This is a genomic window from Micromonospora marincola (assembly GCF_056150385.1).
This window is the reverse complement of sequence record NZ_JAXCFT010000012.1, coordinates 54,920-111,047: the sequence shown is the minus strand read 5'-3', so window position 1 is coordinate 111,047 and position 56,128 is coordinate 54,920. Positions and strand designations below refer to the sequence as shown.

The 56,128-nt window shown below is 72.7% G+C and carries 52 protein-coding genes (1 of these 52 only partly in view); 19 read left to right on the top strand and 33 right to left on the bottom strand.

The genetic code is table 11. The annotated features are described in order from the left end of the window. Positions 1-74 precede the first annotated feature (74 nt). The 6 genes from SM450_RS22980 to SM450_RS22955 all read right to left on the bottom strand — a co-directional run bounded on the left by SM450_RS22980 (position 75) and on the right by SM450_RS22955 (position 9,363). The gene (locus SM450_RS22980; protein WP_474621821.1) at positions 75-2,990 is read right to left on the bottom strand and encodes a galactose-binding domain-containing protein; all 2,916 of its coding nucleotides are present in this window, start codon (positions 2,988-2,990) and stop codon (positions 75-77) included. Positions 2,991-3,103: 113 nt separating this feature from the next. After that, positions 3,104-4,729 (bottom strand): glycoside hydrolase family 13 protein, encoded by a 1,626-nt coding sequence (locus SM450_RS22975; RefSeq protein WP_474621854.1) that lies wholly within the window; start codon positions 4,727-4,729, stop codon positions 3,104-3,106. Between the two features lie 77 nt (positions 4,730-4,806). Continuing rightward, positions 4,807-5,694: a carbohydrate ABC transporter permease gene (locus tag SM450_RS22970; protein ID WP_474621820.1), complete on the bottom strand. Its 888-nt coding sequence runs from the start codon at positions 5,692-5,694 to the stop codon at positions 4,807-4,809. Between the two features lie 3 nt (positions 5,695-5,697). Next, on the bottom strand, positions 5,698-6,657 hold the full coding sequence (locus tag SM450_RS22965; protein ID WP_474621819.1) for a carbohydrate ABC transporter permease: 960 nt from the start codon (positions 6,655-6,657) through the stop codon (positions 5,698-5,700). A 61-nt stretch (positions 6,658-6,718) separates the two neighbouring features. Then, on the bottom strand, positions 6,719-8,095 hold the full coding sequence (locus SM450_RS22960) for an ABC transporter substrate-binding protein (protein WP_474621818.1): 1,377 nt from the start codon (positions 8,093-8,095) through the stop codon (positions 6,719-6,721). Between the two features lie 266 nt (positions 8,096-8,361). Further along, positions 8,362-9,363 (bottom strand): LacI family DNA-binding transcriptional regulator, encoded by a 1,002-nt coding sequence (locus SM450_RS22955; RefSeq protein WP_474621817.1) that lies wholly within the window; start codon positions 9,361-9,363, stop codon positions 8,362-8,364. Positions 9,364-9,526: 163 nt separating this feature from the next. Between SM450_RS22955 and SM450_RS22950 the strand changes: the two genes are divergently transcribed. Then, entirely contained in the window at positions 9,527-11,554 is a 2,028-nt protein-coding gene (locus tag SM450_RS22950) for a glycosyl hydrolase family 28-related protein (RefSeq protein WP_474621816.1), read from the top strand. Positions 11,555-11,672: 118 nt separating this feature from the next. Here the strand turns inward: SM450_RS22950 and SM450_RS22945 are convergent, their stop codons facing one another. From SM450_RS22945 to SM450_RS22930, 4 genes are all read right to left on the bottom strand, one after another. After that, positions 11,673-12,482: a SigB/SigF/SigG family RNA polymerase sigma factor gene (locus SM450_RS22945; protein ID WP_474621815.1), complete on the bottom strand. Its 810-nt coding sequence runs from the start codon at positions 12,480-12,482 to the stop codon at positions 11,673-11,675. A 127-nt stretch (positions 12,483-12,609) separates the two neighbouring features. Then, the gene (locus SM450_RS22940; protein ID WP_474621814.1) at positions 12,610-13,158 is read right to left on the bottom strand and encodes a GerMN domain-containing protein; all 549 of its coding nucleotides are present in this window, start codon (positions 13,156-13,158) and stop codon (positions 12,610-12,612) included. Between the two features lie 86 nt (positions 13,159-13,244). Further along, positions 13,245-14,594, bottom strand: a complete 1,350-nt coding sequence (locus SM450_RS22935) for a sensor histidine kinase (RefSeq protein WP_474621813.1) — start codon at positions 14,592-14,594, stop codon at positions 13,245-13,247. Beyond that, complete coding sequence (locus SM450_RS22930; protein ID WP_474621812.1) at positions 14,591-15,265, bottom strand: response regulator transcription factor; 675 nt, start codon at positions 15,263-15,265, stop codon at positions 14,591-14,593. The genes SM450_RS22935 and SM450_RS22930 overlap by 4 nt, the downstream gene beginning before the upstream one ends. A 151-nt stretch (positions 15,266-15,416) precedes the next feature. Between SM450_RS22930 and SM450_RS22925 the strand changes: the two genes are divergently transcribed. From SM450_RS22925 to SM450_RS22905, 5 genes are all read left to right on the top strand, one after another. After that, entirely contained in the window at positions 15,417-15,788 is a 372-nt protein-coding gene (locus SM450_RS22925; RefSeq protein ID WP_474621811.1) for an STAS domain-containing protein, read from the top strand. 9 nt (positions 15,789-15,797) lie between these two features. Further along, entirely contained in the window at positions 15,798-16,112 is a 315-nt protein-coding gene (locus tag SM450_RS22920; protein WP_474621810.1) for a hypothetical protein, read from the top strand. Continuing rightward, a complete protein-coding gene (locus SM450_RS22915; protein ID WP_474621809.1) occupies positions 16,109-16,642 on the top strand; it encodes an STAS domain-containing protein in 534 nt (177 codons plus the stop codon). Before SM450_RS22920 ends, SM450_RS22915 begins: the two co-directional genes overlap by 4 nt. A 28-nt stretch (positions 16,643-16,670) precedes the next feature. Next, positions 16,671-16,958: a BON domain-containing protein gene (locus tag SM450_RS22910; RefSeq protein ID WP_474621808.1), complete on the top strand. Its 288-nt coding sequence runs from the start codon at positions 16,671-16,673 to the stop codon at positions 16,956-16,958. Between the two features lie 143 nt (positions 16,959-17,101). Beyond that, the gene (locus SM450_RS22905) at positions 17,102-18,538 is read left to right on the top strand and encodes a cellulase family glycosylhydrolase (protein WP_474621807.1); all 1,437 of its coding nucleotides are present in this window, start codon (positions 17,102-17,104) and stop codon (positions 18,536-18,538) included. 58 nt (positions 18,539-18,596) lie between these two features. On the opposite strand, the gene SM450_RS22900 is transcribed toward SM450_RS22905, so the two are convergent. Continuing rightward, complete coding sequence (locus SM450_RS22900; RefSeq protein ID WP_474621806.1) at positions 18,597-21,167, bottom strand: discoidin domain-containing protein; 2,571 nt, start codon at positions 21,165-21,167, stop codon at positions 18,597-18,599. A gap of 216 nt (positions 21,168-21,383) precedes the next feature. Next, positions 21,384-22,457 carry a DUF4037 domain-containing protein gene (locus tag SM450_RS22895; RefSeq protein WP_474621805.1) on the bottom strand — a complete coding sequence of 358 codons (1,074 nt, stop codon included), beginning with the start codon at positions 22,455-22,457 and terminating at the stop codon, positions 21,384-21,386. 66 nt (positions 22,458-22,523) lie between these two features. Here SM450_RS22895 and SM450_RS22890 point away from each other — a divergent pair, with 66 nt between their 5' ends. After that, positions 22,524-23,480 (top strand): 5'-3' exonuclease, encoded by a 957-nt coding sequence (locus SM450_RS22890; protein WP_474621804.1) that lies wholly within the window; start codon positions 22,524-22,526, stop codon positions 23,478-23,480. Between the two features lie 165 nt (positions 23,481-23,645). Here the strand turns inward: SM450_RS22890 and SM450_RS22885 are convergent, their stop codons facing one another. Together SM450_RS22885 and SM450_RS22880 are read right to left on the bottom strand one after the other, a co-directional pair. Next, entirely contained in the window at positions 23,646-24,611 is a 966-nt protein-coding gene (locus SM450_RS22885; RefSeq protein ID WP_474621803.1) for an MHYT domain-containing protein, read from the bottom strand. Between the two features lie 163 nt (positions 24,612-24,774). Continuing rightward, positions 24,775-27,558 (bottom strand): DEAD/DEAH box helicase, encoded by a 2,784-nt coding sequence (locus SM450_RS22880; RefSeq protein ID WP_474621802.1) that lies wholly within the window; start codon positions 27,556-27,558, stop codon positions 24,775-24,777. 86 nt (positions 27,559-27,644) lie between these two features. Between SM450_RS22880 and SM450_RS22875 the strand changes: the two genes are divergently transcribed. Together SM450_RS22875 and SM450_RS22870 are read left to right on the top strand one after the other, a co-directional pair. After that, entirely contained in the window at positions 27,645-28,409 is a 765-nt protein-coding gene (locus SM450_RS22875; RefSeq protein WP_474621801.1) for an HAD family hydrolase, read from the top strand. Next, positions 28,406-29,353 (top strand): EamA family transporter, encoded by a 948-nt coding sequence (locus SM450_RS22870; RefSeq protein WP_474621800.1) that lies wholly within the window; start codon positions 28,406-28,408, stop codon positions 29,351-29,353. Before SM450_RS22875 ends, SM450_RS22870 begins: the two co-directional genes overlap by 4 nt. On the opposite strand, the gene SM450_RS22865 is transcribed toward SM450_RS22870, so the two are convergent. Further along, entirely contained in the window at positions 29,316-30,242 is a 927-nt protein-coding gene (locus tag SM450_RS22865) for a diacylglycerol kinase family protein (RefSeq protein ID WP_474621799.1), read from the bottom strand. The two genes, SM450_RS22870 and SM450_RS22865, sit on opposite strands and share 38 nt — an antisense overlap. 95 nt (positions 30,243-30,337) lie before the next feature. Between SM450_RS22865 and SM450_RS22860 the strand changes: the two genes are divergently transcribed. Further along, positions 30,338-31,081, top strand: a complete 744-nt coding sequence (locus SM450_RS22860; RefSeq protein ID WP_474621798.1) for a hypothetical protein — start codon at positions 30,338-30,340, stop codon at positions 31,079-31,081. An 8-nt stretch (positions 31,082-31,089) separates the two neighbouring features. Here the strand turns inward: SM450_RS22860 and SM450_RS22855 are convergent, their stop codons facing one another. After that, positions 31,090-31,788, bottom strand: a complete 699-nt coding sequence (locus tag SM450_RS22855) for a hypothetical protein (RefSeq protein WP_474621797.1) — start codon at positions 31,786-31,788, stop codon at positions 31,090-31,092. 142 nt (positions 31,789-31,930) lie between these two features. On the opposite strand from SM450_RS22855, the gene SM450_RS22850 reads away from it, so the two are divergent. Beyond that, positions 31,931-32,815 (top strand): ABC transporter substrate-binding protein, encoded by an 885-nt coding sequence (locus SM450_RS22850; RefSeq protein WP_474621796.1) that lies wholly within the window; start codon positions 31,931-31,933, stop codon positions 32,813-32,815. A gap of 263 nt (positions 32,816-33,078) precedes the next feature. Here the strand turns inward: SM450_RS22850 and tatC are convergent, their stop codons facing one another. From tatC to SM450_RS22825, 5 genes are all read right to left on the bottom strand, one after another. Beyond that, positions 33,079-34,032, bottom strand: coding sequence for a twin-arginine translocase subunit TatC (gene tatC / locus SM450_RS22845; protein ID WP_474621795.1), 954 nt, complete (start codon positions 34,030-34,032; stop codon positions 33,079-33,081). A gap of 21 nt (positions 34,033-34,053) precedes the next feature. Next, entirely contained in the window at positions 34,054-34,380 is a 327-nt protein-coding gene (gene tatA / locus SM450_RS22840; RefSeq protein WP_282282067.1) for a Sec-independent protein translocase subunit TatA, read from the bottom strand. A gap of 196 nt (positions 34,381-34,576) precedes the next feature. Continuing rightward, positions 34,577-34,825, bottom strand: coding sequence for a hypothetical protein (locus SM450_RS22835; protein WP_474621794.1), 249 nt, complete (start codon positions 34,823-34,825; stop codon positions 34,577-34,579). A gap of 10 nt (positions 34,826-34,835) precedes the next feature. Continuing rightward, a complete protein-coding gene (locus SM450_RS22830; RefSeq protein ID WP_474621793.1) occupies positions 34,836-35,843 on the bottom strand; it encodes a helix-turn-helix transcriptional regulator in 1,008 nt (335 codons plus the stop codon). Then, positions 35,840-36,838: a helix-turn-helix transcriptional regulator gene (locus SM450_RS22825; RefSeq protein WP_474621792.1), complete on the bottom strand. Its 999-nt coding sequence runs from the start codon at positions 36,836-36,838 to the stop codon at positions 35,840-35,842. The genes SM450_RS22830 and SM450_RS22825 overlap by 4 nt, the downstream gene beginning before the upstream one ends. Positions 36,839-36,943: 105 nt before the next feature. Between SM450_RS22825 and SM450_RS22820 the strand changes: the two genes are divergently transcribed. Both SM450_RS22820 and SM450_RS22815 read left to right on the top strand, forming a co-directional pair. Next, positions 36,944-37,933 carry a cation diffusion facilitator family transporter gene (locus SM450_RS22820; protein WP_474621791.1) on the top strand — a complete coding sequence of 330 codons (990 nt, stop codon included), beginning with the start codon at positions 36,944-36,946 and terminating at the stop codon, positions 37,931-37,933. A gap of 43 nt (positions 37,934-37,976) precedes the next feature. Then, positions 37,977-39,062, top strand: coding sequence for a DUF3866 family protein (locus SM450_RS22815; RefSeq protein ID WP_474621790.1), 1,086 nt, complete (start codon positions 37,977-37,979; stop codon positions 39,060-39,062). Positions 39,063-39,149: 87 nt separating this feature from the next. Here the strand turns inward: SM450_RS22815 and SM450_RS22810 are convergent, their stop codons facing one another. The 9 genes from SM450_RS22810 to arc form a co-directional block, all read right to left on the bottom strand. Next, complete coding sequence (locus SM450_RS22810) at positions 39,150-39,374, bottom strand: hypothetical protein (protein ID WP_474621789.1); 225 nt, start codon at positions 39,372-39,374, stop codon at positions 39,150-39,152. A gap of 60 nt (positions 39,375-39,434) precedes the next feature. Beyond that, positions 39,435-40,793 carry a Pup--protein ligase gene (gene pafA / locus SM450_RS22805; protein WP_474621788.1) on the bottom strand — a complete coding sequence of 453 codons (1,359 nt, stop codon included), beginning with the start codon at positions 40,791-40,793 and terminating at the stop codon, positions 39,435-39,437. A 146-nt stretch (positions 40,794-40,939) separates the two neighbouring features. Then, positions 40,940-41,773 carry a proteasome subunit alpha gene (gene prcA / locus SM450_RS22800; protein ID WP_474621787.1) on the bottom strand — a complete coding sequence of 278 codons (834 nt, stop codon included), beginning with the start codon at positions 41,771-41,773 and terminating at the stop codon, positions 40,940-40,942. 52 nt (positions 41,774-41,825) lie between these two features. Then, positions 41,826-42,665: a proteasome subunit beta gene (gene prcB, locus SM450_RS22795; RefSeq protein ID WP_474621786.1), complete on the bottom strand. Its 840-nt coding sequence runs from the start codon at positions 42,663-42,665 to the stop codon at positions 41,826-41,828. After that, on the bottom strand, positions 42,584-42,766 hold the full coding sequence (locus tag SM450_RS22790; protein WP_474621853.1) for an endonuclease domain-containing protein: 183 nt from the start codon (positions 42,764-42,766) through the stop codon (positions 42,584-42,586). Before SM450_RS22790 ends, prcB begins: the two co-directional genes overlap by 82 nt. 251 nt (positions 42,767-43,017) lie before the next feature. Beyond that, entirely contained in the window at positions 43,018-43,224 is a 207-nt protein-coding gene (locus SM450_RS22785; protein WP_282282054.1) for a ubiquitin-like protein Pup, read from the bottom strand. Positions 43,225-43,331: 107 nt separating this feature from the next. Next, on the bottom strand, positions 43,332-44,849 hold the full coding sequence (gene dop, locus SM450_RS22780) for a depupylase/deamidase Dop (protein ID WP_474621785.1): 1,518 nt from the start codon (positions 44,847-44,849) through the stop codon (positions 43,332-43,334). A gap of 124 nt (positions 44,850-44,973) precedes the next feature. Continuing rightward, positions 44,974-45,738: a hypothetical protein gene (locus SM450_RS22775; RefSeq protein ID WP_474621784.1), complete on the bottom strand. Its 765-nt coding sequence runs from the start codon at positions 45,736-45,738 to the stop codon at positions 44,974-44,976. A 92-nt stretch (positions 45,739-45,830) separates the two neighbouring features. Next, on the bottom strand, positions 45,831-47,612 hold the full coding sequence (gene arc, locus SM450_RS22770) for a proteasome ATPase (protein WP_474621783.1): 1,782 nt from the start codon (positions 47,610-47,612) through the stop codon (positions 45,831-45,833). Between the two features lie 177 nt (positions 47,613-47,789). On the opposite strand from arc, the gene SM450_RS22765 reads away from it, so the two are divergent. Then, entirely contained in the window at positions 47,790-48,083 is a 294-nt protein-coding gene (locus tag SM450_RS22765) for a ferredoxin (RefSeq protein WP_474621782.1), read from the top strand. A gap of 40 nt (positions 48,084-48,123) precedes the next feature. On the opposite strand, the gene SM450_RS22760 is transcribed toward SM450_RS22765, so the two are convergent. The 3 genes from SM450_RS22760 to SM450_RS22750 all read right to left on the bottom strand — a co-directional run bounded on the left by SM450_RS22760 (position 48,124) and on the right by SM450_RS22750 (position 50,937). Next, complete coding sequence (locus SM450_RS22760; protein ID WP_474621781.1) at positions 48,124-48,693, bottom strand: hypothetical protein; 570 nt, start codon at positions 48,691-48,693, stop codon at positions 48,124-48,126. Between the two features lie 151 nt (positions 48,694-48,844). After that, positions 48,845-49,789 (bottom strand): tRNA (adenine-N1)-methyltransferase, encoded by a 945-nt coding sequence (locus tag SM450_RS22755; RefSeq protein WP_474621780.1) that lies wholly within the window; start codon positions 49,787-49,789, stop codon positions 48,845-48,847. Continuing rightward, complete coding sequence (locus tag SM450_RS22750; RefSeq protein WP_474621852.1) at positions 49,786-50,937, bottom strand: M50 family metallopeptidase; 1,152 nt, start codon at positions 50,935-50,937, stop codon at positions 49,786-49,788. Before SM450_RS22750 ends, SM450_RS22755 begins: the two co-directional genes overlap by 4 nt. A 72-nt stretch (positions 50,938-51,009) precedes the next feature. Between SM450_RS22750 and SM450_RS22745 the strand changes: the two genes are divergently transcribed. The 5 genes from SM450_RS22745 to SM450_RS22725 form a co-directional block, all read left to right on the top strand. Next, positions 51,010-51,927: a RecB family exonuclease gene (locus tag SM450_RS22745; RefSeq protein WP_474621779.1), complete on the top strand. Its 918-nt coding sequence runs from the start codon at positions 51,010-51,012 to the stop codon at positions 51,925-51,927. Positions 51,928-52,006: 79 nt separating this feature from the next. Beyond that, positions 52,007-52,951, top strand: a complete 945-nt coding sequence (locus SM450_RS22740; protein ID WP_474621778.1) for a sensor histidine kinase — start codon at positions 52,007-52,009, stop codon at positions 52,949-52,951. Next, complete coding sequence (locus SM450_RS22735) at positions 52,948-53,631, top strand: response regulator (protein WP_474621777.1); 684 nt, start codon at positions 52,948-52,950, stop codon at positions 53,629-53,631. Before SM450_RS22740 ends, SM450_RS22735 begins: the two co-directional genes overlap by 4 nt. Positions 53,632-53,891: 260 nt before the next feature. Next, on the top strand, positions 53,892-54,659 hold the full coding sequence (locus SM450_RS22730) for an ABC transporter ATP-binding protein (RefSeq protein ID WP_474621776.1): 768 nt from the start codon (positions 53,892-53,894) through the stop codon (positions 54,657-54,659). Next, positions 54,659-56,128: the 5' portion of an ABC transporter permease gene (locus tag SM450_RS22725; RefSeq protein ID WP_474621775.1), read on the top strand. It continues 1,080 nt past the right edge of the window; only the first 1,470 of its 2,550 coding nucleotides appear in the window; it begins with the start codon at positions 54,659-54,661; its stop codon lies off the right edge, out of view. The genes SM450_RS22730 and SM450_RS22725 overlap by 1 nt, the downstream gene beginning before the upstream one ends.

Genomic DNA, 56,128 nt, shown 5'->3' with positions numbered 1-56,128 from the left:
GGGGGGGGGGGGGGGGGGTGGGGGGGGTGGGGGGGGGCGGCGCCCCCCCCCCGCCCCCCCCCCCCCGCGCCGGGTCAGGAGGCGTAGACCTCGAACTCGGAGAGCTGGCCGGCCGGCCAGCCGGTGTTGCCGGTGAAGGTCAGCCGCACGAAGCGGCGGTCCCCGGAGGGCACCGCGATCGACACGCTGTTGCCGGACGCCGGGTCGAACGTGTAGCCGGCCGCCGACTTGAGCGTGGCGAACGACGAGCCGTCGGTGGAGCCGAGCACGGACACCGTCTGGGTACGGGTCTGCCAGGCCGCCGACGGCGGCAGCTTGAGCACCACCCGGGCCACCGGCCGGGCGCTGCCCAGGTCGACTGTCACCGACTGCGGGAAGGCGTTGTTGGCGCTCTCCCAGTAGGTGTTGGCGTTGCCGTCGACGGTGTTGCCGGCGCCGTACACGTCGGCGTGGCTGGTCTCCGCGACCGGCCGGCCGGCGGCCAGGTTCCCGGTCGCCGGCGCGGTGGTCGGCGGCGCGGTGGTCGGCGGCGGGGTGGTCGGCGGCGGGGTGGTCGGCGGCGGGGTGGTGGTGGGCGGCGCGGTGGTCGTGCCGCCGCCGTACACCTCCAGTTCGGAGAGCTGGGCCGCCGGCCAGCCGGTGTTGCCGGTGACGGTGACCCGGACGAACCGGCGGGTGCCGGACGGCAGCGCGATCGAGACGCTGTTGCCGGCGGCCGGGTCGAACACGCGGCCCGCCGACGCGGCGAGCGTGGTGAACGAGGAGCCGTCGGTGGAGCCGAGCACGGACAGCGTCTCGGTGCGGCGTTCCCAGCCGGCCGGGAGCTTCAGCACCACCCGGTCGACGGTGCGCGACGCGCCGAGGTCGACGGTCACCGACTGCGGGAACGCGTTGTTGGCGCTCTCCCAGTAGCTGGCCGCGTTGCCGTCGACCGCGTTGCCCGCGGCGTACACCTGGTTGACGCTCGTGGCGGTCGCCGGCCGGCCCAGGGCCAGGTTCCCGCCGGCCGGCGGCGGGGTGGTCGGCGGCGCGGTGGTCGGCGGGGTCGTGGTCGGGGGCGCGGTGGTCGGGGGCACGCTTGTCGGCGGCGGGCTGGACGGGCCGTTGCCCCACTGCGGCTGCGGCCACGGACCGCAGTACGGGGTGGCCGTGTACCAGCCGGAGTTGCCGCTGCCCTGGGTGATCTGGAAGCCGCTGCCCACGCAGTTGTGCATCGGGTTGGCCTGGGCGATGTTCGTGGCCCGCACGTTCGTGAAGCTGACCTGGCTGGGCGCCTGCACCTGGAGCGCGTACGTGCCCGCGCCGTCGATCCGGACGTTGCTGAGGCTGATCCCGCTGGTCTGCCCCTCGATCCAGTGCAGCGCCGCGTAGGAGCTGTCCAGGATGTCGGTGTCGGTGACGTTGATCGCCGCGCCCTGGATCGGCTCGTTCAGCGCCGAGAACCAGATTGCGCCCACCCCGAACTGCCAGTTGTAGTCGGAGTTGCCGTTGCGGATCAGCGTATTGCGGGCGACCGTGATGGTGCCGGCCACCGCCGTCGGGCCGTTGACGCCGGGATAGCGGTTCGCCACGTGGATGCCACCGCCGTTGGTCACCGAGTCGGCGGTCACGTTGTCCGCGATGGTGATGTTGCGCCCGCCGTACGTGACCAGGTGGTTCGCCAGGATCGTCACGCCGATGGTGTTGTGGGTGAACGAGTTGCCCACGTTCGGCACGCTCTGCGCCCACATGGCCAGGCCGTCGTCGCCTGTGTTACGGACGAACGTGTTGGTGACCGTGGAGTTGGTGACCCCCCAGTGGAAGTTCACCCCGTCGGCGGTCTGGTCGAGGATGCGGCTGTTGCGGATGGTGAAGTTGTCCATCGGCCCGTCCATCCACGCGCCGACCTTGGTGTGCTGCAACCACAGGTTGTCCACCACCGAGTCGGTCATCGCGCCGCCGAGCGCGTTCACCTGGTCCTCGTCCACCCGCTCCCGGATGTCGCCGATGATGGCGAAGTCCCGCAGCGTGACGTTGCGGCTCGGCCCGCCCGCCTCGTGCGAGCGGATCTCACCGGAGTAGCCGCCGCCCGGCACGTACTTGCCGTAGATGCCGGCGGCCCGCTTGCGGTCGGTCGGGTGCCGGCCGCCGAGCACCGAATACCACGGCCCGGCGCCGCGCAGCGTCACGCCGTCGACCACCACGTGGTCCCAGAGCGTGAACGTGCCGGCCGGGATCCACACCGTCTTCCCCTGCGCCTTCCCGGCGTCCACCGCGGCCTGGAACTTCGCGGTCGAGTCGGTGGCGCCGGTCGGGTCCGCGCCGAAGTCGGTGACCACGTCGAGCGCGCCGGACGGCTTGGCGATCGGCGACCCGACCAGCTCGAAGTCGGCCAGGTCGATGGTGAAGGTGGGCGACTGCGCGGTCGACGACACCTGGAGCCGGATCTTCGTGCCGGCCGGGTAGGTGGCGCCGAACATGGTCCGCGTCTCGTCGTAGAAGTGGTGCGGGTTGGTGTCGCCCGGGTTGTTGTTGAACGGGTAGCCGCCGTAGAACCAGCCGTACCGGGAGGTCACCGGGACGGCCTTGACGAGCGAGCCGTTCGCGCGCAGGTCGATGCTGGCGTCCCGGCCGGTGCCGGCGGCGCTGTCCGGCAGGCTGTAGCGGAAGGTCACCGCGTTCGCCGGGGCGGCGAGCGTGAACTCGACGTACTCCCCGACCGCGTCGAGGGTGACCGCCTCCCGGCCGGATGCCTCCGACGGCAGCGTGCCGTACCGGCGGTCGGGGCCGATCTTCGTGCCGTTGTGGGCGGCCTGCTCCGCCTCCTGCTCCCGGAACGGCACGGTGGCGCCGCGGCCGGCGATGTCGAACGGGGACAGCCCGGCGGCCTGCGCCGGGGTGGCGGTGGAGGTCAACGCCACGACGGTGAGTGTCGAGGCGGCGAGCGCGGCGGCGGCGAGGGCCGCCAGCCCGGTCCTGCGGTGGCGGTGCGTGGTGCGGTGCTCGGCCATGCGGGGTGTGCTCCCTTTCGTCGGTGGCCAGGTCCCCCGTTGCGGCGGTGCTGCTCCTTTCTCCCCGGGCGCGGCGCGCCGGCGGCGGGACGGTGCCCCCGGCACGCCGCCGGTCAGGCCGATCGGGTACGCAACCAGACGGCGGTGTCCGCTGGTAGCCGGTCGTCGTCGAGTGGCCCGCTCGCCAGCAGCAGCCGGTCGTACGCGGGCAGCGGCACGGCCTCGTCGCCGAGGTTGACAAGGCAGGTGAAGCCGGGTTCGCGGGCGAACGCCAACACCCGGTCGGGTGCGGCAAGCCAGGTCAACGCGCCGTCCCCGAGCGCCGGTGAGGCCCGGCGCAGCGCCAGCGCCGCCCGGTAAAGCTCCAGCATCGAGTGCGGGTCGCCGGCCTGGGCGCGGACCGTGCGGTCCTTCCAGTCCGCCGGCTGCGGCAGCCAGGGCGCGACTGTCGCGCCGTCCGGGCTGAACCCGAACGGCGGGGTGTCGCCCTGCCAGGGCAGCGGCACCCGGCAGCCGTCGCGGCCCGGGTCGACCCGCCCGGACCGCTCCCACATCGGGTCCTGCCGCAGCTCGTACGGGATGTCCTCGACCTCCCAGAGCCCCAGCTCCTCGCCCTGGTAGACGTAGGCGGCGCCGGGCAGCGCCAGGGAGAGCAGCGCGGCGGCCCGGGCCCGGCGGGTGCCCAGCTCCAGGTCGGTGGGGATGCCCTCGCGCTTGGCCGCGAAGCTGAACGTGGTGTCGGCCCGGCCGTAGCGGGTGACGTGCCGGGTGACGTCGTGGTTCGACAGCACCCAGGTGGCCGGCGCGCCGACCGGCGCGTGCGCGGCGAGCGTGCCGTCGATGCTCTCCCGCAGCGCGGTCGCGTCCCAGGCGCAGCCGAGGAAGTCGAAGTTGAACGCGGTGTGCAGCTCGTCCGGGCGCAGGTAGTTGGCGAACCGCTGCCGGTCCGGCAGCCACACCTCGCCGACGAGCGCCCGCTGGCCCGGGTATTCGTCGGCGATCCGCCGCCAGGCGCGGTAGACGTCGTGCACCCCGTCCAGGTCACGGAACGGGTGCGGCCGGTCCGGGTGGACCTCCGGCAGCGTGCCGTCCTTGACCAGCAGGCCGGCCGAGTCGATCCGGATGCCGTCCACCCCGCGGTCGAACCAGAACCGCAGGATGTCCTCGAACTCGGCGCGTACCCGGGGATGGTCCCAGTTGAAGTCCGGTTGCTGCGGGGCGAACAGGTGCAGGTACCAGTCGCCGGGGGTGCCGTCCGGGTCGGTGGTGCGCGTCCAGGTCGGGCCGCCGAACTCACCGGTCCAGTCCGTCGGCGGCCGGTCGCCGCCCGGTCCCCGGCCGGCGCGGAACCAGAACAGCTCCCGCTCGGGCGCGCCCGGCCCGCCGGCGAGGGCCGCCCGGAACCACGGGTGCGCGTCCGAGCAGTGGTTGGGCACCACGTCGACGATGGTCCGGATGCCCACCGCGTGCGCCTCGTCGATGAGCGCCTCCACCTCGCCGAGCGTGCCGAAGACCGGGTCGATGTCGCGGTAGTCGGACACGTCGTAGCCGGCGTCGGCCATCGGCGACGGATACCAGGGGCTGAACCAGATCGCGTCGACGCCGAGCGCCGCGAGGTGGTCCAGGCGGGACCGGATGCCGGCGACGTCGCCGATCCCGTCACCGTTGCCGTCGGCGAAGCTACGCGGATAGACCTGGTAGATCACCGCTGAGCGCCACCACGGGCTGCTGTCGACCATGGACACGGTCACCTGCTTTCTGCGGATCGGTTCTGCTGCGGCGGGACTCGCGGCGGGCTGCGGGCGGAGGCGCCCGGTCAGCCCTTGAGGCCGCCGGTGGTCAGGCCGGACATGATGTTCCGTTGGAAGATCAGGAACAGCACGACGGTGGGGATCGCGGCGATCACCGAGGCGGCGATCACCACGTTCATCGGGGTGCCGCCGGCGAAGGCGTAGATGCCGACGCTCACCGTGCGCGTCTCCGGCGAGGGCATGACCAGCTTCGGCCAGAGGAAGTCCTTCCAGACCGCCGTCACGGAGAAGATCGCGACCACGCCGAGGATCGGGCGGGACATCGGCAGGACGATCGACCAGAGCGTGCGCAGCGGCGACGCGCCGTCCATCACGGCGGCCGACATCAGATCCTCCGGGATCGAGTCGAAGAACCGCTTGAGCAGGAAGATGTTGAACGCGTTCGCCACCAGCGGCAGCCAGATCGCGAACGGCGAGTCGAGCAGGTTGACGTGCACGATCGGCAGGTCGATCACGGTCACGTACTGCGGGACGATGAGCACCATCGCCGGGATCATCAGCGTCGCCAGCATCATGCCGAGGATCAGCCCGCCCAGCACCGGGCGCAGCTTCGACAACGCGTACGCCGCCGCGGTGTCGAACACCAACTGGAACAGCACCGCGCCGGTGGCGTAGTAGAACGTGTTGAACAGCAGCTTCGCCAGGTCGAGGTTGGTCCAGGCGTCCACGTAGTTCTGCGGCTGCGGGTCGCGCGGGAACAGCGACGGCGGGGTCTGGGCGATCTCCTGGCCCGACTTCAGCGCGCCGGTGACCATCCAGTAGAGCGGGCCGAGGAAGACGAGCGTGAAGACCGCCACGACGACGGCGAGCACGGCCCAGTAGAGGACCCGGCCGCGACCGCGCCGCAGTTGGGCCGGGGAAATCAGGGTACGGGTGGTGGCGTCGGCTGCCATGTCCTAGTCCTGTCTCGCGGTCAGTCGCACGTAGACGGCGGAGAACCCGGCCAGCACCACCAGCATGATCACGCCGAGCGCGGCGGCGCCGTTGAGGTCGTTCTGGAAGAACCCGTGCTGATAGATCAGGTACGCCACCGAGGTCGCCGAGTCCTGCGTGCCGGCGCCGTTGGCGAGGATCAGCGGCTCGATGAAGAGCTGCATGGTGGCGACGATCTGGAGCATCGCCAGCAGCGCCAGGATCAGCCGGGTCTGCGGGATCGTCACGTGCACGATGCGCCGCCACACGCCGGCGCCGTCGATCTCGGCCGCCTCGTACAGCTCGCCGGGGATGTTCTGCAACGCCGCCAGGTAGATCAGCACCGCGCCGCCCATGTTCATCCAGGTCGACGCCAGCACCATCGCCGGCATCGTCATGGTCGGCGACTGCATCCACTCCGACGTGGGCAGATGGAGTGCGGTGAGCACGGCGTTGAACAGCCCCGCCTCGCTCGGGTCGTACGCGTAGAACTTGAACAGGAACAGCGCGGACGCCGGTGGCAGCATCACCGGCAGGTAGACGAGCACCCGCAGGTAGCCCTTGGCGTGGCGCAGCTCGTTGAGCAGGATCGCCACGAAGAACGGCACCGCGTAGCCGAGCACGAGCGCCAGGCCGGTGAAGACGAACGTGTTCTTCCAGGCGGTCCAGAAGCTCGGGTCGGCCATGATCCGGGCGTAGTTGTCCCAGCCCACCCAGGTGGTCTCACCCCGCCGGGTGCGCTGGAAGCTCATCACCACGCCGCGGACCATCGGATACCAGGAGAAGACGGCGAAGCAGGCGACCGCGCCGATGAGGAACGTGTGCCCGGTGAGGTTGTCGCGTACCTTCCGACCGAGGCCGGCGCGGCGCGCGGCGGAACGTCGCGGCGGCGGCGCGGGACGGCTCGACCGGCGGGTGACACCCGGGGCGGTGGTGAGCGCCAAGGCAACTCCTGCGGTGATCGGGGTGTGGGGGCCGGGCGCGCCGGCCCCCACACCGGTCGGTTCAGCTCTCGGCGGCCAGCAACTGGTTGACCTTGTCCTCGGCGGTCTTGAGCAGCGCGTCGACGTTCGCGTTCGGGTTCGTCAGCACCCCGGACATCGCGGCGTCAAGTACCGCGTAGATGGCCTGGGCGTTGCGCGGCTCACCCTTGATCGGCACCGGGTTCGCCTCGAAGACGGCGAAGTTGGTGGTGTCGACGTTGGCGTTGGCCTTGCGCAGGTCGAGTTCCTGCTTCTGCGCGTCGCTACCGTTGGTGAACAGCAGCGGCTGGGGCAGGCCCACCGGGTAGTTCTGCGGCTTGGCCCGCACGTAGTCGAACTGGCCCTTGCCCGGGGTGAGCTTCTGGTAGGCGATCCACTTCAGACCGGCCTTGACCTGCTCCGGGCTCAGGCCCTTCTTGAAGAAGTAGCCCTCGCCGCCGCCGAGCGTCGCCTTGGCCGGGCCGTCCTGGCCGGGCAGCGGGCCCATCGCCCAGTCCTGGTACTTGCCCTGGAACTGGCTGACGATCGCCTGGGTGGCGTCCGGCGCGCCGATGAACATGCCGACCTTGCCGGCGCCGGCGTTCGTGAGCAGGTCACCCCACTGGAGCAGTTGCCGGCTGCCCATGCTGTTGTCGCCGTACCGCATGTCCTTGAGGTTCTGCAGGACCTGCTTGCCGGCGGCGTTGTTGAAGTCGGCCTTCTTGCCGTCGGCGGTGAGCACCTGGCCGCCCTGCGAGTAGAGCAGCGAGGTGAAGTGCCAGCCGCCGGTGTTGCCGGCGCTGTACTCGGAGTATCCGGCGACGCCGCCGCCGAGCGCGGAGATCTTCTTGGCCGCGGCACGCACCTCGGGCCACGTCTTCGGCGGGTTGTTCACGTCGAGCCCGGCGCGCTGGAACAGGGCCTTGTTGTAGATCAGGCCCATCGAGTAGTTCTTCACCGGTACGCCGTAGAGCTTGCCGGAGTCGGTGAAGACCTCCTTGAGCGCCGGGTCGACGCTGTCCCAGGTGGGGATCGTGTCCTTGGTGGCGTACTCGTTGATGTCCATGGCCTGACCGGAGTCCAGCACCTGCTGGAGGTCGGTCATGTAGCCGTAGAACACGTCGGTGACGGTGCCGCCGGCGAGGCGGGCGGTGAAGTCCGGCGGGTTGTTGCACTGCTCGCCGACGCTGACGCTCTTCACCACGATCGTCGGGTTCTGCCGCTGGAACTCGGCGACGTCGTCGTTCCAGTTCTTGAGCAGCTCCTTCTGCGCGCCGACCGGCTGGCAGTCGACCGTGATGGTGACCTTGCCGCCGGCGTCGCCGGAGTCGTCGCTCTTCGTGGAGCAGGCCGCGAGGCTGAGCCCGAGGCCGGCCGCGAGCGCCGCGGCCGCGACCTTCCGGTACTGCGGTACGGACATGCTGTCCATCCCTTCGGGAACTGATGTATCGATGACTTCCACTGATGTGCGGGACCGCTGTGAGTGGAGTCAATGTAGCGATGCCGACTCTTTACAGCAAGGTGTCGACCGGATGACGAAAGAACACGACTTTGCAACGGCTGGTCGCGACCGAGGCGTTTCCCGGCACGCGAACGGCCGCCGACCGCGGGTGCGGTCGACGGCCGTTCGGGTGGTGTCGGACGGGCTGCGCAGGAGCGGAACGGGATGCCGGGGCGGCGAAGGAGTCAGGCGCGGGGGGCGGGGGCGGTGGAGCCGCGTACCACAAGCTCGGGCTCGAAGAGCAGCTCGTCGTGCAGCACGCCGGCCCCCTCGATCTGGGTGACGAGCAGGTCCACCGCGGCCTGGCCCATCGTCTCGATCGGCTGCCGCACCGTCGTCAGCGGCGGGTCGGTGCAGGTCATGAACGCGGAGTCGTCGAAGCCCACCACCGACACGTCGGCCGGCACCGCGCGGCCGAGCCGGCGGGCCGCCCGGATGGTGCCGAGCGCCAGCACGTCGCTGGCGCAGACGATGCCTGTCACACCGCGTTCGACAAGCTTGGTCGCCGCGACCCGGGCGCCCTCCATGGAGAAGCTGGAACGCTCGACGTAACTGCGGTCCTCGCCCCACTCGGCGACGTGGACCATGGCGTCCAGCTTGCGCCGGGAGGGCACGTGGTCCTCCGGGCCGAGCACCATGCCGATCATCTCGTGCCCGAGCGACCGCAGGTGCCCGTACGCCTGCTCGACCGCGACCGCGTCGTCGGTGGACACCCGGGGGAAGCTCAGGTCCTCGACGCCGGCGTTCACCAGCACCACCGGCAGGCCCCGGTCGATCAGCCGCCGGTAGTGCTCGTGTGAGGCGTCGGCGAGCGCGTACGAGCCGCCGGCGAAGATGACGCCGCTGACCTGGTGGTCCAGCAGCATCTCCACGTAGCCGGACTCGGGCACGCCGCCGATGGTGCGGGCGCAGAGCGCGGGGGTGAAGCCCCGCTGGGCGAGAGAGCCGGTGACCACCTCGGCAAGCGCCGGGAAGATCGGGTTCTGCAGCTCCGGCAGGACCAGGCCGACAAGCCGCGCGCGTTCTCCCCGCAGCTTGGTCGGGCGCTCGTAGCCGAGCACGTCGAGCGCGGTCAGCACGGCCGTCCGGGTCGCCTCGGACACGCCGCCACGGCCGTTGAGCACCCGGCTCACGGTCGCCTCGCTGACGCCCGCCTTGCGAGCCACCTCCGTCAAGCGCTTCGTCACGACGTCAATCCTACGTCGGATTCTTGCAAGAAATGAACAGCGGTCCTGCCGTGTTTCCCCCCACTCCCACCGGAAGATCCGAGCATTTGCATGCTTGAAATGCGACAGAAGTAAGGAATAACATGGCCGCCACCGTCCCTCCCCTGAGAAAGTGGGTGCTCCGATGCAGCGGAGCGTTCCCGGCCCGGCGGGCCGTCCCTCCGTCCCGAAGATTCTCGCCGCCGCGGCCACCGCGATCGCCCTGGCCGTACCGTCAGGTGCCGCCGGCGCGTCGCCGGCCCCGGGCGGTCCACCGGCCGCGGTGACCCGGGCCGCCCTCGACCCGGCGCTCGTCGCCGGGCGCGGCGCCACCGTCGACCACGTCGAGCAGGAGGCCGAGCACGCCCGGACCACAGGCACGGTCATCGGCCCGGACCGGTCGGCGTACACGCTTGCCGGCGAGGCGTCCGGCCGTCGCGCCGTGCGCCTGCTCCCCGGCCAGTACGTCGAGTTCACGCTGCCCCGGGCCACGAACGCGCTTACCGTGCGCTACAGCATCCCGGACGCGCCGGGCGGGGGCGGCATCACCGCGCCGCTGCGGGTCGCCGTCGGGCGGACGCCCGCGCGCACCATGACGCTCACCTCGCAGTACGCCTGGCTCTACAACCAGTACCCGTTCACCAACGACCCGGGCGCCGACCTGCTCCACCCCGACTGGTGGATCACCGAGTGCGCCTGCGTGCCGGCGGCCACCACCCCCACGCCTGTCATCACCAAACCGTTCCGGCCGCACCACTTCTACGACGAACAGCGGCTGCTGCTCGGCCGTACCCATCGGGCCGGCGAGGTGGTCCGGCTGACCGCGCCCACCGGCACGTCCGCCGCCTGGACCGTGATCGACCTGCTCGACGCGCACCTGGTCGCCCCGCCCCGGGTGCTCCCCCGCGCGGTGAACGTGCTGGCCTTCGGCGCCGACCCGACCGGCCGGCGGGAGTCCGCCGGGGCGTTCGACCGGGCCGTCGCGTACGCCCGGCGGGTGGGCCGCCCGGTGTACCTGCCGCCGGGCACCTACCAGGTCAACCGGCACATCGTGGTGGACGACGTGACCATCACCGGCGCCGGCAGTTGGTACACGGTGGTGAAGGGACGCGAGGTCGCCCTCGACACGCCGACGCCCGACGGCTCCCGGCACACGGGCGTCGGCTTCTACGGCCGTGACGCCGCCGACGGTGGCAGCCGGAACGTGCACCTCTCCGGCTTCGCGATCGAGGGCGACGTCCGTGAGCGGATCGACACCGACCAGGTGAACGGCGTGGGCGGGGCGCTCAACCACAGCACCGTCGACGGGCTCTACCTGCACCACACCAAGGTCGGCATGTGGTTCGACGGGCCGATGACCGGCCTGCGCGTCACGAACACCGTCATCGCCGACCAGATCGCCGACGGCGTCAACTTCCACACCGGCGTCACGCACTCGTCGGTCACGAATTCGGTGGTCCGCAACAGCGGCGACGACGCGCTGGCCATGTGGTCGGAGGGGACGGCGAACACCGCGAACACGTTCGCGTACAACACCGTGCAGTCGCCGGTGCTCGCAAACGGCATCGCGCTCTACGGCGGCGCCGACCTGACCGTCGCGCACAACCTGGTCGCCGATCCGGTACGCGAGGGCAGCGCCATCCATGTCGGCGCCCGCTTCGGCGCCGAACCGTTCACCGGCCGGGTGCGGATCACCGGAAACACCACGGTACGGGCCGGCACCTATGACCTGAACTGGAACATCGGCCTCGGCGCGATCTGGTTCTACGCGCTGGACCGCAGCATCGACGCCGACATCCGGGTCACTGGCGACGCCTATCTGGACAGCACCTACAACGCGATCATGCTGGTCAGCGACTGGCCGGTGAAGGACAGCGTACGGATCGACAACGTGGCGTTCCGCGACATCCGGGTCGACGGCACGGGCACCTCGGTGGTGAGCGCCCGGACCGCCGGCGGGGCGAGCTTCGCCGACGTCGACGCGCGCCACGTGGGCGCGGTCGGGGTGAACAACTGTGGCTCGTTCCACTTCACGCCGGCCGGGTCGGAGTTCGCCCTGACCGATCTCGGCGGGAACGACGGCGGTTGGCTCGCGCCGTGGCTGTTGCCGAACACGATCACCTGCGACGACCGTCCACCCGTGGTGCCGCCGCCACCGCCCGCCGCCTGGTGACTGACCGACGGCGCGGCCGGACGCATCGGCGTCCGGCCGCGCCGTCGCGGGCAGGAGTGTTAGGAAGGGGCCCCGCCTATACCGCAGGCGTTAACCGGGGGCCCCGCCTTACCTCTCGTCAGGAGGGGGTGAGCTGGCCCCGCAGCTTGGTCAGCGCGCGGGCGAGCAGCCGGGACACGTGCATCTGGGAGACACCGACCCGGGCGGCGATCTCGCTCTGGGTGAGGTTGCCGTAGAAGCGGAGCGTGAGGATCTTCTGCTCCCGCTCGTCGAGCGTGGCAAGCGCCGGGCCGAGCGAGGCGCGCAGGTCGGCCAGCTCGTACTCGTTGTCCTCGACGCCGAGGGTGTCGCCCAGCTCGGTGGCGCTCTCGCCGTCGCCGATCGGGGTCGAGAGGGAGACCGCGTTGTAGGCGCGGGCGCCCTCCAGGCCCTCCAGCACCTCTTCCTCGGTGACGCCGAGGTGCGCGGCGATGTCGGCGACGGTCGGCGCCCGGTTGAGGGTCTGGGTCAGCGAGCTGTTCGCCTCGGAGATGCGCAGCCGCAGCTCCTGGAGGCGACGCGGCACCCGGATGTTCCAGGTGCGGTCGCGGAAGTGCCGCTTGATCTCGCCGAGGATGGTGGGGATCGCGAAGCCGGCGAAGTCGACGCCACGGGAGGCGTCGAACCGGTCCACCGCCTTGATCAGACCGAGCGCCGCCGTCTGCGCGAGGTCACCGGCCGGCTCGCCGCGACCGCTGTAGCGGGCGGCCAGGTGGTTGGCCAGCGGCAGCCACGCCTCGATGACCTGGTTACGCAGGGCGGCCCGGCGCGGGTGATCCGCCGGCAGCTCGGCCAGCGCCGCGATCAGTTCGCTGGCGCGGCTCTCCTCACCGGTCTGCGGCGCGCGGTGCACCTCGGTGACGGACGGTGCCATGGTCATCGTGGTCATGCTGCCCTTCCTGTCCTAGAAGAACGGGTGGTCTCCCACACCGGTCGTGCCAGTCACACTAGACCAAAGGTCACCGGCAAATCAACCGAACAGACGATGGAGATTTCTCCTCATTTCGGACTTAAACCTAGCGAGGCAGGAGTGGACGGTAATCGGCGGCGGTGAGCGGCAGCGCCGAGACACTGCCGTCGGCGCGCGGCACCTCCAACGGCTGCCCGTCCCGGCGGAACGCGACGCTGTCCACGTCCGGCCGCTGGGTGAGGCTGCACACGATCTGCCCGAACGCGAGCACCTCGTCGTTGCGCCCGGTCTCCTCGCCGGCCTGGCGCACCTCGACCGTGGCGACGGTGCCGGTCAAGGTGGCCCCGGCCACCGCCACCGTGCCCGGCAACGCGGTGGCCAGCCCTTCCCGGCGCTCCGCGCGGTCCGGCCCGGCCAGCAGGTGCTGGAGGTGGGCGTCCACCCCCGGCAGGCCGTCCGCCCGGCGGTTGACCACCGCCAGCCCGTCGTCGAGTACGAAGCAGAACGGCTCGTCGACCCGCCCGTCCCGGTCGGCGGTCGCCGTGCCCGCAGGCGTCGGGAACCGGCCGGGCGGCTCCCGCACCAACCGGGGCTCGTCGTCCACCGGCACGCCGCAGCCGGCGAGCAGCACGACCGCCAGCAGTGTGGGGATCATCCGCCGCCGCCGGGCAGCCCGGTCCGAACCCCGCCGAACGGCCCACGAGCCGCCCACGGCCGCCCGACCCGGACCCCGCCACCCGATCATCGGACCGCCCCCGGCAGTTCGACCCGGAACCGGGCGCCCCGGGCCCGGTCCAGCACGGCGGCCGTCCCGCCGTGCGCCGCGGCGTGCTGGGCCACCAGGGCGAGCCCGAGGCCGGTGCCGTCGGTGCCGGCCCGGGCGTGCGCGGCCCGGCCCCGGACGAACCGGTCGAAGATCGCCTCCCGGTCCGTCGGCGGTACGCCCGGCCCGTCGTCGTCGACCTCAAGAACGCCCACGCCGTCCGCCCCGTCGAGGCGGACGGCAACCGGACCGCCGCCGTAACGCTCGGCGTTCTCCAGCAGGTTCAGCAGCACCTGGGCGAACCGGCGGCGGTCGACCCACCACTGGTCCGGGACGCCGTCGGCGACCGTGACCAGGCTCTCCGGCAGCGACCGCTCCCGGCAGGCGGCGCGCGCCAGCTCGGCCACGTCGACGGTCTGCCGATGCGCGGGCTGCTCGGTGCGGGCGAGTTGGATCAGGTCGTCGACAAGCCGCTGGAACCGGGCCACCTCGTCGGCGACCAGGCCGGCCGCGGTGGCGGTGCGTTCGTCCTGGTGCTCCTTGCGGCGGGTCAACACGCTTGCCGCCGCGGCGAGGGTCTGGAGCGGTGAGCGCAGCTCGTGGCTCACGTCGGCGGCGAACCGCCGGTCCCGGTCGATCCGCTGCACCAGATTGTCGACCATCGCGTTGAACGAGGTGGACAGCCGGGTGAGATCCGGGTCGGTGGTCGGATCGAGCCGGGTGGCGAAGTCGCCGGCCGCGATCCGCTCGGCGGCGTCGGCGACGGCGGTGAGCGGCCGGAGGCTGTTGCGGGTGGCGTACCAGCCGAGTGCCGCGCCGGCTCCGGCGATCATGATGGCGACCGCGGTCAGCGCCAGCCCGACCACCTGGAACGTGTCCTCCACCTCACGCAGCGAGGTCAGCTCGTAGTAGCCCAGCTCGCCCTGGAGCGGCACGCCGACAAGCAGCGTCGGCTGGCCGTCCAGGCGGATCCGCTGCACGGCGGGCCGCCCGCCGGCGACCACCCGTTGCAGCTCCACCGGCACCGAGCCGGCCCCCACGTCGGCGGTGCGGGCGTACCAGCCGGTGCGCAGGTGCAGCAGCGGGCGCCGGGCGCTGCCGGTGTCGAGCGAGCGCAGCACCGCCACCACGTCCGGGGCGCCGGTGTCCAGGCCGGAACGCACCACCGCCGCGTCGTAGTACGCCGCCCGGACCGCGGCGCGCTCGCGCTCGTCGAGCAGCGAGCGCCGGGTCAGGTCGTACGAGAAGAGGGCCATCAGCGCGGCCAGCAGCAGGGCGCCGACGGCGAACGCCGCGGTGACCCTGGCCCGCAGTCCGGGTCGGATCATCGCTGCAGCTTGTAGCCGAGGCCCCGCAGGGTGACCAGGTGGCGGGGGTTGGCCGGATCCGGCTCGATCTTCTGCCGCAGGCGGCCGACGTGCACGTCGACCAGCCGCTCGTCGCCGGTCTCGTAGCCCCAGACACGGCTGAGCAACTGCTGGCGGGAGAGCACCCGGCCGGCGTGCTCGGCCAGCTCGCAGAGCAGCCGGAACTCGGTCCGGGTCACCGGCACCGGCCGGCCCGAACGGCGGACCTCGCCGGCCTCCGGGCTGATCTCCAGGTCACCGAAGAACTGGGCCGGCGCCGGTCCGGCCACGGTCCGGGCCCGTCGGCGCAGGGCGCGCAACCGGGCCGACAGTTCCTTGATCGCGACCGGCTTGACCACGTAGTCGTCGGCGCCGGCCTCCAGCGCGGCGACGATGTCGTGGGTGTCGTCGCGTGCGCTGATCACGACGACCGGCACGTCGTCGTCGCGACGCAACTGGCGGATGCAGTCGAAGCCGTCGATCCCCGGCAGCATCAGGTCGACGAGCACGTAGTCGGCCGGGGTCTCCCGCTGCCGGCGTAACCCCTCCTCCGCGGTGGCCGCCCCCTCGGCGGAGTAGCCCTCCTCCTCCAGGGCGAGCTGCAACGCGAGTCGGATGCGGTCGTCGTCCTCGATCACCAGTACGGCCGTCATAGGGGCATCATGACCGGCCGACCACGGGTCGCCCAATCGCGCCGGCCGTTCACGACTTTTGTCACCGAACCGTCATCCAACCGTCCGGTGACCTCCAAGATCGCTGACCAGAGTGGGAACGACACCCGAACCCCGTCACGAAAGCGACCCGATGACCGTCTCCCTGCCGTCCTCCCCGCCGGAGTCCGCCGTGCCGCACGTGCGGGTGGAGATCACCGACGAGCTGGACCTGGCCGGACTTCCCGAGGTCGCGCACGTGCTGGACCGGGTCCTCGCGCTGCGGCCCCGGGAGGTGACGATCGACCTGGCCGGGTGCCGCCATCTGGACGCCGCCGCCATCGCGCTGCTGCTGGACGTCCACCGTCGGTTGGCCCGCCGTGACGGAACCCTCGTCCTCTGCAACCCGCACCCCCGGATCCGGCGCATCCTCGCCACCTGTGGGCTGGGCGCGGCCGTACCCGTCGTCGACACGCCCCGCCCGGCCGCACGCGGCCGGGCCCGGGTCAAGTCCGCGCCGCGCTGAGGAGGAGTGGTGACCACCAGCACGCTCGTCGGAGCACTCGTCGTCGGCCTCGTGATCGGCGGCGTGGGCCGCCTCGCCGTGCCCGGACGCAAGGCCGTCCCGGTCTGGTTGACCCTTGCGCTCGGCGTGGCCGCCGCGCTGCTCGGCGCGATCGTGACCGGGCTTGTCGACAGGCGCCCCGACGGCTCGATGGTGCTGCCGCTGCTCGTACAGTCCGGCTTCGCCGCCGTGGCGGTCATCCTGGCGGTGCTGGCCGCCGGACGGTCGACGGCGGACCGGCAGGCGCCTTCCGACCCGGGTGCCCGGCGAAAGGAGGAGGTGTGACGGTCGTACCGGCGGAACACCTGATGATGCTGATCTGCGACGGCTGCGGCGACAGCGTCACCGGCGCGGGCACCACGCTGCCGGACGCCGAGGTGGTGTGGACGCTTGTCTTCGAACACGACTGGGTCGGCTCGCCCTTCGCCTCCGGCCCGCACCACTGCCCCCGGTGCAGCGCCCGCGCGGCCGTCGCCGACGACGGCCTGGGCGTCGACGACCTGGAACAGGTCGCCGGGCCGCGGGCCGCACCGGAGGGCGACTCCGCGGAGCAGGTACGCCGGGCGCTCGCCGATCGCATCGTCCGCGACGACCGGATGCTCGTCGACCTCGCCGGGATCGAGGTGATCGACTCCGCCGGCCTCGGCCTGCTGGTGCGGGCGCACCAGGACGGCCGGCGCGACGGCCGGCAACTGTGCCTGGTTTCGCCGTCCCGGTTCGTGCTCACCGTGTTGCACACCATGCGGCTCGACGGCGTCTTCGCCGTCGTCGACGATCCCGCCCCGACGTCGGGCGCCACGCCCGGCCGCCGCTGATGACCGCAGAAGAAGGAGCCCTCCCGCGATGATGCCCTGGCCGTACCCCGAGTTTCCGTTCCCCGGCGACGGGCCGGAGCCCGACGGCGCGGACGTGCGGCTCACCTCCCTGGTCGCCCAGCGGCTGAGCGCCGACTGGACCACCCGGCGGCAGCAGATCACCGTCACCGTGCAGAACCGGGTGGTCATCCTCGCCGGCCTGGTCGCGGATCCGGAGACCCGCCGGGTCGCCGCCGAGCTGGCCTGGGACGTGCCCGGGGTGTTCGACGTCTGCAACGCGCTGCGGCTCTACGGCGGGCGCCGCACCCGGCGCTGATCCGTCCGGGGGCCGGTTGCATGTATCGACATCCGCCTCTACCCTCGGCGTGGGAGCGCTCCCCAGGCTGCCACGTCGGGCTTTCCGGGCAGGTTCACGACGGGCACCGTCCGTTCACCACCCACCAGATGGGACCTTCCCGCATGTCCTCGATACCCCGGCCGTCCCGGCGGCACCTGCTCGTCGGCGGCGCCGTCGGCGCGCTCGCCCTGGCGGCCACGGCCGTCCTGCCGCTGACGAACGCGATGGCGGCGACCGGCTGCGCCGTCACCTACACCACCAACTCCTGGCAGGGTGGCTTCACCGCCAACGTGACGGTCAAGAACCTCGGCGACCCGGTGAGCAACTGGACGCTCGGCTTCACCTTCCCCGACGGTGGCCAGCGCGTAGTGCAGGGCTGGTCGGCCACGTGGCAGCAGAGTGGCTCCGCGGTCACCGCGCGCAACGTGGACTACAACGGTTCCCTCGGCACCGGCGCCAGCACCAGCATCGGCTTCAACGGCTCCTGGACCGGGTCGAACCCGAATCCGACGTCATTCACGCTCAACGGCGCGGTCTGCACCGGCGGCGTCACCACGCCGCCGACGACCACGCCGCCCACAAGCACTCCCCCGACGACCACGCCCCCGCCGCCGACCGGCACCACGCCGGTGGCGATCAACGGACAGGTGCGGGTCTGCGGGGTCAACCTCTGCAACCAGTACGGCCGGCCGATCCAACTGCGCGGGATGAGCACGCACGGGTTGCAGTGGTTCGCCAACTGCTACACCGACGCCTCGCTCACCGCGCTTGCCGACGACTGGCAGGCCGACCTGCTGCGCATCTCGATGTACGTGCAGGAAAAGGGCTACGAGACCAACCCGACCGCCTTCACCAACCAGGTGAACACGCTCGTCGACAAGGCCGAGGCCCGAGGCATGTACGCGCTCATCGACTTCCACACGCTGACCCCCGGCGACCCGATGTACAACCTGGACCGGGCCAAGACGTTCTTCGCCAACGTGGCGTCGCGCAACGCCGCCAAGAAGAACGTGATTTACGAGATCACCAACGAGCCCAACGGGGTGAGCTGGTCGACCATCCGCAACTACGCCGAACAGGTCATCCCGGTGATCCGGGCCAACGACCCGGACGCCGTGGTCATCGTCGGCACCCGGGGCTGGTCCTCGCTCGGCGTGTCCGACGGCGCCAACTCCGACGAGATCGTCAACAACCCGGTCCGCGCGGAGAACATCATGTACACGTTCCACTTCTACGCCGCGTCGCACAAGGACAACTACCGCGACGAGGTGCAGCGCGCCGCGTCCCGGCTCCCGCTGTTCGTCACCGAGTTCGGCACGGTGACCTACACCGGCGACGGCGCGGTCGACACGGCCAGCAGCAACGCCTGGCTCGACCTGCTCGACCGGTTGAAGATCAGCTACGCCAACTGGACGTTCTCGGACGCGGCCGAGGGCAGCGCGGCGCTGCGGCCGGGCACCTGCGCGGCGGGGAACTTCTCCGGCACGTCGATGCTCACCGAGTCCGGCGCGTACATGCGCAACCGGATCCGTACCCCGGACAACTTCCCCACCTCCTGACCGGGCGGCCGGCGGCGGCCCTCCCCCCTTCGGGCCGCCGCCGGCCCGCCCTCCTCGGTCAGGGGTAGCTCACCACGTTTACCGGCACCGTGTTCGTGCCCTGCGCGGTGGCGCCGGTGTCGTTGATGACGTGGGTGATCGAGCCGTTGCCGCCAAGCGACACGGTGAGCAGGTCGTGGAACCGTACGCCGGCCCGGGTCGGCGCCTCGAAGCCGTGGTAGGCCGCGATGGTCGGGTCGACGTTGAAGTAGCAGTAGCTGCCCATCCCCCAGCCCTCGAACGAGGTGACCGCGTCGGCGACCTTGAACGCCGCGTAGCCGACCCGGGAGCCGTTCATCCACGCCGCCGCGTTCGGCGGGTCGTACGGCAGCTCGTTCTGGAAGAAGATGGTCCGCCCGTTCTCGCCGTTCCAGATCACCTCGTGCTTCTGGTAGTGCTCGACGAACAGCCCGAGCGCGGTGACCCGGTCACCGTTGACGATCAGGCCGGTGTCGGCGGTGTTCACGGTCCAGCCGATGCCGGTGCCGTGGTCGCCCCGCCAGGCCCAGATGTGGTCGATGAGCGTGTCGTCCTGGTTGACCACCAGGCTGGTGGTGGCCTTCCCGGCGTGCGCGCCGCCGATGCGGAAGAAGACGTCCTGCACGGAGGTCGGGTTGGCGGCGTGACTCGCGGTCGAGCCGGCCGGGCCGACCTGCAACAGCACCGGCGAGTTGACCGCCCCGGCGTCGAACAGCATCCCGGCGAGCCGGACCCCGTCGACGTCGGCGACAGTCATCGGCACGACGCCGTTCTGCGGCACGAGCGTCGGGTAGCCGATGCCGAGCACCACCGTGCCGGCCCGGTTGACCGTGATGGTCTGGTCGACGGCGTAGACGCCGGGCGTGAAGAGCAGGTTCAGTCCCTGGGCCAGCGCGGTGTTGATGGTGGCCGCCGAGTCACCGGGCTTCGCCACGTAGAACTGGCTCAGTGGGATCGACGTGCCCGGGGTGGCCCCGCCCAGCCAGGACGCCCCGCTGGCGTTGGTGCGGGTGGACGGCACGAAGACCTGGTAGGTGCCGCTCGCGTCGAGGTAGAGGTACGGCACGTCGCGGCTGACCGGGGTCTGCGCCAGCGTGGTGTACGGCGGGTTCGGGAAGCTGGTGGCGGGCGCGCCGACCACCCCGGAGTTGGTGACGTTCCAGACCGCGTTGAGGTAGCCGCCCACGTTGCTGTCCCGGGTGTACCACTGCTGCTGCGAGTACGGCTGGACCACGCCTGTCACCCGGCTGTCGGCGATGTAGCCGCCGCTGGCCCAGCCGTAGCCGTTCGGGGCCAGGTTGAGGTCGCCCTGGATGTCCATCCGGCGGAACGGCGCGGCCTGCGACACCGCCCAGCGGGTGAACCCGGCGGACGGGAAGACCTGCATGTTCGACGCCGAGCGCCAGAAGTTCTGGGTGGCGTTGCCGTTGAACCAGCCGGCGTCGACCGTGACGTCGCCGTGGATGCGCACGTCACCGGGGTTCCGGCCGAGTCCCATGATCGAGGTGTAGAAGCCGATCTGCGCGTTGATGCCGGAGTAGTCGCCGGGCTTGAACATCAGCGCGTACCGCTGGGTGCCGAACTGGTTCGACTCCTGGGTGCGGAAGACGGTGTCGAGCTGCGCCTGGATGCTGGCGGCCGACATCGACGGGTCGAACGTGATGACGTTGGGCCCGAGCGACCCACCGCCGGGCACGGTGCCGCCGCCTGTGGTGTTGACGGCGACCTCCCACAGTGAGTAGCCGTAGCCGGTGGCCCGCGCGGTGCCGTACACCCGCAGGTAGCGGCCGGAGCCGTTGACGGTGAGCGCGTCGGTCCCGCCGTCGCCGCTCGTCGTGCTGGACACGGTGGTCCAGGTGGTCCCGTCGGTCGAGGTCTGCACCTGGTACGCCCGCGCGTACGCGGCCTCCCAGCTCAGCACCACCCGGCAGATGGTCCGGACACTGCCCAGGTCGACCTGGAGCCACTGCGGGTCGGCGGCGGCGCTGGCCCAGCGGGTGCCCGGGTTGCCGTCGACCGCCGCCGAGGCGGGGGTGCCGGCGTTCTCGGTCGACGAGGCGGTGGCCGGTCGCCCCTGGGCGGCGTTCGTCGCGGTGTCGCAGCCGCCGCCGGCGCCGGTGCTGCCGTACACCTGGAACTCCCAGAGCGAGTAGCCGTAGGCGGTGGCCCGCGCGGTGCCGTACACCCGCACGTAGCGGCCGGAGCCGCTGACGGTCAGGTCGTCGGTGCCACCGTCACCGCTTGTCGTGCTGAACACGGTGGTCCAGGTGGCGCCGTCGGTCGAGGTCTGCACCTGGTACGCCCGCGCGTAGGCGCCCTCCCAGGTCAGGCTGACCCGGGAGACGGTGGCGGTGGCGCCGAGGTCGACCTGGATCCACTGGGGGTCGGCGAAGGCGCTCGACCAGCGGGTGCCGGTGTTGCCGTCGGTGGCGTTCGACGCCGGGGTGCCGGCGTTCTCGGTCGAGGAGGCGGTGGTGGGGCGTCCTTGGGACAGCAGCGGGTCGGCGGCCCTGGCCGGGCCGGGTGGCGCGACAAGCGCCACGGTGGCGAGCAGGGCGGCCAGCGCGGCGAGCAGTCGCCGTGGGGACCACGACATCGGTACGGGTGACATGGGCATCTCCGGGACGGGTGGAGTGCGGGGCGGGGAACGGGTCCGGACGGGTCGGCGGCGCCGGCCCGTGCGCAGGACCTTCCCCGGATGCAGTGGCGTGTGTCAATTCTCGAACACGCCTCGCACGGCTTTTTTCGCGCCTTGTGAAAAGTCCGGAACAAAGCGCTCGGCCGGGTGCTTCCGTCGCCGCCGCCCCGCCGCGCGGCGCTGCCGGCGTCAACCCGGCAGCATCGCCGCCGCCACCCGGCGGACCCGGGCCGGGCGGGTGAGCACGTCCACGCTGTCGAGGTACTGGTCCACCGCGCCGACCGGCGGCCGGCCGCGCAACCCCGGATCGGCGATCGCGGCGCGCAGCGCCTCGACGAACCGTCCCGCGTCGAGCACCAGGAAGGGCCGGTCGTGGAACGGACGGGCGGTCGCGTCCACGGGCTCGGCCAGCCCGGCGTCGTTGGTCCAGCCGGCCACCGTCTCCAGCGCCCGCACCAGGCCGGCCTGCCGGGCCGCCCAGTCGCCGGGGCCGAGCGCGGCGGCAAGCGCGTCCACCACCGGCGCCGCCGCGGGCAGGCCGGCGAAAACCGTCCCGAGCCACTTGGCGTACGGGGGCCAGCGCCGCTTCAGCAGCAGCCCGAGGCGCATCAGGTCACGGGCCAACCCGGCGGTCACCACCCGGCTGCCCAGCTCGTCACCGACCTCGGCGCAGCGACCGGCCAGGTGCTCGGCCTGCGCCACCCGCTGCCAACCCGCCGCCAGCACGTGCCGCCACACGTCGTCCGGATACCACGCAAGCGTGGCCCGGACGGCGGTGAGCGCGCCACCCAGCCCGTCGTGGAACACCGCCCCGCCGGTCAGCTCGGCCAGCCGCTGGGTGGGCGTGGCCAGCCAGTCGCCCGTGGTCAGTCCGGCGCGCGGGTCGACGCCCAGCCGGCCCCGCAGCCACGCCCCCAGCTCGTCGACGACCACCCCGTGCCGGTCGCCGCCGGCCCGGGCCACGCCGAGCCGGACCGCCGGGCCTCCGGTGAACCGGGTCGGCCAGCCGAGGAACTCCGGCGGCAGTTCCGCGTCGAGCACCGCGCGCACCGACGCCGCCCCCGCCACGTCCGCCACGAACAGCTGGGTACGCGGCCCCCAGTCGTGGTCGGTGGAGCGCGGCGTGTCGAGGCCGAGCAGCTCGGAGCCACCGTCGAGCAGCCCGGCCGCGTAGCGCAGGCCGGGTAGCCGGTCGGCCAGCAGCGGGGCCACCACCTCGTCGTGGAACCGGCGCGCCAACAGCAGACCGGGTACGAACGTCATCCCGCCAGTCTGCGTACACCGACGCCGCCCGCGCCTGCGGGTTTCCGGCCCGCCGCCGCCTCTCCCATGTCGTCGGAGGGGTGTGCCAGGCTGGGCGGCGTGGCACACCGACCTCCGATCCTGCTGATCGACTCCCCAAGCCTCTACTTCCGCGCCTACTTCGGCATCCCCGAGTCGGCCGCGAAGACGGACGACGGCCAGCCGGTCAACGCCGTGCGCGGCTTCCTCGACATGCTCGCCCAACTGGTGCGCACCCGGCGGCCCGACCGGATGATCTGCGCGCTCGACCACGACTGGCGGCCGGCGTGGCGGGTGGAGCTGCTCCCCTCGTACAAGGCGCACCGGGTGGCGCCGGAGGGCGGCGAGGTCGTGCCGGACACGTTGTCCCCGCAGGTGCCGATGATCCTGGAGGTTCTCGACGCGCTCGGCATCCCGGCGGTCGGCGCCACCGGCTACGAGGCCGACGACGTGCTCGGCACGCTCTCGGTGACCCAGCCCGGCCCGGTCGAGGTGGTCTCCGGCGACCGCGACCTGTTCCAGCTCGTCGACGACGCCCACCCGACGCGCCTGCTCTACATCGGCCGGGGCGTGGCCAAGCTTGACGACTGCGACGACGCCGCGGTCCGGGCCCGCTACGGCGTCCCCGCCGACCGCTACGCCGACTTCGCCGCGCTGCGCGGCGACCCGAGCGACGGCCTGCCCGGGGTGCCCGGGGTGGGCGAGAAGACGGCCGCCCGGCTGATCGACCGCTACGGCGGGCTCGACGGCATCCTCGCCGCACTCGACGACCCCGCTTCCGGCTTCGCTCCCGGGCTGCGCGGCAAGCTCGACGGCGCCCGCGACTACCTGGCCGTGGCGCCCAAGGTGGTCCGGGTCGCCACCGACGTGCCGCTGCCCGAGCTGGAACCGGCGCTGCCGACGTCCCCGGCCGATCCGGACAGACTGCTCGATCTGGCGCAGCGCTGGAACCTGGCCGGCTCGTGCCGCCGCCTGGTCGACGCGCTCGCCGCCCCCCGCACCTGAACGGGTGGCGTCGGGCCGTCCGTTCACGGGCCAAGGCAGCGGCAGATCTTGGAACGAAATGGCCCCCATAGGGGCACTTTCCTACCAAGATCTCGGAGAGCGGGACCAACTCGGGCGCACCATCCACCACGCCGCACCGGCGGACGGCGCAAACGCGCGAGTGGCCTAGCGACGCGGGTCGGTGCCTCGGCGGGAGGGGAACTGCGCGCCGGGCTGCGCCAGCGTCGAACGGGCACGCAGCCCCACCGGATCCGGCGCCGAGCCGTCCGGCGCCGAGCGGTCCGCCGCCGAGCGGTCCGGTGCCGAGCGGGCCCGCAGGCCCACCGGGTCCGGGGCCGGCTCGGCCTCGGCCGCCGGGGACACGCCGTCGAGCCGTGCGGCCACGTACGCGGCGCCGGCCCGGTCGTCGTCCGACGGCGCGGCGAGCAGCGCGTAGACAAGCCCCACCACGCCGAAGACCACGGCGAGCACGATCGGCACCAGCAGGCCGCTGACCTCGGTGCCGGTGGCCGCTCTGCGGCCCTCGTGCAGGTGCACCGACAGCGCGCTCATGCCGGTGAAGTGCATGCCGTTCACGGCGATGCCCATGACCAGAGCCGACCCCATGATCGCGACAGCGCGCCGGACGGTCATCGCCAGCCACAGCGCCACGGTGGCGGCCACAAGCGCGACGACGACGGAGAGCGCCACCCGCAGCCGGTCGTAGCCGAGCGTGCCGTCCAGTCGCATGGCCGCCATTCCGGTGTAGTGCATGGCGGCCACCCCGGCGCCGGTGAAGAGGCCGCCGGCGAGCAGCCGGAGCGCGGTGAGCCGACCGGTGCCCACGATGGCCAGGCCGATGCCGACCGCGCCCACGGCGATCACCGTGCTGGCCGCGGTCAGCGGCACGTCGTAGCGGATCCGGGTACCGCTGACGGCGAAGCCGAGCATGGCCATGAAGTGCATCGCCCAGATGGCCGTGCCGCCCAGCGCCCAGGCCGCGAGCAGACCCCACCACATTCGCGGGCCGGCGCCGGAGGCGGTTCGGATCCGCCCGGCACAGACCAGGCCGAGCACTGAGCCGAGCACGGACAGCGCGTAGCTCAGCGCGGGCGTGATCCACCCGTACTCAAAGTGATTGATCTCGCCCACGGTGACCATCCTCGATCCGCTACCGGCGCGTAGACAGCGCGCCCCGCAATGATCCGGCAACGCCTGACCAGGCACGACACCGCCCCCCGGGTATCCGGGCGGTGGTGTCACGATGACGGAGCGATGCGTCGATTCTCGTGCCGAGGATGACCGAAAGTGATCGTCAGCCGGAGGTGTGGTAGGCCAGCACGCCCCGGTTGACGGCCGAGATCGCCTGCCGCGCGGTGGCGCGCAGCTCCGTGGAGGCACCGCCGGAGTCGGCGAGTTGGCCGAGCAGGTCGACCACCTGCCGCGACCACCGGACGAAGTCGCCGGCCGGCATCTCGCCGTCGATCTGGTGCCCGCTGGCGAGCACCTTGGCGAGCGCCTCCCCGCGCGCCCACCGGTAGATCGGCCAGGCGAAGCCGAGATCCGGCTCGCGGGTGCCGGTCAGGCCACGCGCCGCCTCGTCCGCCTCGATGTCGCCCCACAGCTTGAGCGTCTCGTCGACCGCGTCGCCGACCGCGCCGCGCGGCAACGACGCCCGTTCGTCGACGTCCCGCCGGGCCTCGAAGACCACTACCGACACGGCGGCGGCCAGCTCGGCCGGGGAGAGCCCGTCCCACACCCGACGCCGCAGGCACTCGGCGACCAGCAGGTCGGCCTCGGTCCAGATCCGGGCCAGCATCCGGCCGGCGTCGGTGACCTCACCGTCGGGGGCCAGGTAGCCGCGCGCGGTCAGCAGCGCGACGATCCGGTCGAAGGTACGGGCCAGGGAGCCCGTCCGCCCGCTCACCCGCTGCCGCAGCTCCTCGGTGTCGCGCTCCAGCCGGCGGCGACGCTCGGCCCACCGGGCGTGTTCCTCCCGGTCCGGGCAGGCGTGGCAGGGGTGCCCGCGCATCTCGACGCGGAACTGGCTGAGCCGGTGGTCCTCCCCGACCGCCTGGCGGGACCGCCCGCCGCGCCGGCCGCCGTGCCGGTCCAGCCCGGTGCCGCTGACGGCGGCGGCCAGGTCCCGCCGCGCCGCCGGCGACCGGTGGTTGAAGTGCTTCGGCACCCGGATCCGGGCGAGCACCTCGGCCGGGGTGGTGAAGTCGCCGGGGCTGACCCGGCCGGCCCAACGGTCCTGGGTGAGCACCAGCGGGCGGGGCTCGCCGAAACCACCGGTCGCCGGGTCGAGCACCACGGCCAGGCCGGCCCGCCGCCCCGACGGCACCCGGATCACGTCGCCGACCCGCAGCCGCTCCAGCGAGGTGACGGCCGCCGCCTTGCGCTGGGTCTGCCCCTGCCGGGCGATGGTCCGCTCCCGGTCGGCGATCGCCACCCGCAGCGCGAAGTATTCGTCGAAGTCGCCGTGGTGGCAGGCGGCCTCCGCGCCGTACGCCTCGATCGTCTCGGTGTTGCGCTGCACCTGCCGGGCCAGCCCGACCACCGACCGGTCCGCCTGGAACTGCGCGAAGGAGGACTCCAGCAGCGCCCGGGCCGGCTCCGCGCCGACGCTCCCGACCAGGTTGACGGCCATGTTGTAGGACGGCCGGAAGCTGGAGCGCAGCGGGTAGGTGCGGGTGGAGGCCAGGCCGGCCACGTGCCGGGGGTCGGTCTCCGGCGACCAGACCACCACGGCGTGGCCCTCGACGTCGATGCCCCGCCGGCCGGCGCGGCCGGTGAGCTGGGTGTACTCACCCGGGGTGAGGTCGACGTGGGCCTCGCCGTTGAACTTCACCAGCCGCTCCAGCACCACGCAGCGGGCCGGCATGTTGATGCCCAGGGCCAGCGTCTCGGTGGCGAAGACCGCCTTGACCAGGCCGCGGACGAACAGCTCCTCGACGACCTCCTTGAACGCGGGGAGCATGCCGGCGTGGTGGGCGGCCAGGCCGCGCTCCAACCCGTCAAGCCACTCCCAGTAGCCGAGCACGGTCAGGTCCTCGCCCGGGATCGCGGTGATCCGCGACTCGACCACGTGGCGGATCTCGGCGCGTTCCTCCGCCGAGGTCAGCCGCAGCCCGGCGGCGAGGCACTGCTGGACCGCCGCCTGGCAGCCGGCCCGGCTGAAGATGAACAGGATCGCCGGCAGCAGGTTCTCCCGGTCGAGCCGTTCCACGATGTCGGGGCGCATCGGACCGCGCCAGCGCGGACCGCGCCGCCCGCCGCCGGGGCCGGCGCTGCGCCCCTCGCCCAGCTCCAGCCGGCGCACCGTGTCCCGGGTGTAGCGCAGCAGCTCGGGGTGGACGTCGTGCTTGCGGGCCGCGTCGGCGTCGTGGAACAGGTCGAACATGCGTTTGCCGACGAGCATGTGCTGCCAGAGCGGCACCGGCCGGTGCTCGGAGACCACCACAGTCGTCTCGCCGCGCACGGTGACCAGCCAGTCGGCGAACTCCTCGGCGTTGGACACGGTCGCCGACAGCGACACGAGCGTGACCGACTCCGGCAGGTGGATGATCACCTCTTCCCAGACCCCGCCGCGGAACCGGTCGGCCAGGTAGTGGACCTCGTCCATCACCACGTAGGCGAGGCCCGCGAGGGTGGCCGAGCCGGCGTAGAGCATGTTGCGCAGCACCTCGGTGGTCATCACCACCACTGGCGCGTCGCCGTTGATCGCGTTGTCGCCGGTGAGCAGCCCGACCTGCTCGGCGCCGTATCGGTCGACCAGGTCGTGGTATTTCTGGTTGGACAACGCCTTGATCGGCGTGGTGTAGAAACACTTGCGCCTGGTGGTCGGGGTGTCGCCGCCGACTGACTCGCCGCGCAGCGCCAGGTGCACGGCGAACTCGCCCACCACGGTCTTCCCGGCGCCGGTGGGGGCGCAGACCAGGACGCCGCTGCCCCGCTCCAGCGCCTGGCACGCCTCGCGCTGGAAGTCGTCGAGGTCGAACCCGAGATCATGGGAGAATTCGTCCAGGGCCGGGAAGGCGGAGGCCTGCGCGGCCCGGCGGCGCGCCGCGGCGTACCGCTCGGCGGGGCTCGACATGCATCCAAGATTAATCGGTACCGCCGACGACCACCGGTCAAGGCCGTCCGGCAGGGGGGTCGGAGGGGGTCGGTAGGGTGCACGACGTGCCGGACCGTACCGAACTCCCCCACGCCTCGAGCGGCACCGACGACGCCGTCCGCCCGAGCCCGTCCCGCCGGCCCGTGGAGGCGGTGCTCTTCGACTTCCACGGCACCCTCGCTCAGGTGGAGGAGCCGCTGGCCTGGGTGCACGCCGCCGCAGCCGCCTGCGGGGTCGAGCTGGACCGCATCCGGGCCACCTCGCTCGCCGACCGCCTGCTCACCGCCGGCCGGGCGGGCGGGCCGCAGCCGACCCGCGTCCCGCCCCGGCTGGCCGAGCTGTGGGCCGACCGCGACCTCTACCCGCACGCCCACCGGGGGGCATACACCGGGCTGGCGGAGACCGTCGACGCCGGCATCGACGGCTTCGCCGACGCGCTCTACGAGCGGGTGCTGGTCCCCGAGGGGTGGATGCCCTACCCGGACACCGCCCCGGTGCTCGACGCGCTGCGGGCCGCCGGGGTGAAGGTGGCGGTGGTCAGCAACATCGGCTTCGACCTGCGACCGCTCTTCGCCGCCTGGGACCTCGACGCGCTCGTCGACGCGTACGCCCTGTCGTACGAGGTGGGGCGCTGCAAGCCGGACCCGGGGATCTTCCTGCGCGCCTGCGGCATGCTCGGGGTCGACCCGGAGCACACGCTTATGGTGGGCGACACCCCGGCCGACGCCGGAGCGGTGGCGACCGGGTGCGGGGTGCTTGTGCTGCCGTGCGCCGACGCCGGCCGGCCGAACGGGTTGGGGGCGGTGCTCGACCTGGCCGGGGTCGGGTGAGCGACCGGACGCCGGCACGTGCGCCGGGCCGGCTCGGTGGCGTCGCGCTGGTGCTCGGCGGCGCGCTGTCGGTGCAGTTCGGCTCCGCGCTCGCCGCGCTGCTGTTCCCGCGCACCGGGGTGGCCGGCGCGGTCACGCTGCGACTGACCCTCGGCGCGCTGCTGATGCTCGTGGTGTGCCGGCCCCGGCTGCGCGGGCACGGGCGGGGTGACTGGGCCGCAGTGGTCGCGTTCGGGCTGGCCCTGGCCGGGATGAACTCGATCTTCTACCAGGCGATCGAGCGGATCCCGCTCGGTCCGGCGGTGACGCTCGAGGTGCTCGGCCCGCTGGCGCTGTCGGTGGTCGGGGCGCGCCGGGCCGCGGCCTGGTGCTGGGCCGGGCTGGCACTGGCCGGGGTGGCCCTGCTCGGGCAGGGCGGGTTCGACCGGCTCGACCCGGTCGGCGCCGCGCTGGCGCTGGCCGCGGGCAGCATGTGGGCCGCGTACATCGTCTGCTCGGCCCGGGTCGGCGCGCGGTTCCCCCGGGCCGACGGGCTGGCCCTCGCCCTCACCGTGGCCGCGCTCGTCACCCTGCCGATCGGGCTTGTCGACGCCGGCGGCCGGCTGGCCCACCCGGCGGTGCTGGGGCTCGGCGCCGGGCTGGCGCTGCTCGCCTCCGTGCTGCCGTACAGCCTGGAGTTGGTGGCGTTGCGGCGGCTGCCCACGGCGACGTTCGCGGTCCTGATGAGTCTCGGGCCGGCGATCGCCGCGCTTGCCGGCTGGCTGGTGCTCGGCCAGGCGCTGCGCCCGGTCGAGGTGCTCGCCATCGGGCTTGTGGTCGCCGCGAGCGTCGGCGCGGTCCGCGCCGCGACGCCCCCGCCGGTGCCGTCGACGCCGGTCCCGTCGACGCCGGCCCCGCCGCCGGTGGTCAGCGCAGCAGCCGCAGCGCCGCCGGCACGGCGGTGACGGTGACCGGCAGGTCGAACGTCCGCTCCCCGTCGGCGTACGTGGTGATGCCCTCCGCGGCCAGCTCCACCGTCCGCGCCCGGTAGGTCCGCACCAGCGGGTGCGTCACGTGGGTGCCCCGGTAGATCCGCGGCTTCACCCGCATCAACGTGCGCCTGTCGAAGCGACCGCCCACCACCACGTCGAGCAGGCCGTCGGTCGGGTCGGCGTCCGGGCAGATCCGCATGCCGCCGCCGTAGCTGGCCGTGTTGCCGACCGCGACAAGCACCGCGTCCACCTCCTGCGGCACGCCGTCGAGGGACAGCCGGTAGCGACGGGGCCGCAGCCGGGCCAGCTCGACCAGGATCGCCACGTCGTAGCGGCGTGGTCCGCGCGGCCGGCGCATCCGGTTGGCCCGCTCGTTGACGATCGCGTCGAAGCCGGCCGCGAGCACCGCGCCGTACCAGCGCGCGTCGCCGTCGGGCCGGGACATCCGGGCCAGGTCGACCGGGCGGCTGCGGCCGGCGGCCAGCGCGGCGGCGATCACCTCGACGGCGGCGAGGGGATCGGCCGGGAACCCGGTGTCCACCGCGAAGTCGTTGCCGGTGCCGGCCGGGACCGGCCCGAACGGCACGGCGGTGCCGGCGACGGCCTGCACCGCGCGGTGCACGGTGCCGTCCCCGCCGACCGCGACGAGCGCCCCGGCGCCGCCGGCCACCGCGGCGTGGCACGCCGCCTCCGCCTCCCCTGGGGTACGCGCGCGCAGCAGCTCCACCGGGCGGCCGGCCGCGCCGAGGCGCTCCAGGACCGCCGGCAGCAGGCCACGGTGCCGCCCCCGTCCGGCGACCGGGTTGGCGAGCACGGCGACGGGGCCGGACGGAACATGATCGGGCGCGGTCACGGCGAGCACCGTACGACACGAGACGCGCGACCCACCAGGGGAGACGCCGGCGCCGGACATCGACGGGACCACGGCGTCGGCGCTGCTGCGGCATACTCCGCGCCATGCGCACCCGCACCATGGTCGCCGTCCTCGCCCCGCTCGCGCTCGCCCCGTTCCTGCTTGCGGCCGGGCTCTGGTGGGCGTCCCGGCCGGAGGAGCCCGCCTGGCACGACGCCGCGGTCGCCGACGCGGCGGAGACCGTCGACCGGGTCGAGGCGCGCTTCGACCGCGATCACCTCTACAAGGCCGAGGATTTCGTGCACGCCGCCGGGCAGGAGCCCGACGTGGCCGTCCTCCAGGTGCGCGGCGACACGCACTGGCAGAGCGGGGTGACGTTGGTGCTGCGGGTGACCGGGCACGGCGTCGGGGTGAACGGTCACGGTCAGACCATCGCCGGCGACGCGCGGGTCTGTTTCCGCCTGAGCCTCGGCCCGGACCGGGACGACCGCGACGACGACATCGACTGCCCGGCCGGCGACCCGATCCCGGTCCCCGCCGATCCGTCGCTGACCGGCGTCGACGACCGACTGCGCAAGGCGCTCACGAAGGCGGGACCCGACGAGGCCGCGGCCCGGGCCGCCGTCGCCGGGCTGAAGCTCGACCCGGCCGTACGGCAGGAGATCGCCGTCGAGGGCGGCACGGTCGGCGTGGCGCTGCGGGCCAGCCAGTATGACTGCCTGCTGGCCCGGGTCGGCCCGTCCGGCGCCGAGACGTGGCGCCCCTCGCACACCCAACTCGCCCCCGGCGAGCTGAGCTGCACGGCCGGGCTGGCGCTGAGCAGCCAGTTCGGCCACCGCGAACGCTGACGGCCGGGTCAGCGCACCACCAGCCGCCTGCTCACCGACGGGACACCGTCGCCCTTGACCTTCAGCGTCCAGTTGCCGGCGGCACCGAGTGCCACCACCGTCTCGGCGGTGCCGTTCGGCTCCGCCTTCAGCTCGGCGATCCGCTTGCCGTCGGGGTTGAGCAGGTAGAGCGTCCGAGCTCCGGCGGTCTTGTTCGTCACCTTCAGCGCGAGCTTCTCGCCCGGCTCGGCGATCAGCCCGTCGACGCCGGTGAGCGTGTCACCGCTCAGCTCGATGGCGACCGCCCGGTCGTACTCCGTCTCGGCCGCGGCGCTTGCCACGGCGCCGTCGTCGGTGACGGTGATCCTGGTCCGCACCCCGTCGCCCTGCCGGCCCGGCTTGCAGGCCACCTCGTACGTGCCTGTGGCGAGCGTGGCACGCAGGTCGCCGGTGCGGCCCGGGGGCACGTCGGCCACCTCGCCCACCATCTTGGTGAACTTCTCGCCCTCCCGGCCGTAGACGTAGACCCCGGTGGCCTGCTCCCCCCGGTTGGTCACGGTGAAGGTGACCGTGCCCGGCGTGAACAGCGTGGTGGTGACCTCGCAACTGGTGTCGGTGGCGGTCACCGGAACCTGCTCGCCCTTCGGCGCGGGCTCGTCGTCGCCGCAGGCGGTGAGCGCGGTGGCGGCGCAGAGGACGGTCAGAACGGCGGCGGTACGGCTTTTCATCGGGCTCTCCGGAGCGGGGGTCAGCGCGCTGACCGGGACGGGTGGGACTCGGCGGAGTCAGCAGAGTCTAAGCGGGCGCGCTGCCCCGGCAAGGCCCGAGGGCGGTTCGAATGTCCGGCTCCGGTGCGGCGATGATGGCGGGATGCGTCTGGTCTCCCTGCTCCCCTCCGCCACCGAGATCGTGTACGCCCTGGGCCTCGGCGAGGAACTGGTCGGGGTGACGTTCGAGTGCGAGGTGCCCCAGGCGTACCGGGCCTTCCCCACCGTCGTGGTGGGCGGCCGGGACACCCGTGGCATGAGCCCCGGCGAGATCGACGCGTACGTGCGGGAACGGCTGGCCGCCGGCGCGGACCTCTACACGCTGCACGCCGGCGCGCTGGCCGGACTGGACCCGGACCTGATCCTCACCCAGGATCTGTGCCGCGTCTGCGCGCTGCCCGCCGGCCGGGTGACCGACGCCGTCGACCATCTCGGCACCCGGGCGGACGTGGTGTCGCTCGACCCGTACACCCTCGACGACGTGCTGGGCACGATCCGCGCGGTGGGCGCGGCGGCCCGGGTGCCGGACCGCGCCGAGGCCCTGGTGGACGCGCTGCGTGCCCGGCTGGCGGCGGTCGGCGCGGCGGTGGCCGGCCGGCCCCGGCGGCGGGTCGCCGTGGTCGAGTGGGTCGACCCGCCGTTCGGCGCCGGGCACTGGATCCCGGACCTGGTCGACGCGGCCGGCGGTGCGCCGGTGGCCACCCACCCGGGCGCCCGGTCCACGCCTACCACCTGGGCGGACCTGCGCGCCGCGCGCCCGGAGGTGGTGCTCGTCGCGCCGTGCGGCTTCCACCTGGACGGCGCCGCCGCGCAGGCGGCCCAGGTGGCCTGTCACTTCCCGGGCGCGGAGGTGTGGGCGCTTGATGCGGACGCGCTGATCGTGCGCGCCGGCCCCCGCCTGGTCGACGGCGTCGAGGCGATCGCCGCCATCCTGCACCCCGACGCCGTCCCACCCGTCTCCCCCACCGCCGCCCGCCGCGTGGCCTGACCCCGCCCCGCCCTCGCCCCCGCCCCGTCCCGCCCTCGCCTCGTCGATCTTGGACTTGTGGTCGTTGACAAAAGTCGCTTAACGAACATTCGAGGCGCCACAAGTCCAAGATCGACGGGGACGAGGGGGCGAGGGACGGGCACGAGGGCGAGGACGGGGCCAGGACGGGGCCAGGACGGGGCGAGGACGAGGACGAGGACGATGACGGGAACGCCGCCCTCGCGAGTGCGGGGGCGGCGTTCGGGTGGAGGTGTGGGCGGGGATCAGGTCATGTCGTCGTAGCGGCGTTCGATCGGCGCCGGGGCGGCGATCGGCTCGGGCGCCTCGACCGGGGCGGACGCCTCGATCCGGGCGCCGGTCGGCACCGGCTCGTCCGACAGGTCCAGTGGCGACACCTCGTCGTCGGCGAGGTTCGCGTAGACCTCGCGTCCACGCCCGCGCCGCCGGTCGTTGAGGAACGCCAGCCCCACCGCGCCGAAGTAGAGCGCGGACAGGCAGAACGCCAGCGCCGTCATGCCGAACGGGTCGGGCGTCGGCGTGACCACCGCGGAGAACGCGAAGAACACGAAGATCGCCACCCGCCACCAGCTCAGCAGCCGCTTGGCGCTGGCCAGGCCGACGAAATTGAGCATCAGCACGATCAGCGGGAACTCGAACGCCACCCCGAACAACAGGATCAGGTTGGTGACGAATCCGGTGTAGCGGGTGATGTCGAGCGTGGTGGTCACGTCGCCGCCGCCGGAGACGTCGAGCAGGAACTCCAGGCCCTTGGACGTCACGAAGAACGCCAGCACCGCGCCGGCCGCGAACAGCGGCGCCGCCAAGGCGGTGAAGAAGTAGGCGTAGCGGCGCTCGTGCCGGTGCAGGCCCGGCGCGATGAACGCCCAGAGCTGGTAGAGCCAGATCGGCGCGGCGATGATCAGGCCGACCCAGAGGGAGACCTTCATCTGCAGCAGGAACAGGTCGGCGGGGCCGAGCTGGACGAAGTTGCAGTCGCCGTTGACCAACCGCGCCTTGGGCAGGTCGCAGTAGGGCTTCTGCAATAGGTGCATCACCGGCCCGGAGAGCCAGATGCCGAAGCCGAAGCCGATCAGGATCGCCAGCGACGCCCGGAACAGGCGGTTACGCAGCTCGCGGATGTGCTCCATGAGCGTCATGGAGCCGTCCGCCGCGCGCGCGAACGTGCTCGGCCCGCGCTTCTTCAAACCCAAGGCCACGGTGGTGGAGGCCCTCTCGGATCAGTTCTCGCGGACGCGCTGCACCGGGTCGGCCGGCGGCGCGACCGGCTGCTGCGGCTGCGGGGCGAACTGCTGCTGCGGCTGGGCGTACTGCTGCTGGCCCTGGACGTACTGCTGCTGCGGCGGGAGCGGCTGGTAGCCGGCCTGCGCGTCGGCCTTCTCGGCCAGGTCGCGGTCGTCGTCGTCGTGCAGGCTCTTGGTCTCGGCCTTGATGATCCGCAGCGAGCGGCCCAGCGAGCGGGCCGCGTCGGGGAGCCGCTTCGCGCCGAAGAGCAGGATCAGCACGACCACGAGTACGGCGATGTGCCACGGCTTGAGGGCACCCATGGGAAGCTCCAGTCGCTCTGTGTCGGTGTGGATGGTGGGTCGCCGCCCATCGTACGTGCGTCGCAGCGGCTTGCCACCCCCGCCGGGCCTGCTGGTGCGGCCCGGTCGGTGAAGTCTCGACCAACCCGAAGTGTCCCGTCAACCGCCCATCGAGGCGCATTCGGGCGCGTTACCGCCCAGAAACGACGGGTGTCGATCACTCCCCGCGCTTGGCCTTGATCAACACGATCCGCTCCTGCGCCACGGCCGCCCGCTCCTGGAGCGTCTCGGCCCGCGCCTGCAACTCCTCGGCGGCCGAGCGCAGCGACTCCGCCTCGGTCGCCCGACGCTGCAACGCCACCGCCGCGCGGCGCAGCCGGGGCAGCCGCGCCACCACCGGGCGGACCGCCAGGGCCAGCACGACAAGCGCGAACAGCACGACCCCGAGCACGATCCAGATCACCACGGCGGTCAGCCTATCGGGTGCCGCCGGTCGCCGCCGGGTCGGCGGTGCCGGTCGGGACCGCGTACGCGTCGAGCGCCGCGACCGCCTGCGCGCGGACCTGCTCGGCCAGCTCGGCCGGGGCCACCACGGTCGCCTCCGGGCCCAGCCCGAGCACGAACCGGCGGGCCCAGCCCAGGTCGGTGACCCGCAGTGACACCAGCCAGTGCTCGCCGTCGGCCTCGACCCGCTCGCACGGATAGTATTCGGTGATCCACCGCTCACCCCGGCCGATCCGCAGCGTGATCAGCGGCAGGTCGGCCGACGGCCGGAACACGCCGTCGCTGAGGTCGTGCGGGCGGGCCTGCGGCGGCACCACGGCCCGCTCCGGCAGCTCGGTGACCGCGTCGATCCGGTCGGCCCGGAACAGCCGGACCGCCTCGGCCCGGCGGCACCACGCCTCCACGTACGCCCGACCCGCGACCATCAGCATCCGCAACGGGTCGATGGTGCGCTCGGTGGTCTCGTCCCGGGCCGGCGTGTAGTAGGTGATCCGCAACGCCCGGCCCCGCTCGACCGCGGCGCGCAGCTCGCGGACCCGGGCGTTGTCGCCGGGCAGCCGCACCTCCACCGGCGCGCCGGCCAGGTCGCCGGCCGCGCCCTCGATCTTGGCGAGGGCCCGCTCGACCGCCTCCCGGTTGGCCACCCCGGGCGTCTCGGCGAGCATCCGCAGCGCCACCACCAGGGCCAACGCCTCGTCCGGGGTGAGCCGCAGCGGCCTGTCGATGCCGGCGTCGTAGGTGATGGTCACCCGGTCGCCGTCGAACGCCATGTCGATCAGGTCACCCGGCCCGTAACCGGGCAACCCGCACACCCAGAGCAGCTCCAGATCCTCCCGGAGCTGCTTGTCGGTCACGCCGAGGTCGTGCGCCGCCTCGGCGATCTCGATGCCGGGGCGGGCCAGCAGGTAGGGCACCAGGTTGAGCAGCCGGGCCAGCCGGTCGGCCGAGGCGCGGCCGGCGCGACTCGCCGGCCGGGTCACCGGGCACCCCCGGCCACCGCCAGCTCGTCGTGCCGGGCGGCGATCTCCTTCAACCGCTGGATGACCGCCTCCCGCACCTCAGGCGGCTCCAGCACCCGCACGTCCGGGCCGTAGCCGACGACCTGACCGGCCAGGAAGTCGGCATCGGCGTACGGCAGCACCAGGCGGTCACCGTCCGGGCCGGCGTGGCTCTCCACCGCCCAACGACGCAGCCCGGCGGCCCGGCCCGGCGTCACGAGCACGCTCGCCCGGCCGGTGCGCTCCACCGGCCCCGACCAGCGGGCCACGTGGCTGATCAGGTCCACCCCGGCGGGCGGCTCGTAGGCCCCCGGCTCCCCGGTCGCCCGGACCGCGCCCACCACCCGGGACAACCGGAAGCAGCGGGTCGCCGCCCGGTCCAGGTCGTGGGCGACGACATACCACCGGCCGCGCCAGCAGACCACGCCCCACGGCTGCACCCGGCGTCGGGTCGGCGCGTCCCGGTCCGGCACCCGGTAGTCGAAGCTGACCTCCCGCCGGTCCCGCGCGGCGGCGGTCAACGGCGCGAACGCCGGGTCGACAGTCACCATCGGCTCCAGGCCGAGGGTCGCCTGCGGATCCACGTCGATGCCCGCGGCCCGCAGCTTCGCCAGCCCCGACGACGCGGCGGCGGCCAGGCCGGCGTGCTGCCACAGCCGCGCCGCGATGCCCACCGCGGCGGCCTCGTCCGGCTCGAGCGGGATGTCGGGCAGCGCGTACTCCCGGTGGGCGATCCGGTAGCCCGGCTCGGCGTCGAAGACGCTTGCCGTCCCGGTCTCCAACGGCACGCCCAACTCCCGCAGCTCGGCCTTGTCACGCTCGAACTTGCGCTGGAACGCCTCGTGGTCCTTCGCGTCGTCCGGGTCGTGCTCGTAGCCGGGCACGGTCGCGGCGATCTGGGCGGCGGTCAGGAAACGCCGCGTGGACAGCAGGCAGATCACCAGGTTGACCAGGCGTTCGGTACGGGTCCGGGACACGTACCGAACGCTAGCAGCCCGCGCGTCCGACGCGGGCACCCGCGCGGGCGCGGCGCGGGCCCGACTCGACGGGCGGCCCGTCGGGACCGGTCATAGGGTGAGCGCATGGCGGAAGCGGCAGTCAAGACCGAAAGCGTCGGCACCGTCGTGGTGGCCGGTGCGGCGAACCTCGCCATCGCGATCGCCAAGCTGGTCGCGGGCCTGCTCTCCGGCTCCGCGGCGATGCTCTCCGAGGCCGCCCACTCGGTCGCCGACACCACCACCGAGGTGCTGCTCTACCTGGCGCTGCGCCGCGGCGCGCGGCCCGCCGACCCCCGGCACCCCTTCGGGTACGGCAAGGAGAGCTACGTCTGGGCGTTCCTCGCCGCGCTGTTCACGTTCGTGGCCGGCGCCGGCTTCGCCATCACCCACGGCGTCACCACCATCCTGGTGCACGAACACACGGGCGACTACCTGGTCGCGTACGTCGTGCTGGCGGTCTCGTTCGTCATCGAGTCGGTGTCGCTGGCCCGGGCCGTGCGCCAGGTACGCGGCGAGTCGCGACGCTGGCGCACCACCCCGCGCCGCTACCTGCGGCTCACCGCCGACACCACGGTCAAGGCGGTCTTCCTGGAGGACAGCGCCGCGCTCATCGGCCTGCTGATCGCCGCCGCCGGGCTCACCCTGTCCCACCTCACCGGCGACGAGCTGTACGACGGGATCGCCTCGATCCTCATCGGCGTGCTGCTGCTCGTGGTCGCCGCCATCCTGGCCCACAGCAACATCTCGCTGCTCGTCGGCCGCGCCGTCTCCGAGCGGGTGCACCACCAGATCGAGCAGGAGCTGACGCGACTGCCGACGGTGGACCGGATCGACACGCTGATGACCATGTTCCTCGGCCCGCAGGACATCCTGGTCGCCGCGAAGGTCGACTTCCGCGACGACGCCACCGGCGCCGAGATCGAGGCCGCCTCCGACGAGGCCGAACGCCGGCTCACCGGGCGGTTCCCGGAGATCGCGTACGTCTTCCTCGACCCGACCCGGTCCCGCTCCACCGGCCGGCCGGCCCGGACCACCCAGGACGAGACCGGCCGACCGGTCGACCAGGAGGCCTGACCCGTCGCCGCCCGCCCGGGCGCCTGCCGATAGCGTGCCGGTCATGGTGCGATGGCGGTCCGGCACGGTCACGGCGGTACGGCGACGATGGGCCGGCGCGGTCGAACTCGACGTCGACCTGCCCGACGGCGACCGGATGCGGGCCCTGGCCTACCCGGCGCTCGTCGGCGACCCCGAGCCCGGCGACCGGGTGCTGCTCAACGCCGGCGCCCTCCTGATGAGCCTCGGCACCGGCGGGTACGCCCTCGTCGTCGCGCTGCCCGACCGGCTCCCCGCCGACCCGCCGCAGGCCGGGGACAGTCGCGACGCCGGGCACCTGGTCAAGGCCCGCTACACCCCGCTGCAACCGATCCTGCTCGGCGTGGACGAGGAGGCCTCCCCGCACCACGCGCGGCTGGCCGCGGCCGAGTCGCTCGACGGGATGCCTGTGGTCACCGCCGACCTGCACTCCGCGCTGCCGGCGATCCTGGCCGGCATGCACGCCGACGCCCCCCACGCCCGGGTCGCCTACCTGCTCACCGACGGCGGGGCGCTGCCCGCCTGGTTCTCCCGCACCCTCGCCGGGCTCGCCGGCCACCTCGCCGGCACGGTGAGCGTGGGCCAGGCGTTCGGCGGCGACCTGGAGGCCGCCACGCTGCACAGCGGGCTGCTCGCCGCCCGGCACGTGCTCCACGCCGACCTGGCGATCGTCGCCCAGGGGCCGGGCAACCTCGGCACCGGCACCCGCTGGGGATTCTCCGGGGTGGCCGTCGGCGAGGCCGTCAACGCCGTCGCCACGCTTGGCGGGCGCCCGGTCGGCTCACTGCGCGTCTCCGATGCCGACCCACGCCCCCGGCACCGCGGCGTCTCCCACCACAGCCTCACCGCGTACGGCCGGGTGGCGCTGGCCGCCGCCGAGCTGGTCGTGCCGGACGGCCTCGACCCGGAACTGACCGCCGTCGTCACGGCGGCGCTGGAGCCCCTGGCCGACCGGCACCGGATCGTCACCGTGCCCACCGACGGCCTCGACGCGGCACTGCGCGCCAGCCCGGTCGGACTGTCGACGATGGGCCGCGGCCTCGACGCCGACCACGCCTACTTCCTGGCCGCCGCCGCCGCCGGCCGGTACGCCGCCGGCCTGCTCGGCTGAGCCCAGCGACCCCGGCCCGCGTGCCGGCGCCTCGCGCCCGCGCCTGCCGGCGCCTGCCTGGCGCGTGGGGGCGCGTGGGGGCGCGTCTCAGCCGAAGAAGACGATCAGCCCGATCCAGGCGGCCACGATCAGCACCAACGCGGTGGCCAGCACCCAGGTGGGCACCGCGTGGTCGCCACGGCGGTTGCGCTCGATCTCGGCGCGGATCTTCTCCCGTCGCCTGTCGATCCAGTTGAGCTTCTCGGCGCCGCCGTCCCGCTCACGGCCCGAGTTCTGGCCGCGCTCGCGGCCCTGCGGTTCGGAAGTGTCCATGGGAACGCCAGCGTACCGGGGCCCGGGCGACCGGTGCCGGGCACCGGCCGCCCGACGCCGTCACATGCTGGCGATCAGCCGCTCCACCCGCTCGTCGTACGCCCGGAACGGGTCCTTGCACAGCACCGTGCGCTGCGCCTGGTCGTTCAGCTTCAGGTGCACCCAGTCGACGGTGAAGTCGCGCCGCTTCTCCTGCGCGTGCCGGATGAACTCGCCCCGCAGCCGCGCCCGGGTGGTCTGCGGCGGCGTCTCCTTCGCCTCGAAGATCTCCGGGTCGTTCGCGATCCGGTCCACCTCGCCCCGGCGCTCCAGCAGCCCGTACAGGCCCCGGCCGCGCCGCACGTCGTGATAGGCCAGATCCATCTGCGCCACCCGGGGGTGCGACAGCGGCAGGTCGTGCTTGCGCTGGTAGCGCTCGATCACCTTCAGCTTTGACACCCAGTCGATCTCCCGCGCCACCGGGTCCAGGTCACCGGTCTCCACCGCGCGCAGCACCCGCCCCCACAGCTCCACCACCCGCTTGGCGGTCTGGTCACCGCCCCGGCGCTCCACGAACTCCGTCGCCTTGGCCAGGTATTCCTGCTGGATGTCGAGCGCCGAGACCTCCTTGCCGGAGGCCAGCCGGACCTTGCGCCGGCCGGTGATGTCGTGCGACACCTCGCGGATCGCCCGGATCGGGTTCTCCAACGTCAGGTCCCGCATCACCACGCCCGCCTCGATCATCCGAAGCACGATGTCGGCGGTGCCGACCTTCAGCAGCGTGGTGACCTCGTTCATGTTCGAGTCACCGACGATCACGTGCAGACGCCGGTAGCGCTCCGCGTCCGCGTGCGGCTCGTCCCTGGTGTTGATGATCGGCCGGCTGCGCGTCGTCGCCGACGAGACACCCTCCCAGATGTGCTCCGCCCGCTGCGACAGGCAGTAGACCGCGCCGCGCGGCGTCTGCAACACCTTGCCCGCACCGCAGATCAACTGCCTCGTGACCAGGAACGGGATGAGCACGTCGGCGAGACGGCCGAACTCGCCGTGCCGGGACACCAGGTAGTTCTCGTGACAGCCGTACGAGTTGCCGGCCGAGTCGGTGTTGTTCTTGAAAAGGTAGATCTCGCCCGCGATGCCCTCGTCGTGCAGGCGCTTCTCCGCGTCGACGAGCAGCCCCTCCAGGATCCGCTCGCCGGCCCGGTCATGTGCCACCAGGTCGGTCACCGAGTCGCACTCCGGTGTCGCGTATTCCGGATGCGAGCCCACGTCCAGATAGAGGCGGGCGCCGTTGCGCAGAAAAACGTTGCTCGACCGGCCCCACGACACCACCCGCCGGAACAGGTACCGCGCGACCTCGTCGGGGGACAGTCGGCGTTGCCCGCGATAGGTGCAGGTGACGCCGTACTCGGTTTCGAGGCCGAAGATTCGCCGCTCCATGATGAGACATTAGCCGCCCGGAGCCCGCAATGGGCAGCGCCGACGGTCAGCATCACGCGTCAAGGTCGCCGGTTCGGCGAGGTGGGGACATCACGCGGCAACGGACCCCGCCACTTCGGCGAAGTGGCGGGGTCCGAAAGCACGTCTCACTCGGTGGGCTTGTCCTCCGCGTGGCCCTCCAGATCGGCGGAACCCGCCGAGGTGGTCGGCTTCTTCGCCTCCTCGGTCGGCACCGTCGGGGTCTTCGCCCGCCCCGGCGCCGGGGCGGTGTCGGCCCCCGCGTCGCCGTCCAGCAGCCCGGACAGCGCCGCCCCGGTGATCCGCCGGAACGTCCGGCCCACCCGGCCCCGGTCCAGGACCGCCACCTCGAGCTGGTTGGCGGCGATCGTCCGGGCCGCGCCACCCTCACCGCCGACGCTGCTCAGCGCCTTCATCGCGGCACGGACCGCCTCGGACAGCGACATCTCCGGACGGTGCTCGTTCTTCAGCACACCGGCGATCGCCTCGGACTGGCCACCCATCGCCATCCGGCCCGGCTCGTCGTTCACCGAGCCGTCGTAGGTCACCCGGTAGAGCGAGTCGTCCTCCGCCGTCGCGCCGACCTCGGCCACGCAGATCTCCACCTCGAACGGCTTCGACTGCTCGGTGAAGATGGCGCCGAGCGTCTGCGCGTACGCGTTCGCCAGGGCCAGGCCGTTGACGTCCCGCCGGTCGTAGCTCAGGCCGTTGAGGTCGGCCATCCGCACGCCCGCGCGCCGCAGGTTCTCGAACTCGTTGTACCGGCCCACGGCGGCGAAGCCGATCCGGTCGTAGATCTCGCTGACCTTGTGCAGGGTGCTGGAGAGGTTCTCGGCGACGAAGAGCACCCCGCCGGCATAGCTCAGGACCACCGCGCTGCGCCCCCGGGCGATGCCCTTGCGGGCCAGCTCGGAACGGTCGCGCATGATCTGCTCGGGCGAGGCGTAGAACTGCATGGCCACGGCGGCGGTTCTCCTTCTTCGGGACTGCTGACTCGGTGACGGGTGGACGGCGTCAGCCGCCCGGGTTCTCCATCCGGCCGGACACCACGCCCTCGGCGAGCGTCGCCGTCTCGGCGTCGGTGAGCCGGTGGGTGCCCTCGGCCGTCGCGGTCATCACGACCGGGTAGATCCGCCGGGTCAGGTCAGGGCCGCCGGTGGCGGTGTCGTCGTCCGCCGCGTCGTAGAGCGCCTCGACGGCAAGCCGGGTCGCGTCCTCGACCGACAGGCCCGCCCGGAAGCGCTTCTTCAGCGCCGACTTGGCGAACAGCGAGCCGGAGCCGATCGCGTCGTAGCCGGTCTCCTCGTACGGGCCGCCGGTCACGTCGAAGCTGAAGATCCGGCCGGCCCGTGCCGGGTCGCTCGCCGCCAGGTCGAAGCCGGCGAACAGCGGCACCACGGCCAGGCCCTGCATGGCGGCGCCCAGGTTGCCCCGGATCATCGAGGCCAGCCGGTTGGCCTTGCCGTCGAGCGAGAGCATCGCGCCCTCGATCTTCTCGTAGTGCTCCAACTCCACCTGGAACAGTCGCATCAGCTCGATGCCGATGCCCGCGGTGCCCGCGATGCCGACGAGCGAGTACGCGTCGGCCGGGTGCACCTTCTCGATGTCACGCTGGGCGATCAGGTTGCCCATGGTGGCGCGCCGGTCGCCGGCCATGACCACGCCGCCCGCGGCCGAGATGGCCACGATCGTGGTCGCGTGCGGCGCCATGTCGGCGGCCATGCCGGGCGGCAGCGGCCGACGGCCGGGCAGCATCTCGGGGGCCACCTTGCTCAGGAATGTGGTGAAGGAGGACGTCCCCGCGTTGGTGAACACATCTGGAAGACGCCCGGATGGATCAAAACCCGCTGCCACGTGGTTCCTCTCAGGTACGTGATCGCCCCGGCCAGGTTGTTGAGGTCGTCCTTGAACTGGCCAAGACCACCGTTGCAATTGAAGCAGAGTATCCCCCGCACCCATCCGGTGCGATGATCGTGGTCCAGGTGTTCCGGATCGGGGCGCCGGCAGATCGCGCGCACGCCGCCCCGCTACGGCGCGATCCCACGCTTGCGGCGGCTCGCCTCGGAGCGGGCGAGCACGCAGGTCTTGCGGTAGCACGCCGGTCCGTCTGGTCGTCGCCGGTTACGGCGAGACGCCGACTCCGGCAACGACCGGCCGCACTGGGGGCAAAGCTTGTCCGAAGCCTGCGGCCAATCGGACATAAGCCTCATTGGCCGCCCTTTTGCACATAGCCCCGGACGAACTCCTCTGCGTTCTCCTCCAGGACGGAGTCGATCTCGTCGAGCAGGTCGTCGACATCCTCGGTGATCTCGGCATGCCGCTCGGCAACCTCGGGGTTGGCCTCAGCGGTGACCTCCTCGACCTCCTCGTGGGACTTGCCGGACTGGGTCTGCCCACCCTCTTGCGTCGCCATGGTGGTGCCTCCTCCACGATCGCCTGCGATCAACTTACCTCGCGCGGGCGACGAAAGGCCCGCCGCGCGCCGGGTTCCGGCACTCGACGGGCCTTCCGGCATCCGGGTCAGCCGCCGGTGAGCAACTCCAACAGGTCCTTGGCGCTCTCGCACCTGTCGAAGAGTTGGCCGACGTGCGCTCGGGTGCCCCGCTCGGGCTCCATCATCGGCACCCGGACCAGCGACTCCCGGCCCACGTCGAAGATGACCGAGTCCCAGCTCGCGGCGACCACCTCGGAGGCGTACTGCGCCAGGCAGCGGCCCCGGAAGTAGGCACGGGTGTCCTCCGGTGGCTCGGTCATCGCGGTGCGGGTCTGCTCGTCGCTGAGCAGCGTCTTCATCGAACCGCGCTGAACCAGCCGGTGGTAGAGGCCCTTCTCCGGCCGCACGTCGGAATACTGCAGGTCGACCAGTTGCAGCTTGTGTGAGCCCCAGCCGAGCTTCTCCCGCTCCCGGTAGCCCTCCAGCAGCCGCAGCTTGGCCACCCAGTCCAGCTCGTCGGCGCACTCGAAGGCGTCCCGGCCGAGCCGGTCCAGCACGCTCTCCCAGCGACGCAGCACGTCGGCGGTCTGCGCGTCCACGTCCTGGCCGTAGCGGTCGTCCACGAAGGAGCCGACCCGCTCCAGGTAGGCCCACTGCACGTCGAGCGCGGTGAGGCGGCGGCCGTCGCGCATCCGCATGAGGTGCTTCAGCGACGGGTCGTGGCTGACCGCGCGCAGCTCGCCGACCGGGTCGGCGATGCCCAGGTCCGCGCCGAGCGCCTTCTCCTCGATCATGGCGAGGATCAGCGACGTGGTGCCGACCTTGAGGAACGTGGAGATCTCGGACAGGTTGGCGTCGCCGATGATGACGTGCAGCCGACGGTATTTGTCGGCGTCCGCGTGCGGCTCGTCCCGGGTGTTGATGATGGGCCGCTTCAGCGTGGTCTCCAGGCCCACCTCGACCTCGAAGAAGTCGGCCCGCTGGGAGATCTGGAAGCCGCTCTGGCCGCCGTCCTGGCCGATGCCGACGCGGCCCGCGCCGCAGACGATCTGCCGGGTGACGAAGAACGGCGTCAGGTACGCCACGATGTCGGCGAACGGCGTCTGCCGGCGCATCAGGTAGTTCTCGTGGGCGCCATAACTGGCGCCCTTGTTGTCGGTGTTGTTCTTGTAGAGGTGAATCGGGTGGGTGCCCGGGATGGTGGCGGCCCGGCGGGACGCCTCGGCCATCACCCGCTCCCCCGCCTTGTCCCAGCGCACCACGTCGAGAGGGGTGGTCACCTCGGGAGTGGAGTACTCGGGGTGCGCGTGGTCGACATAGAGCCGGGCGCCGTTGGTGAGTATCACGTTCGCGAGCCCGAGATCCTCGTCGGCGAGCGCCTCCGCCGGGTCGTAGGCGGCCCCGGAGTAGGTGAACCCGCGGGCGTCGCGCAGCGGCGACTCCTCCTCGTAGTCCCAGCGGGCCCGCCCGCCCCGGTTGAGTTCGGGTCGCGCTCCGTAGGCGTTGACCACCTGCGACGAGGTGACCATCGGGTTGGCTCCGGCCTGGCCGGGCACGGAGATGCCGTACTCGACCTCCGTGCCCATGATCCGTCTGACGCTCATCGACCTGCCCGCTCCGCTCGCCGTCTCGGGGTCCCCGTCATGTCGAGCGTAGTCGGACCGTCGCCGATAGGTGACGCGCCGGGCCCCGGAGCCGACGCGATGGCGTGGCACACGGGGTGGCCGGTCAGAAGAAGCGGTACATCTCGGCCGGTGCCTTCTCGGTCTCCGAGGCCTTGGGCAGGCTGATGGTGACCGGCTCACCGAAGCTGTGCAACTTCAACTCGTTCTCGATCGCCCCGGCGTCCGTCTCGAACGTGAAGGTGAGCAGGGTGAGCCGACCCTCGGCATCCAGGGTTGCCTGGAACGGCACCGACTTGTTCTTGAGCACCTTGAACGCGTCCCGCAGACTCGTTCGCTCCACCTCCGTGGATGCCGCCTCGACGGCCTTGTCGGTGTTGGCCACGCCGGCGTAGCGTCCGTCGCCAACGGATTCGGCGGATTCCACGCCACCGAGGATGCCAGCCTGCGACCGGATTTCGATGCCCTGGGCCATCGGCCCGTCCGGCCTGAGTCGCTTGCGGTCCAGCTTCAACCAGGGCTTGCCGTCCGGCTCGTCCTGCTGAAGGTAGAGAGCGTCGGCGGTGACGACCACCTTGACATCTTCGGGTTTGGTCATGTCTACGGTCATCGCGCCGGTAGCCGGTTCGATGGTGGACCGGACGGTGATGGCCTGCTTTCCCGCCACGACGGTGCGGGACTCCATCGTGGCCGTCTTCGCCAGGCTGCGACCGAGACTCTGTCGGATCGCAGTGACCGGGTCGACGGCCTCGGCGGCGGCCGGGGCCGTGGTGGAGTTGTCCGACGCGGAGCCGGTGTCAGTGGTGGTGCCGCAGGCGGCGAGCAGCGCCGCCAGGCAGACGGCGAGGACTGGAACGAGTGATCTACGCACCGGCAGACTCTAGCGGGGGCGCCCGAGTTTCATGGCCCCGGAAACGGCCGACCGGGGCGGTGCCTGCGCGGCGCCGCCCCGGTGGGCCGATCTCAGAGGTATTGGCCGGTGTTGCTGGCGGTCTCGATGGACCGCCCGGCCTCGGCGCCCTTGCCGCCGGAGACGAGCGTGCGGATGTAGACGATCCGCTCGCCCTTCTTGCCGGAGATGCGCGCCCAGTCGTCGGGGTTTGTGGTGTTGGGCAGGTCCTCGTTCTCCCGGAACTCGTCGACGCACGCGTCGAGCAGGTGCTGGAGCCGCAGCCCCTTGCGCCCGGAGGTGAGGAACTCCTTGATGGCCATCTTCTTGCCCCGGTCGACGATGTTCTGGATCATCGCGCCGGAGTTGAAGTCCTTGAAGTAGAGGACTTCCTTGTCGCCGTTGGCGTAGGTGACCTCGAGGAAGCGGTTCTCCTCGGTCTCCGAATACATCCGCAGCACCACGGCGTCGATCATCGCGGCCACCGTGGCCTGGGGATCGCTGCCGTGTTCGGCCAGGTCGTCGGCGTGCAGGGGCAGGCCGGCGAGAATGTACTTGGAGAAGATGTCCTTGGCCGCCTCGGCGTCCGGCCGCTCGATCTTGATCTTGACATCGAGCCGGCCGGGTCGCAGGATCGCCGGGTCGATCATGTCTTCCCGGTTGGAGGCGCCGATGACGATGACGTTCTCCAGGCCCTCCACGCCGTCGATCTCGCTGAGCAACTGCGGGACGATGGTGTTCTCCACGTCGGAGGAGACACCGGAGCCGCGGGTACGGAAGACGGAGTCCATCTCGTCGAAGAACACGATCACCGGAGTGCCCTCGCCGGCCTTCTCCCGGGCTCGCTGGAAGATCAGCCGGATGTGCCGCTCGGTCTCGCCGACATACTTGTTGAGCAGCTCGGGACCCTTGATGTTGAGGAAGAAGCTTGTGTGCTTCTCCTCCCCGCGACGCTCGGCGATCTTCTTGGCGAGGGAGTTGGCCACCGCCTTGGCGATCAGCGTCTTGCCACAGCCGGGCGGGCCGTAGAGCAGGATGCCCTTCGGCGGCCGGAGCTGGTGCTCACGGAACAGGTCGGCGTGCAGGAACGGCAGCTCCACCGCGTCGCGGATCTGCTCGATCTGCGACTGGAGGCCGCCGATGTCCTCGTAGTTGACGTCGGGCACCTCCTCCAGCACCAACTCCTCGACCTCGCTCTTCGGGATCCGCTCGTAGGCGTACGCCGAGCGGGGCTCGATCATGAGCGAGTCGCCGGCCCTGATCGTGCTGCCGATCAGGGTCTCGGCGAGGTGCACGATGCGCTCCTCGTCGGAGTGGGACACCACGAGCGCCCGGTCACCCGGAGCGCCGTCGGGACCCGCGAGGATCTCCTTGAGCATCACCACCTCGCCGACCCGTTCGTAGCCGAACGCGTCGACGATGTTGAGCGCGTCGTTGAGCAGGACCTCCTGCCCACGGCGCAGCTCGTCGACCTCGAGCGAGGGCGAGACGGCGACCCGGAGCTTGCGCCCGCCGGTGAACACGTCCACCGTGCCGTCGTCGTGCTTCGCCAGGAACACGCCATAGCCGCTGGGCGGCTGGGCGAGGCGGTCGATCTCCTCCTTGAGCGTCACGATCTGCGCGCGAGCCTCCTTGAGAGTGCTCACGAGCCGCTCGTTGTTCTCGGTCAGCCGGGCCAACTGTGCCTGGGTGGCCGCCAGCCGCTCTTCGAGCTGCCGGACGTGTCGGGGGCTTTCGGTCAACTTGCGCCGCACCAGAGCGAGTTCCTCTTGCAGGAACGCGACCTGCGTGGAGAGATCGTGGGCCTCCTTCTCCCACCGTGCGGCGCGCGAGTCCGCGTCGTCGCTGCGTGCCACGTCCCACCTCCCCGGGGGGCTTGAACGTTCTGAGCTAACACTAGCCGCTATGAGCCCGATTCGGTCCTCCGCAACGCGCTCGTCACCGAAGCTTGATCGCCAAGGGCTGGTCGACGGGCGGGTACGGGCGTTCGGGTACCGTCGGAGTCTGGGACGGGAGAACATGGGGGGTGCTTCGTGACCGACGTCGCGACGGACCAGGCGCAGGTCTGGGTGGACCAGGATCTCTGCACGGGCGACGGGCTGTGCGTGCAGTACGCGCCGGAGGTGTTCGAGTTCGACGTCGACGGCCTGGCGTACGTCAAGGGCCCGGACGGCGAGCTGCGGCAGGCCCCGGGCGCCCGGGTGGACGTGCCGGAGCACCTGCGCCTCGAGGTGATCGACTCGGCGAAGGAGTGCCCCGGCGAGTGCATCCACGTGGTGCGGGCCAGCGACGGCGTCGAGGTGGCCGGCCCGGAGGCCGAGGACTGAGCGGACGAGCCGGGGACGGCGTCCCCGGCCCACCCGCGTCTCAGAGCATCGGACGACCGACGACGGAGGCGACCAGCCGGGCGAACTCCTCCAGCCGCCCGATCTGTCCGGCGCCGCCGTCGTCGAGCGTCTTGCCGAAGCGCAGCGCGTCGTGCCGCGGCGTGCCCGCCTCGTCGCTCGGCGGCGCCTCGTCCAACGAGCTGAGCAGCAGGTAGACGTCGATGCTGTCGATCCGGACCGTGCCGTCCTCGGCGCGGGTGAGCCGGCGCCGGCAGCCAACCTCGGTGACGGTGGAGACCGGCACCACGCGCAGCGAGGAGGTCATCGCGCCGGGCGGCCCCTCCCCCGGCGGGACGTCCTCGCCGTGCCAGAGCACCAGTCGGCTGCCGTCGCAGACGACGACCTCCTGCCACACGCCGTTGACCTCGTTGACGAAGCGTTCCAGCGTGAAGCCGAGGACCGAGGCGCCGCGCAGCACCCCGCCGAGCGCCTCCAGGGCGATGTCGGGGTCACGCAGGTAGGCCCGGGCGGCCGACTCCAGGTCGGCGTAGGGCGACCAGTCGGGGAAGACGGCGGGCATCTCGCCGTTGCCGTAGCCGGGACTACTCACGCCACCTCCCGCCGGCCCACGCCGCCGTCGCCGGGACGGGTGCCCGCCCGCCACGCGCCCCGATCCGCTCCCTCATGCTTACCGTCTCCGGTGTCGTCGTCCCCACGGGCACACATGATCCGCCCGCCCGCGCCGGTTCGCGCGGCGGGGGTCAGGACTGTTCCGGCTCCGCCACCGACCGGGCCGCCGCCGCAGCGCGCAGGGCGTCGCGGCGCTGGGCGTACGCCTCGGCGCCCTTGCTGGGCTTGCGCCGGCGCGGCGGGGCGGTGACCCCGGGGGCGAGCTTGCGCGCGGAGACCAGGAACGCGGTGTGCGCGATCATGCGGTGGTCGGGCCGGACGGCCAGCCCCTCGGCGTGCCAGTCGCGGACCATCGACTCCCAGGCCCGCGGCTCGGTCCAGCCGCCGCGCTCGCGCAGCGCCTCGACCAGCTCGGACAGCTGGGGCGTGGTGGCCACGTAGCCGATCAGCACGCCACCGGGGACGAGCGCCCGCTCGACCATGTCGAGCATCTCCCAGGGGGTCAGCATGTCGAGGATGATCCGGTCGAAGCCGGTCTCGGCGCACCCGGCGACGTCGCCGACGTGCAGGTGCCAGGCCGGGTGCGGGCCGGTGAAGAACGCCTCGACGTTGCGCCTGGCGATCTGGGCGAAGTCGTCGCGCAGCTCGAAGGAGTGCAGCTCACCGTCGGTGCCGACGGCCCGCAGCAGCGAGCAGGACAGCGCGCCGGAGCCGGCGCCGGCCTCCAGCACCTTGGCGCCGGGGAAGATGTCGCCCATCGCGACGATCTGCGCGGAGTCCTTGGGGTAGATCACCTGGGCGCCACGCGGCATGGAGAGCACGTAGTCCGACAGCAGCGGGCGCAGCGCCAGGAAGGCGGTGCCGCCGCCGGTGGTGGTGACCACGCTGCCGTCCGGCAGGCCGATCAGGGTGTCGTGGCTGAGGATGCCCCGGTGGGTGTGGAACTCCTTGCCGGGCTCCAGCGTCACGGTGTGCATCCGGCCCTTCGGGTCGGTCAGCTGCACCCGGTCGCCGGGCCGGAACGGCCCGCGGTGCACGGGAGGCAGCGCCGGGACGGTGGAGATCTCTGCGGTCACGTGTTCGTCTTCCGTTTCGGTTCGAGGAGCTGGGCGAGATCCGCGACGTGCAGCACGCCCACCACATCTTCGCCTGCCGTCACCAGGTACTGCGCGCCCGGGTGGGTGCGCACGGTCTCCAGCACCCGCTCGCCGTCCGCGCCGACCGGCAGGGCGGGCAGCGTGGCCAGGCCGCGGGCCACCTCGTCCACCGCCAGCCACGGCCGGCGGTCCCGGGGTACGGCGGCGGCGCGGGCCGGGTCGACGAGCGCCACCGTACGGCCGCTCGAGTCGACCACGGCCAGCGCGGCGTCCGGCGGGCCCGCCTCGTCGCGGCGGCGCTGCGCCTCGGCCAGCGGCGTGCCGGTGGGCACCGGCAGGAGCGGGCGGGCCAGCCGGGCCAGGTCGACCAGGTGCAGCCGGCGGCCGATCCGGGCCAGTCGGATGGACTGCCCGGCGCCCCGCCACAGGGTCAGCGCGACAAGCAGGAGCAGCGGCAGCGCCAGCGGCGCGAGCGCCCGACGCAGGGTGAGCGCCACCACGAGGGCCACCGTGCCCAACGCGACCGCCCGGCCGACCCAGCCGGCCACCTCGGTGCCCCGGTGCCGGTCCCGGGTGAGCGCCCAGACCGCCGCGCGCAACGCCCGCCCGCCGTCCAGGGGCAGCCCGGGCAGGCTGTTGAAGATCGCCACCACCACGTTGCTCACCGCGAGTTGGAAGGCGAGCTGGTGGCCGAGCGTGCCGGCGGGCAGGGCCAGGGTGGCCGCGACCGCGCCGGCGCCGAGCACGGCGGACACGGCCGGGCCGGCCAGGGAGATCAGCAGCTCGACCCGGGGGGTCGGGGCGTCGGCGTCCATCTCGGTGTAGCCGCCGAGCAGTTCCAGCGTGATTCCCCGCACACCGATGCCGAACCGGCGCGCGGTCAGCGCGTGCCCCAGCTCGTGCAGCAGCACCGAGCCGAGCAGCGAGACGACGAAGCCGAGCCCGACCAGATAGCTGCCGGGGCCGCCGAGGTCGAGCTGGCGGCGGGCGAGCGCCGCGTAGAGCACGGTGACCACGACGGTGAGCAGCAGCATCGAGGCGTCGACACGCAGCGGCACCCCGAAGACCCGGCCGAGGGTCAGCCCGGGCCGGCGCGGTGGTCGGGTCCGCTGCTCCACTCCGGCGATGCTACGCGGGAGAGATCATCGACCGGTGCGGCGACGGCGGCGGTGTCACACCTGTGGCCTAACCTTCCGGGCATGACGGCGGAACCGGTGATCGACACGCAGGGCGACCCGACGGCGGAGGCGGCGCCGGTCACGGTGCGGGCGTCGCTGTCGCCGTCCCGGGCGGCCGACTTCAAGACGTGCCCGCTGCTCTACCGGTTCCGCAGCATCGACCGGCTGCCTGAGCGCCCGACGGTCGAGCAGGCCCGGGGCACGCTCGTGCACGCCGTGCTGGAGCGGCTGTTCGACCTGCCGGCGCCGGCGCGCACCCCCGAGTCGGCAGGCGACCTGGTCGCCCCGCAGTGGGACCGGCTGGTCACCGAGGAGCCGGAGCTGTCGGAGCTGTTCGCCGACGACGGCACCGCCGGTGTGGAGGGGTTCCTCCGTTCGGCGGCGGCGCTGCTTGAGGGCTACTTCGCGGTGGAGGACCCGCGCCGGCTGGAACCGGCCGAGCGCGAGGCGTTGATCTCCGCCGTGGTCGACGACGAGTTGCTCATCCGCGGCTATCTCGACCGGCTCGACGTGGCGCCCGACGGCGCGCTGCGGGTGGTCGACTACAAGACCGGCGGCGCGCCGCGCGAGGCGTTCGAGGCGCGGGCGCTGTTCCAGCTCAAGTTCTACGCCCTGGTGCTGTGGCGCACCCGGGGCGTGGTGCCGCGGGTGCTGCGCCTGCTCTACCTCAAGGACGCCGAGGTCTGCGACTACGCCCCGGACGCCGAGGAACTGGTGCGCTTCGAGCGCACGGTGGTGGCGTTGTGGCGGGCGATCGAGCAGGCCACCGCCCGGCAGGATTTCCGGCCCCGGCCGAGCCGGCTCTGCGACTGGTGCAGTCACCAGTCACGGTGTCCGAGCTTCGGCGGCACCCCGCCGCCGTTCCCGGTGGCCGCCGCCGCGCCCGACCCGCTTGTGGACGCCCGCTCCCGCCCGGCGACCCCGGGGGCCGACGAGTGACCCTCCTCCTCGGGGAGGAGACCGGGTTCGGCTCCGGCGACGACGAGAGGCGCGCCCGGCCGGCCTAGCGTCTCCAGACATGACCGACCGGCTACCGGCCCGCCGGATGCTCGACACGTTGCTCACCGCCGCGGTGGCGTACGCGCTGGGTCGCGCGGCGCGACCCCGGCCCGTCCGGGCCCGGACGGGCGCCGAGGGGGACGTCCCGGCGCGGACACCGGCCGTCGAGGACGGCGGCGGGGCGCCGACGCCGACCGCCCGGAGCGCCTCCACAGGTGCGGCGGGGCCGAACGCCCGGAGCGCCTCCACAGGTGCGGCGGGGCCGAACGCCGGGGGTGTCTCCGCCGGCGCGGCGGTGGTCGCCGACGAGCGTCGCCGGATCGCCGGCGAGCTGCACGATCTGGTGGCCCATCAGGTCGCCGCGATCGGGGTGCTTGCCACCGGGGCCCGCCGGGCGTTGCCGCGGGATCCGGCCGCGGCGGACCTGGCGCTCGCCGCGGTCGAGGAGACCGGCCGGGCGGCCCTGCGGGAGCTGCGCCGGCTGCTGCGGGTGCTGCGGGCCGACGCCGGGCCGGCGGCCGAGCTGGCGCCGCAGCCGGGCCTCGCCGGCATCGCCACGCTGGTGCGGCAGGCCCGCGACGCCGGGTTGCCGGTCACCCTGCGGACCGAGGGCACGTTCACGCCGGTGGGCGACGGGATCGCGCTCGCCGCGCACCGGGTGGTGCAGGAGGCGCTGCGCAACGTGCTCCGACACGCCGGCCCGGCCACCGCGTCGATCCGGCTCACCGCCGCTGACGGGTTTCTGACCGTGGAGGTGACCGACACCGGCCGCGGCCCGGCGTCGCCCGACCGGATCGGGCCCGGTCTGGTCGGCATGCGGGAGCGGGTGGCCCTCTACGGTGGAATCCTGCGGACCGGACCGGCGCCGGGCGGCGGGTTCCGGGTGCACGCCCGGATCCCGCTCGACCCGGCCGGCACGGTCGGCGCACCGACCGCCGCCCGACACGACGAGGGGAACCGATGACCGACGCCGCCGCGCCCCGACCGGTGCGGGTCCTGCTCGCCGACGACCAGCCGCTGCTGCGTACCGGGTTCCGGATGGTCCTCGGCGTCGAGGATGACCTGGACATCGTGGGCGAGGCCGGCGACGGGGTGGAGGCGGTGGAGCTGTCCCGGCGGCTGCTGCCGGACGTGGTGCTGATGGACATCCGGATGCCGCGGATGGACGGGGTGGCCGCCACCCGGGCGATCGTGGACGCCCGGCTGCCGGTACGGGTGCTCGTGCTGACCACGTTCGAGCTGGACGAGTACGTGGTCGGGGCGTTGCGCGCCGGCGCGAGCGGCTTCCTGGCCAAGGACGTGCCGGCCGAGGACCTGGTCACCGCGATCCGCAGCGTGGCGGCCGGGGAGGCGGTGGTGGCGCCACGGATCCTGCGCCGGCTGCTGGACCGCTTCGCCGACGTGCTGCCGGATCCGGCCGCCGCGCCACCGCGGGTGCTGGATCCGCTTACCGAACGCGAGCGGGAGGTGCTGACCCAGGTGGCGCGCGGGTTGTCCAATGCCGAGATCGCCCGGGAGTTGTCGGTGAGCGAGACCACAGTCAAGACCCACGTCGGGCATGTGCTGACCAAGCTGGGGCTACGCGACCGGGTGCAGGCCGTGGTGCTGGCGTACGAGACGGGGTTGGTGCGGCCGGGCGGTTGAGGTGGCCGCGTTCACGTACCGTGACCAACGGCGGCGGCGCGAAGTTGACCCTCACGCGACGTGGGGTCCTACCGTCGACGCCGCCGTGCCGGTCGGGGATCACCCCGAGCCGGTCTGGGGGGCGACCCCCACCAGAAATTCGGTACGGATTCCGCCCGTGGTTGGACGGATCCGCGACCGGCGGCGCCGAGGATGGGAACTGCCGCACCGACCAGCGGGGGCGGTGCGGATCTCCGAGCACGACGGAAGAGGTAGATGACGTGACCGCGACGGTAGGCCAGCAGGCGCAGGCCGCGGCCCGGGCGAACGACGTGTGGAAAGTGTACGGCAGCGGCGAGGCGCAGGTCATCGCGTTGCGGGGAGTGAACGCCGAGTTCGAACGCGGCCGGTTCACCGCGATCATGGGCCCGTCCGGCTCCGGCAAGTCGACGCTCATGCACTGCCTGGCCGGCCTGGACTCGGTGACCCGGGGCACCGTGATGATCGGTGAGACGACGGTGACCGGGCTCAACGACTCGGGTCTGACGAAGCTGCGCCGGGACAAGGTGGGCTTCATCTTCCAGCAGTTCAACCTGCTGCCGACGCTCACCGCGCAGGAGAACATCCTGCTGCCCCTGTCGATCGCCGGGCGCAAGCCCGACCCGGCCTGGTACGACACGGTCATCGACACGGTCGGCCTGCGGGACCGGCTCGGGCACCGCCCGGCGCAGCTCTCCGGTGGCCAGCAGCAGCGGGTGGCGTGCGCCCGGGCGCTCGTCGCCCGGCCCGAGGTGATCTTCGCGGACGAGCCGACGGGCAACCTGGACTCCCGTTCCGGCGCCGAGGTGCTCACCTTCCTGCGCGACTCGGTGCGCGAGCACGGTCAGACCATCGTCATGGTCACCCACGACCCGACCGCCGCCGCGTACGCCGACCGGGTGGTCTTCCTCGCCGACGGACAGATCGTCTCGGAGCTGGTCGAGCCGACCGCCGAGACGGTGCTGGACACCATGAAGAAGCTGGACGCCCCGGTCGAGGTGGGCAACTGATGTTCCGGGCAACGCTCAAGAGCCTGCTGGCGCGCAAGCTGCGCCTGGTGCTGTCCGGCCTGGCGGTGGTGCTGGGCGTCATGTTCGTCTCCGGCGCGTTCGTGCTCACCGACACGCTGGGCCGGTCCTTCGACGCGGTCTTCTCCGACGCCTACGCCGCCATCGACGTGAACGTGGCGGCGAAGCCGAAGGTCGAGGTCTCCGAGACCGAGGGCGAGCCGGTGGCCGCCCCGGTGCCGGCGTCGGTGGTCGACCGGGTCAGGGCGGTGCCGGGCGCCACGGACGTGCGCGGGTCGATCTCCGCCGACGGCGCGCGGCTGATCGGCAGCAACGGCAAGGTGGTCACCTCGTTCGGGCCGCCGCAGATCGGGGAGAACTGGCTCGGCGAGGACGATCTGCTGAAGCTGCGCGAGGGCCGGGGACCGCAGGCCGACGACGAGATCGTCGTCAACGCCGCGCTGGCGAAGGCGGCGAACGTGAAGGTCGGCGACCGGGTCGGTGTGCTGACGTTGTCGCCGAAGAAGGAGTTCACCCTGGTCGGGGTGTTCGGCTACAGCGGTGGCCGGGACTCGATCGGCGGGACTAACGAGGTCGCCTTCACCACGCCTGTCGCCCAGCGGCTGATGCTCGGCAAGCCGGACGTGTTCACGAACGTCAGCGCGCGGGCCGCCGGCGGCACCACGCCGGAGGCGCTGCGCGACGAGGTGTCCCGCACGCTCGGCGCCGAATACGACGTGAAGACCGGCGAGCAGCTCGCCGACGACGCCTCGGCCAGCCTGAAGGAAGCGCTGTCGTTCTTCAACAAGATCCTCCTCGGCTTCGCCGCGGTGGCGCTGCTGGTCGGCACGTTCCTGATCCTCAACACCTTCTCGATCATCGTGGCCCAGCGCACCCGTGAGCTGGCCCTGATGCGGGCCCTCGGAGCCAGCGGCCGGCAGGTCATCGGCTCGGTGGTGCTGGAGGCCGTGGCGGTCGGCCTGGTCGCCTCGGTGCTCGGGCTCGCCGCCGGCATCGGGGTGGGCGCGCTGCTGGCGTACCTGTTCGGCACGCTCGCCGGTGGTCTCACCCTGGCCGGGCTGGGGGTGCCGCCCGCGGCCGTGATCGGCGCGTTCGCGGTGGGTCTGGTGATCACGGTGGTCGCGGCGCTGCTGCCGGCGCTGCGGGCCGCGCGGATCCCGCCGATCGCCGCGATGCAGGACGTGGCCACGCCGGACCGGCCGTTGACCAAGGTGACCGTCGGCGGCGCCGTGGTGACCACGATCGGGGCGGTCCTGCTCTTCCTCGGGCTCAGCGGCAATGCCGGCGGCAACACGCTTGCCACCATCCTCGGCGGCGTGCTGTTCGCGTTCATCGGGGTGGCGCTGTTGACGCCGCTGATCAGCCGGCCGGTGGTGTCGCTGCTCGGGGCCATCTTCGCCTGGTCGGTGCCGGGGAAGCTGGGCCGGCTCAACTCGGGCCGCAACCCGCGC

Coding starts and splice junctions, on each gene's coding strand:
- SM450_RS22930 (WP_474621812.1), bottom strand. CDS start 15,265: ATGACGGCCGTACTGGTGATCGAGGACGACGACCGCATCCGACTCGCG.
- SM450_RS22880 (WP_474621802.1), bottom strand. CDS start 27,558: ATGTCGAGCCCCGCCGAGCGGTACGCCGCGGCGCGCCGCCGGGCCGCG.
- SM450_RS22860 (WP_474621798.1), top strand. CDS start 30,338: ATGCGCACCCGCACCATGGTCGCCGTCCTCGCCCCGCTCGCGCTCGCC.
- SM450_RS22740 (WP_474621778.1), top strand. CDS start 52,007: ATGACCGACCGGCTACCGGCCCGCCGGATGCTCGACACGTTGCTCACC.
- SM450_RS22935 (WP_474621813.1), bottom strand. CDS start 14,594: ATGATCCGACCCGGACTGCGGGCCAGGGTCACCGCGGCGTTCGCCGTC.
- dop (WP_474621785.1), bottom strand. CDS start 44,849: ATGAGCGTCAGACGGATCATGGGCACGGAGGTCGAGTACGGCATCTCC.
- SM450_RS22975 (WP_474621854.1), bottom strand. CDS start 4,729: ATGGTCGACAGCAGCCCGTGGTGGCGCTCAGCGGTGATCTACCAGGTC.
- SM450_RS22980 (WP_474621821.1), bottom strand. CDS start 2,990: ATGGCCGAGCACCGCACCACGCACCGCCACCGCAGGACCGGGCTGGCG.
- tatA (WP_282282067.1), bottom strand. CDS start 34,380: ATGGGTGCCCTCAAGCCGTGGCACATCGCCGTACTCGTGGTCGTGCTG.
- SM450_RS22850 (WP_474621796.1), top strand. CDS start 31,931: ATGCGTCTGGTCTCCCTGCTCCCCTCCGCCACCGAGATCGTGTACGCC.
- pafA (WP_474621788.1), bottom strand. CDS start 40,793: ATGGAGCGGCGAATCTTCGGCCTCGAAACCGAGTACGGCGTCACCTGC.
- SM450_RS22910 (WP_474621808.1), top strand. CDS start 16,671: ATGATGCCCTGGCCGTACCCCGAGTTTCCGTTCCCCGGCGACGGGCCG.
- SM450_RS22735 (WP_474621777.1), top strand. CDS start 52,948: ATGACCGACGCCGCCGCGCCCCGACCGGTGCGGGTCCTGCTCGCCGAC.
- SM450_RS22905 (WP_474621807.1), top strand. CDS start 17,102: ATGTCCTCGATACCCCGGCCGTCCCGGCGGCACCTGCTCGTCGGCGGC.
- SM450_RS22925 (WP_474621811.1), top strand. CDS start 15,417: ATGACCGTCTCCCTGCCGTCCTCCCCGCCGGAGTCCGCCGTGCCGCAC.
- SM450_RS22960 (WP_474621818.1), bottom strand. CDS start 8,095: ATGTCCGTACCGCAGTACCGGAAGGTCGCGGCCGCGGCGCTCGCGGCC.
- SM450_RS22745 (WP_474621779.1), top strand. CDS start 51,010: ATGACGGCGGAACCGGTGATCGACACGCAGGGCGACCCGACGGCGGAG.
- SM450_RS22970 (WP_474621820.1), bottom strand. CDS start 5,694: ATGGCAGCCGACGCCACCACCCGTACCCTGATTTCCCCGGCCCAACTG.
- SM450_RS22900 (WP_474621806.1), bottom strand. CDS start 21,167: ATGTCACCCGTACCGATGTCGTGGTCCCCACGGCGACTGCTCGCCGCG.
- SM450_RS22855 (WP_474621797.1), bottom strand. CDS start 31,788: ATGAAAAGCCGTACCGCCGCCGTTCTGACCGTCCTCTGCGCCGCCACC.
- SM450_RS22940 (WP_474621814.1), bottom strand. CDS start 13,158: ATGATCCCCACACTGCTGGCGGTCGTGCTGCTCGCCGGCTGCGGCGTG.
- SM450_RS22820 (WP_474621791.1), top strand. CDS start 36,944: ATGGCGGAAGCGGCAGTCAAGACCGAAAGCGTCGGCACCGTCGTGGTG.
- SM450_RS22785 (WP_282282054.1), bottom strand. CDS start 43,224: ATGGCGACGCAAGAGGGTGGGCAGACCCAGTCCGGCAAGTCCCACGAG.
- SM450_RS22815 (WP_474621790.1), top strand. CDS start 37,977: ATGGTGCGATGGCGGTCCGGCACGGTCACGGCGGTACGGCGACGATGG.
- SM450_RS22810 (WP_474621789.1), bottom strand. CDS start 39,374: ATGGACACTTCCGAACCGCAGGGCCGCGAGCGCGGCCAGAACTCGGGC.
- SM450_RS22895 (WP_474621805.1), bottom strand. CDS start 22,457: ATGACGTTCGTACCCGGTCTGCTGTTGGCGCGCCGGTTCCACGACGAG.
- SM450_RS22945 (WP_474621815.1), bottom strand. CDS start 12,482: ATGACCACGATGACCATGGCACCGTCCGTCACCGAGGTGCACCGCGCG.
- SM450_RS22950 (WP_474621816.1), top strand. CDS start 9,527: ATGCAGCGGAGCGTTCCCGGCCCGGCGGGCCGTCCCTCCGTCCCGAAG.
- SM450_RS22890 (WP_474621804.1), top strand. CDS start 22,524: ATGTCGTCGGAGGGGTGTGCCAGGCTGGGCGGCGTGGCACACCGACCT.